Annotated in this window: 51 protein-coding genes and 1 pseudogene (2 of these 52 running past the window's edge); 31 read left to right on the top strand and 21 right to left on the bottom strand. The window is 60.4% G+C overall.

What is annotated here, in order from left to right; all coding sequences use genetic code 11:
* From P4U43_RS00535 to P4U43_RS00510, 6 genes are all read right to left on the bottom strand, one after another.
* Positions 1–746: the 5' portion of an amidohydrolase family protein gene (locus tag P4U43_RS00535; protein WP_277356977.1), read on the bottom strand. 724 nt of this gene lie to the left of the window's left edge; only the first 746 of its 1,470 coding nucleotides appear in the window; it begins with the start codon at positions 744–746; the stop codon falls past the left edge of the window.
* Positions 747–815: 69 nt separating this feature from the next.
* A complete protein-coding gene (locus tag P4U43_RS00530; RefSeq protein ID WP_277356976.1) occupies positions 816–1,346 on the bottom strand; it encodes a DoxX family protein in 531 nt (176 codons plus the stop codon).
* 38 nt (positions 1,347–1,384) lie between these two features.
* On the bottom strand, positions 1,385–1,750 hold the full coding sequence (locus P4U43_RS00525) for a hypothetical protein (protein WP_277356975.1): 366 nt from the start codon (positions 1,748–1,750) through the stop codon (positions 1,385–1,387).
* On the bottom strand, positions 1,747–2,724 hold the full coding sequence (locus P4U43_RS00520) for a DODA-type extradiol aromatic ring-opening family dioxygenase (RefSeq protein ID WP_277356974.1): 978 nt from the start codon (positions 2,722–2,724) through the stop codon (positions 1,747–1,749). The genes P4U43_RS00525 and P4U43_RS00520 overlap by 4 nt, the downstream gene beginning before the upstream one ends.
* 19 nt (positions 2,725–2,743) lie before the next feature.
* The gene (locus tag P4U43_RS00515) at positions 2,744–3,565 is read right to left on the bottom strand and encodes a citryl-CoA lyase (RefSeq protein WP_277356973.1); all 822 of its coding nucleotides are present in this window, start codon (positions 3,563–3,565) and stop codon (positions 2,744–2,746) included.
* Positions 3,562–4,794, bottom strand: coding sequence for a CaiB/BaiF CoA transferase family protein (locus tag P4U43_RS00510; protein WP_277356972.1), 1,233 nt, complete (start codon positions 4,792–4,794; stop codon positions 3,562–3,564). The genes P4U43_RS00515 and P4U43_RS00510 overlap by 4 nt, the downstream gene beginning before the upstream one ends.
* Positions 4,795–4,944: 150 nt before the next feature.
* Here P4U43_RS00510 and P4U43_RS00505 point away from each other — a divergent pair, with 150 nt between their 5' ends.
* Entirely contained in the window at positions 4,945–5,745 is an 801-nt protein-coding gene (locus tag P4U43_RS00505; protein ID WP_277356971.1) for an IclR family transcriptional regulator domain-containing protein, read from the top strand.
* A 36-nt stretch (positions 5,746–5,781) separates the two neighbouring features.
* Here the strand turns inward: P4U43_RS00505 and P4U43_RS00500 are convergent, their stop codons facing one another.
* Positions 5,782–7,803 carry a transketolase family protein gene (locus tag P4U43_RS00500; protein WP_277356970.1) on the bottom strand — a complete coding sequence of 674 codons (2,022 nt, stop codon included), beginning with the start codon at positions 7,801–7,803 and terminating at the stop codon, positions 5,782–5,784.
* 82 nt (positions 7,804–7,885) lie between these two features.
* Here P4U43_RS00500 and P4U43_RS00495 point away from each other — a divergent pair, with 82 nt between their 5' ends.
* From P4U43_RS00495 to P4U43_RS00480, 4 genes are all read left to right on the top strand, one after another.
* The gene (locus P4U43_RS00495) at positions 7,886–9,046 is read left to right on the top strand and encodes an ROK family protein (RefSeq protein ID WP_277356969.1); all 1,161 of its coding nucleotides are present in this window, start codon (positions 7,886–7,888) and stop codon (positions 9,044–9,046) included.
* Between the two features lie 121 nt (positions 9,047–9,167).
* Positions 9,168–9,623, top strand: a complete 456-nt coding sequence (locus P4U43_RS00490; RefSeq protein ID WP_277356968.1) for a PTS sugar transporter subunit IIA — start codon at positions 9,168–9,170, stop codon at positions 9,621–9,623.
* Positions 9,624–9,658: 35 nt separating this feature from the next.
* Positions 9,659–9,931 carry a PTS sugar transporter subunit IIB gene (locus P4U43_RS00485; protein ID WP_056550377.1) on the top strand — a complete coding sequence of 91 codons (273 nt, stop codon included), beginning with the start codon at positions 9,659–9,661 and terminating at the stop codon, positions 9,929–9,931.
* A 39-nt stretch (positions 9,932–9,970) separates the two neighbouring features.
* Complete coding sequence (locus P4U43_RS00480) at positions 9,971–11,524, top strand: PTS ascorbate transporter subunit IIC (RefSeq protein ID WP_277356967.1); 1,554 nt, start codon at positions 9,971–9,973, stop codon at positions 11,522–11,524.
* Between the two features lie 116 nt (positions 11,525–11,640).
* Here P4U43_RS00480 and P4U43_RS00475 read toward each other — a convergent pair whose 3' ends face one another.
* Positions 11,641–13,023: a VWA domain-containing protein gene (locus P4U43_RS00475; RefSeq protein ID WP_277356966.1), complete on the bottom strand. Its 1,383-nt coding sequence runs from the start codon at positions 13,021–13,023 to the stop codon at positions 11,641–11,643.
* An 81-nt stretch (positions 13,024–13,104) separates the two neighbouring features.
* Here P4U43_RS00475 and P4U43_RS00470 point away from each other — a divergent pair.
* Positions 13,105–13,284 (top strand): annotated as a pseudogene (locus tag P4U43_RS00470) (ThuA domain-containing protein); the annotation flags it as partial.
* Here the strand turns inward: P4U43_RS00470 and P4U43_RS00465 are convergent.
* Positions 13,260–13,466, bottom strand: coding sequence for a hypothetical protein (locus P4U43_RS00465; RefSeq protein ID WP_277356965.1), 207 nt, complete (start codon positions 13,464–13,466; stop codon positions 13,260–13,262). The pseudogene P4U43_RS00470 and the gene P4U43_RS00465 sit on opposite strands and share 25 nt — an antisense overlap.
* On the opposite strand from P4U43_RS00465, the gene P4U43_RS00460 reads away from it, so the two are divergent.
* From P4U43_RS00460 to P4U43_RS00450, 3 genes are all read left to right on the top strand, one after another.
* Positions 13,456–14,406, top strand: coding sequence for a Gfo/Idh/MocA family protein (locus tag P4U43_RS00460; RefSeq protein ID WP_277356964.1), 951 nt, complete (start codon positions 13,456–13,458; stop codon positions 14,404–14,406). The genes P4U43_RS00465 and P4U43_RS00460 overlap by 11 nt on opposite strands.
* A gap of 339 nt (positions 14,407–14,745) precedes the next feature.
* Complete coding sequence (locus tag P4U43_RS00455; protein WP_277356963.1) at positions 14,746–17,157, top strand: hypothetical protein; 2,412 nt, start codon at positions 14,746–14,748, stop codon at positions 17,155–17,157.
* 117 nt (positions 17,158–17,274) lie between these two features.
* Positions 17,275–17,562 carry a hypothetical protein gene (locus P4U43_RS00450; protein WP_277356962.1) on the top strand — a complete coding sequence of 96 codons (288 nt, stop codon included), beginning with the start codon at positions 17,275–17,277 and terminating at the stop codon, positions 17,560–17,562.
* Here the strand turns inward: P4U43_RS00450 and P4U43_RS00445 are convergent.
* On the bottom strand, positions 17,559–18,542 hold the full coding sequence (locus P4U43_RS00445) for an LEM-3-like GIY-YIG domain-containing protein (protein WP_277356961.1): 984 nt from the start codon (positions 18,540–18,542) through the stop codon (positions 17,559–17,561). The genes P4U43_RS00450 and P4U43_RS00445 overlap by 4 nt on opposite strands.
* Positions 18,532–20,991: a sigma-70 family RNA polymerase sigma factor gene (locus tag P4U43_RS00440; protein WP_277356960.1), complete on the bottom strand. Its 2,460-nt coding sequence runs from the start codon at positions 20,989–20,991 to the stop codon at positions 18,532–18,534. The genes P4U43_RS00445 and P4U43_RS00440 overlap by 11 nt, the downstream gene beginning before the upstream one ends.
* A gap of 190 nt (positions 20,992–21,181) precedes the next feature.
* Here P4U43_RS00440 and P4U43_RS00435 point away from each other — a divergent pair, with 190 nt between their 5' ends.
* Entirely contained in the window at positions 21,182–21,820 is a 639-nt protein-coding gene (locus tag P4U43_RS00435) for a TY-Chap2 family putative peptide chaperone (protein ID WP_404800671.1), read from the top strand.
* 9 nt (positions 21,821–21,829) lie between these two features.
* On the opposite strand, the gene P4U43_RS00430 is transcribed toward P4U43_RS00435, so the two are convergent.
* Positions 21,830–22,411 (bottom strand): DUF7255 family protein, encoded by a 582-nt coding sequence (locus tag P4U43_RS00430; RefSeq protein WP_277356958.1) that lies wholly within the window; start codon positions 22,409–22,411, stop codon positions 21,830–21,832.
* Between the two features lie 203 nt (positions 22,412–22,614).
* Here P4U43_RS00430 and P4U43_RS00425 point away from each other — a divergent pair, with 203 nt between their 5' ends.
* The 10 genes from P4U43_RS00425 to P4U43_RS00380 all read left to right on the top strand — a co-directional run bounded on the left by P4U43_RS00425 (position 22,615) and on the right by P4U43_RS00380 (position 40,090).
* On the top strand, positions 22,615–25,059 hold the full coding sequence (locus P4U43_RS00425) for a hypothetical protein (RefSeq protein ID WP_277356957.1): 2,445 nt from the start codon (positions 22,615–22,617) through the stop codon (positions 25,057–25,059).
* A gap of 182 nt (positions 25,060–25,241) precedes the next feature.
* Positions 25,242–26,483 carry a hypothetical protein gene (locus P4U43_RS00420; protein WP_277356956.1) on the top strand — a complete coding sequence of 414 codons (1,242 nt, stop codon included), beginning with the start codon at positions 25,242–25,244 and terminating at the stop codon, positions 26,481–26,483.
* 8 nt (positions 26,484–26,491) lie between these two features.
* Positions 26,492–32,077, top strand: coding sequence for a hypothetical protein (locus P4U43_RS00415; RefSeq protein ID WP_277356955.1), 5,586 nt, complete (start codon positions 26,492–26,494; stop codon positions 32,075–32,077).
* 119 nt (positions 32,078–32,196) lie between these two features.
* Positions 32,197–33,561 (top strand): DNA cytosine methyltransferase, encoded by a 1,365-nt coding sequence (locus tag P4U43_RS00410; protein ID WP_277356954.1) that lies wholly within the window; start codon positions 32,197–32,199, stop codon positions 33,559–33,561.
* Between the two features lie 96 nt (positions 33,562–33,657).
* Positions 33,658–34,107, top strand: coding sequence for a very short patch repair endonuclease (locus P4U43_RS00405; protein WP_277356953.1), 450 nt, complete (start codon positions 33,658–33,660; stop codon positions 34,105–34,107).
* 521 nt (positions 34,108–34,628) lie between these two features.
* On the top strand, positions 34,629–35,306 hold the full coding sequence (locus P4U43_RS00400) for a DUF6308 family protein (RefSeq protein ID WP_277356952.1): 678 nt from the start codon (positions 34,629–34,631) through the stop codon (positions 35,304–35,306).
* A 157-nt stretch (positions 35,307–35,463) separates the two neighbouring features.
* The gene (locus tag P4U43_RS00395) at positions 35,464–36,543 is read left to right on the top strand and encodes a PDDEXK family nuclease (protein ID WP_277356951.1); all 1,080 of its coding nucleotides are present in this window, start codon (positions 35,464–35,466) and stop codon (positions 36,541–36,543) included.
* A gap of 248 nt (positions 36,544–36,791) precedes the next feature.
* On the top strand, positions 36,792–37,163 hold the full coding sequence (locus P4U43_RS00390) for a hypothetical protein (RefSeq protein WP_277356950.1): 372 nt from the start codon (positions 36,792–36,794) through the stop codon (positions 37,161–37,163).
* A 188-nt stretch (positions 37,164–37,351) separates the two neighbouring features.
* Positions 37,352–38,089 (top strand): hypothetical protein, encoded by a 738-nt coding sequence (locus tag P4U43_RS00385; RefSeq protein ID WP_277356949.1) that lies wholly within the window; start codon positions 37,352–37,354, stop codon positions 38,087–38,089.
* Positions 38,090–38,287: 198 nt separating this feature from the next.
* The gene (locus P4U43_RS00380; protein WP_277356948.1) at positions 38,288–40,090 is read left to right on the top strand and encodes an alpha/beta hydrolase family protein; all 1,803 of its coding nucleotides are present in this window, start codon (positions 38,288–38,290) and stop codon (positions 40,088–40,090) included.
* A 163-nt stretch (positions 40,091–40,253) separates the two neighbouring features.
* Here P4U43_RS00380 and P4U43_RS00375 read toward each other — a convergent pair whose 3' ends face one another.
* On the bottom strand, positions 40,254–40,436 hold the full coding sequence (locus P4U43_RS00375; protein ID WP_277356947.1) for a hypothetical protein: 183 nt from the start codon (positions 40,434–40,436) through the stop codon (positions 40,254–40,256).
* A 67-nt stretch (positions 40,437–40,503) separates the two neighbouring features.
* Positions 40,504–40,767, bottom strand: coding sequence for a ribbon-helix-helix domain-containing protein (locus P4U43_RS00370; protein WP_277356946.1), 264 nt, complete (start codon positions 40,765–40,767; stop codon positions 40,504–40,506).
* Between the two features lie 54 nt (positions 40,768–40,821).
* Here P4U43_RS00370 and P4U43_RS00365 point away from each other — a divergent pair, with 54 nt between their 5' ends.
* Positions 40,822–41,577, top strand: a complete 756-nt coding sequence (locus P4U43_RS00365) for a DUF4230 domain-containing protein (RefSeq protein ID WP_277356945.1) — start codon at positions 40,822–40,824, stop codon at positions 41,575–41,577.
* Here P4U43_RS00365 and P4U43_RS18040 read toward each other — a convergent pair.
* Both P4U43_RS18040 and P4U43_RS00360 read right to left on the bottom strand, forming a co-directional pair.
* On the bottom strand, positions 41,574–41,717 hold the full coding sequence (locus P4U43_RS18040; protein ID WP_404800670.1) for an aromatic-ring hydroxylase C-terminal domain-containing protein: 144 nt from the start codon (positions 41,715–41,717) through the stop codon (positions 41,574–41,576). The genes P4U43_RS00365 and P4U43_RS18040 overlap by 4 nt on opposite strands.
* Positions 41,714–43,030, bottom strand: coding sequence for an FAD-dependent monooxygenase (locus P4U43_RS00360; protein WP_277356944.1), 1,317 nt, complete (start codon positions 43,028–43,030; stop codon positions 41,714–41,716). Before P4U43_RS00360 ends, P4U43_RS18040 begins: the two co-directional genes overlap by 4 nt.
* Positions 43,031–43,276: 246 nt before the next feature.
* On the opposite strand from P4U43_RS00360, the gene P4U43_RS00355 reads away from it, so the two are divergent.
* The 3 genes from P4U43_RS00355 to P4U43_RS00345 all read left to right on the top strand — a co-directional run bounded on the left by P4U43_RS00355 (position 43,277) and on the right by P4U43_RS00345 (position 45,464).
* Positions 43,277–44,839, top strand: a complete 1,563-nt coding sequence (locus tag P4U43_RS00355; RefSeq protein WP_277356943.1) for an amino acid permease — start codon at positions 43,277–43,279, stop codon at positions 44,837–44,839.
* A gap of 3 nt (positions 44,840–44,842) precedes the next feature.
* Positions 44,843–45,178 (top strand): nuclear transport factor 2 family protein, encoded by a 336-nt coding sequence (locus P4U43_RS00350; RefSeq protein WP_277356942.1) that lies wholly within the window; start codon positions 44,843–44,845, stop codon positions 45,176–45,178.
* A gap of 64 nt (positions 45,179–45,242) precedes the next feature.
* Positions 45,243–45,464 (top strand): glycosyltransferase, encoded by a 222-nt coding sequence (locus P4U43_RS00345; protein WP_277356941.1) that lies wholly within the window; start codon positions 45,243–45,245, stop codon positions 45,462–45,464.
* Here the strand turns inward: P4U43_RS00345 and P4U43_RS00340 are convergent.
* The 4 genes from P4U43_RS00340 to P4U43_RS00325 form a co-directional block, all read right to left on the bottom strand.
* Positions 45,461–46,486 (bottom strand): endonuclease NucS domain-containing protein, encoded by a 1,026-nt coding sequence (locus P4U43_RS00340; protein ID WP_277357079.1) that lies wholly within the window; start codon positions 46,484–46,486, stop codon positions 45,461–45,463. The genes P4U43_RS00345 and P4U43_RS00340 overlap by 4 nt on opposite strands.
* Before the next feature lie 66 nt (positions 46,487–46,552).
* A complete protein-coding gene (locus P4U43_RS00335) occupies positions 46,553–47,830 on the bottom strand; it encodes a hypothetical protein (RefSeq protein ID WP_277356940.1) in 1,278 nt (425 codons plus the stop codon).
* A gap of 99 nt (positions 47,831–47,929) precedes the next feature.
* Positions 47,930–48,712, bottom strand: a complete 783-nt coding sequence (locus P4U43_RS00330) for a DeoR/GlpR family DNA-binding transcription regulator (RefSeq protein ID WP_204534576.1) — start codon at positions 48,710–48,712, stop codon at positions 47,930–47,932.
* A 71-nt stretch (positions 48,713–48,783) separates the two neighbouring features.
* The gene (locus tag P4U43_RS00325) at positions 48,784–49,923 is read right to left on the bottom strand and encodes a Gfo/Idh/MocA family protein (RefSeq protein WP_277357078.1); all 1,140 of its coding nucleotides are present in this window, start codon (positions 49,921–49,923) and stop codon (positions 48,784–48,786) included.
* 133 nt (positions 49,924–50,056) lie between these two features.
* On the opposite strand from P4U43_RS00325, the gene P4U43_RS00320 reads away from it, so the two are divergent.
* The 7 genes from P4U43_RS00320 (at position 50,057) to P4U43_RS00290 (ending at position 57,231) form a co-directional block, all read left to right on the top strand.
* A complete protein-coding gene (locus P4U43_RS00320; RefSeq protein WP_277356939.1) occupies positions 50,057–50,956 on the top strand; it encodes a carbohydrate kinase family protein in 900 nt (299 codons plus the stop codon).
* A 16-nt stretch (positions 50,957–50,972) separates the two neighbouring features.
* Positions 50,973–51,857: an aldolase gene (locus tag P4U43_RS00315; RefSeq protein ID WP_277356938.1), complete on the top strand. Its 885-nt coding sequence runs from the start codon at positions 50,973–50,975 to the stop codon at positions 51,855–51,857.
* A 117-nt stretch (positions 51,858–51,974) separates the two neighbouring features.
* Positions 51,975–53,210: an ABC transporter substrate-binding protein gene (locus P4U43_RS00310; RefSeq protein ID WP_277356937.1), complete on the top strand. Its 1,236-nt coding sequence runs from the start codon at positions 51,975–51,977 to the stop codon at positions 53,208–53,210.
* A complete protein-coding gene (locus tag P4U43_RS00305) occupies positions 53,207–54,169 on the top strand; it encodes a carbohydrate ABC transporter permease (protein ID WP_277356936.1) in 963 nt (320 codons plus the stop codon). The genes P4U43_RS00310 and P4U43_RS00305 overlap by 4 nt, the downstream gene beginning before the upstream one ends.
* A 4-nt stretch (positions 54,170–54,173) precedes the next feature.
* Positions 54,174–54,989 (top strand): carbohydrate ABC transporter permease, encoded by an 816-nt coding sequence (locus tag P4U43_RS00300; RefSeq protein ID WP_277356935.1) that lies wholly within the window; start codon positions 54,174–54,176, stop codon positions 54,987–54,989.
* 59 nt (positions 54,990–55,048) lie between these two features.
* Positions 55,049–56,488, top strand: coding sequence for an NAD-dependent succinate-semialdehyde dehydrogenase (locus tag P4U43_RS00295; RefSeq protein ID WP_277356934.1), 1,440 nt, complete (start codon positions 55,049–55,051; stop codon positions 56,486–56,488).
* Entirely contained in the window at positions 56,488–57,231 is a 744-nt protein-coding gene (locus tag P4U43_RS00290; RefSeq protein ID WP_277356933.1) for a sulfite exporter TauE/SafE family protein, read from the top strand. Before P4U43_RS00295 ends, P4U43_RS00290 begins: the two co-directional genes overlap by 1 nt.
* Positions 57,232–57,270: 39 nt before the next feature.
* Here P4U43_RS00290 and P4U43_RS00285 read toward each other — a convergent pair whose 3' ends face one another.
* Positions 57,271–57,671, bottom strand: partial view of a phosphomannomutase/phosphoglucomutase gene (locus P4U43_RS00285; protein WP_277356932.1) — the 3' portion only. The gene runs 1,021 nt beyond the window's last position; 401 of the gene's 1,422 nt are visible here — the last part of the coding sequence; its start codon lies beyond the right edge, outside the window; the stop codon is at positions 57,271–57,273.

Raw genomic sequence — 57,671 nt, 5'->3', positions numbered from 1 at the left:
GTGCCGGGCGTCATGAAGCCGTGTTCGTGCATCAGCCGGACGCCGTCGTCGTTGGTTGCTCCCCACACGCCCGCGTGGGTGGTGACGGGCAGATCCAGTTCGCGGGCCACCTCAAACGCGCCCTTTTCCGGGAAGGATGGATCGCCGGTGACATCGAACGCCAGCTGGAACTTCAGCATGTCCGAGCGCGGGTTGCGACGCTCCACAAAGCTCTTGAAATCCGGGTTCGAGGTCCACTCGGACGGCCCCGCGAAGATGTTGCCCGGCGCAAAGACGAAGCGGCCGCCGGTTCCCTCGAGGGCTTCGAGCGCGGCCTCGGCATGGTCAAGCGTGCTCAGCCCGTGGGACCAGTCGACGCTCGTGGTGACCCCGGCGTCCAGCGCATCCCACGCCGAGAGCAGGTTGCCGGCGGCGATGTCCTCGGGCCGGAATGCCGTGCCGTGCTCCAGGTAGTACCAGACGAAGTACTGGGTGAGCGTCCAGTCGGCGCCGTAGCCGCGCATCGCGGTCTGCCACATGTGCCGATGGGTGTCGATCATGCCCGGCATCACGATCCCGCCGGACGCATCGATCTCCTCCGTACCCTCCGGCACCTCCAGGGACTGGCCGATAGCCTCGATGTTCTCACCGACAATGAGCACGTCGGCATCCTGCAGGACCCGCTTGGCGCCGTCCATGGTCAGCACGGTTCCGTTGCGGAAGACGATCGGACGGCCCGGCTGGGGTGCTCGCGTTTCAGTGGTCATCGTTGACTCCTTTGAGTAGGGGTAGGTGTAAGGAAAGGTGGGGAGAGACTGGGGTTGGTGCCGCCGTCGTCATGTTGGTTGCCCTGCCGGACGGCGGTTCAGGACAACTTTGAGGAACACTGCCGCGGAAAGGCCGGCCAGTACGACGACGGCGAGCCCGACGGCGGTGCCTCCCAGGAACGGTGCCGCCTGGGGATAGGCGGTGGTCAGCAATGCATCCAGTGACCAGGCGCCGGCGCCGGTGAAGGCAAGGACGATGCCCAGGACTGCGAGGACGTAGGGGTATTCGCCTCCCTTTTTGGCGTTCCAGAAGGAACCGGCGCTGAGTTGGGAGGTGGCACCGGCAACCGCCATGGTTCCGGCTGCTGCCGCCGCTCCCAGCGGGGTGAAGAGACCGAGCAGCAGCGAGACGGCGGCCAGGGCTTCAGTGATGCTGGCCAGAAGGACCATGGGCTTTCCGGGGCGCAGGCCCAGTTGCTCGAAGGCACCAGCCATGGTCGTGAGGCCGAGCCCCTGGAACCAGCCGAGCGACTTCTGGGCGGCATGAACCAGCAGAACCAGGCCCAGGAGGAGCCGGAGGAGGAGGATTCCTTCATGCATGGTGGCCGCCGTCGTCGTCGGGATTATGTTGGTGGTTGTTAGAGGGCGATGGAGGGGTACGGTTTGCCGGTCCAGCTCCCAAGGCGTTTAGCCCAGGCGAGCTGGTAGGACAGCGGGCCCTGTTCCTTCGCCCAGTCCTCGTCGAACAGCCCGATGAACAGGGTGAGGTAGAGGAAGAAGTGGGCGCCGTACTCGAAGAGCCACTCGTAGTCGTAGGTTTCCAGGGCGCGGCGTTCGTCGTCGGTGAAGGACAGCCAGGTGGTCTTCTCCGCGGAGTTGAGCCACTGGCCGATCTCCGCTTCCCAGTCGGTGATGGTGGCGGCGGGGTCGGCCTTGTAGCGGGCCACCCACGCCGGGTCGCGGTCCACGGTGTAGAGGAACTTGTTGACGTAGTACTTGCTCACGCCGGGACACCTTCCTTTGATTCCTTGCTGGTTTCTGCGCCGGCTTCCGCGGTGGCGTAGACGGGGCCGAGGCTGGCGTGGGAGGACCGGGCTGCGCGCTCGGCGGCGGCGGCCAGCTTCCCGGTTTTGTTCGGGTACCACGTCATGTACATTTCGCGGGTGTGGAAGAGGTCGAGCTGGTCGACGTAGTCCGCCTGCTGCGGTCCGGCGATGCCCATCATGAGAATCAGGTCCATGAACCCATGGGTAGCGTTGCCCACGGCGGCCATCGAGTCATGGGTGACGCTGGAGAGGATGGCGTCGATGTTGCCGGTGGAAAGCCATTCGATGGCCTGGGCATCAAACTCGGGGTCCGGGCCGTGGTTCCCGAACATCCGCGGTCCGCCGAGCTCCAGGGACAGGTGGCCCGTGCCGATGGCGGCGACCTTCTTGTCCGAGGGCCACGCGTCGATGATTGTGCGGATGGCCCTGCCCAAATCCCAGAACCGCTTCGGCGAGGGCATGGGCGGAGCGAAGATGTTCGTGTAGATCGGGACGATGGGCAGGTCGGCCTGCGGGCGGACGGTGATGATCGGGCAGACGATCGAGTGGTCGATCTTCAGTTCATGGCTGAAGGAGAAGTCGAATCCGGCGTCCAGCAGGCCCTGGTGCAGGTAATTGGAGAGCTCCAGGTCGCCGTCGAGCAGGTAGGTGGGGAGGCCGAATTCGCGTTCCTCGTTGTAGAAGGTCGCGTCGTACTTCTCCTGCTTGCCGATCAGGAAGGTGGGGTAGTTGTCGAGGAAGAACTGGTGGAAGTGGTCGGCGCCGACCATCACCAGGACGTCCGGCTCGGCGGCGGCCAGGGTCTCCCGGTAGGCCTCGACCTTGCGCTGCCACTCGTCGGCCTGGGGGAGCCGGTTCTCGGAAGTGTCGGTGGTGGCCTTGAGGTAGAACGGGTGGTGGGTGCTGGCCAGTACGGCCGTCAGATCAGCCATGGGATGTCCTCTCTCCTGCTCAGGCGCTCTGGTCGGGGTCGACATAGACCGCGTTGCGGTCCACGGTCATATAGACGTCATTGGCGATGGGGTTGCGCTTTTCCTCGGCAATCTGGCCCAGCAGCCCCGCGGCACGGGCCAGCAGGGCGAACCCGCGCAGCAGATCGGTGGGCAGGCCCGCATCGGCGAGTGCTGCTCCACAGACTCCGGCACCGTTCAGGGGAAGACGGCGGCCGAGGGCGGTCTCGCTCATCCGGCCGATGGCCTCGAACAGGCGCAGGTGCGGGCCACGCACTCCTTCCTCCTCGGCAATGCCGATGAGTACGGGGGTGCGGGGGTCGCCGTCCTTGTGGTTCGGGTGCCCGAGCCCAGGAACAAACTTGCCCGCCGCGCGCTGTGCGCGGATGGCGTCCAGGGCCATCGCGTCCCAGCCGGCGTCGTCGTCGGGCAGGTCACCGTCATGGGCAGCGAGGGTGGCGGCGAGGAACTGTCCGCAGTCCTCGGTGACGCCGAGGAATCGTGATCCGCCGCCGAGGAGGCCGGCGGCCATTGCGCCCTGGATCGAGTCCGGGGCGCTGAGGTAGGTGAGGCGGGCGGCGATGGCCGTGGGGGTGAAACCGTGGTCGGCCAGGGCAACGAGGACGGATTCGAAGACACGCAGTTGGCCGGGGGTGGGGCGGCGCATGGCAACCAGCCAGTAGGCGAGTTCGCCGAAGCTGATCTTGCCCATCAGGTCCTGTGCCAGGTCCTGGCCGAGGAGGTTGATCTGGGTGGGAGTGGAGGTGCCCAGCGAGGTGGGGAACTGCGGCGTCGTTCCGGTCTTTTCGGGGGTGACGGTCATCGGGTTTCCTCCTGTGAGGCTGAGGCCCCTGCGGTGGTGGGATGTGCTGTCCGGGCTGCACCGGTCTGGGCGCCGAGCCAGGCGCGGATCTGATCGCTGTGTTCGCCAAGTTCAGGCGGGGCCAGGTCGTAGCGGGCGGGAGTGGCGGAGAAGGTGATCGGGTGGCGCACCACGGGGACTGCGCGGTCGCCGGTGCCGGCGGTGGCCACCGGTTCCAGCCCGAGTTCCTTGGCGTATTCGACGCCCTGACCGATGGTGTTGATGGGACCGTTCGGTACGCCGACCGCGTTGAGTTTGGTGAACCAGTGCTTGGCGGTGTTGGTCTTCAGCCGGTCGACGAGCAGTGGGCGCAGTTCCTCCCGGTTGGCCGTGCGGTCGCCGTTCTCGGCGAACCGTGGGTCATCGGCAACGTCGGGGATCTCGAGAACCTCGCACAGTTTGCGGAACTGGGCGTTGTTGCCGGCGGTGACGATGAGGTCGTCGTCGGCGGTGGGGAGCGGTTCGTAGGGGAACAGGCTCGGGTGGGCGTTGCCCATGCGGTGGGGGACCACGCCGCCGGCCACGTACGCGGTGGTCTGGTTAACGAGCCCGCTCATCGCCGAGGCCATCAGGCTGGTCTCCACATGCTGGCCGACGCCGGTGGCATCGCGGTGGCGCAGGGCGGCAAGGATGCCGATGGTTGCGTGGAGGCCAGCCATGACATCGAACACGCTGATGCCGGCGCGGTACGGGCTGCCGTTGGCGTCACCGGTGAGGCTCATGAGGCCGGACATGGCCTGGACAATCAGGTCATAGCCGGGGAGCGAAGCCCCTTCAGCTGAGCCGAACCCGCTGATGGAGCAGTAGATCACTGCGGGGTTCTCCTCGCGCACCGACGCGTAATCCAGGCCGAACCGCTTCAGCCCGCCGGGCTTGAAGTTTTCAATGACGACGTCGGCACGGCGGGCGAGTGCCTGCGCGGTGGCGCGGTCGTCGTCGTTCTTGAAATCGAGAACGATGGACTTCTTGTTGCGGTTGATGGCGGTGTAGTAGGTGGAGACACCGTCGGCACGGACCGGGGGGACCCAGCTGCGGGTGTCGTCTCCGCCGGGGCCTTCGACCTTGATGACTTCCGCGCCGAGGTCCGCCATCAGCATGGTCGCGTAGGGGCCGGCGAGCACGCGGGAGAAGTCGGCGATCACCACGCCCTCGAGTGGTCGGGCGGTCGAGGAAATCTCTGGGTCTGACACGGAAGACCTTTCCGTTGGAGGAGGTTCTCGGGTAGAGTGTCCGCTAGACGGACACTTGTCCGACGGATGCGAAGTTCCTCAATGATGGAAGCGGATCGCCAATGTGTCAAGGGTCACGACGTCACTCATCACCAGCGCTAGGGACGTGTCATGCCTGAGCGCGGGCAGGGAGCGGATTTCATCGAGGCGCTGGCGCGGGGGCTGGATGTGCTGCGTCATTTCTCGCCGGAGCATCCGGTCATGAGCCTGAGCGAGGTGGCCAAAGCGTCAGAACTTGCCCGGCCCACCGCCCGACGCATCCTCTTGACGCTGCAGGAGTTGGGCTACGTCCACGTCCGGGACGGGAGCTTCTCCCTCACGCCGAAGGTGCTCGAGCTGGGCATGGCCTATGTCGGGTCCCTCGGGCTCTGGGACATGGCGCGGCCGCACCTGGAGTGGCTGGTGGAGCGGACGGGGGAGTCGTCCTCGATGGCGCAGCTGGACGGGTCGGACATCGTGTACGTTGCCCGGGTGGCCGTGCCGAAGCTGATTGCGTTGCGGGTGGATATCGGCACCCGGTTCCCGGCGATGCGGACGTCGCAGGGGAAGGTCTTGTTGGCTGCCCTGAAACCCGCGGAAGCGCTGAAGGTTCTGGCTGAGCCGTCCCGATCAGGCCTGCCCAGGAGCCCGGAAGTGACCGACGCGCACGTTCGCGAGGCGCTGGCTGAGGTCCGGCAGAGTGGCTACGCGCTCGCTGACGAGGAGCTTGCACCTGGGGTGCGCTCCATCTCGGTGGGAGTACGTGATGGAGCGGGAGTGGTGCGGGCGTCCATGAACGTCACCGTTCATGCCCAGGAAACCAGTGTGGAGACACTCATCAACGAGTACCTGCCGCTGCTGCAGGAAGCAGCTGCGGCGACCAGCGCGGATTGGGCCCGCTGGCAGGCCCGGCCGGTCAAGGCGATGCGCTAGGAGTTCGCCGCTCCTGCCTGGCTTGCCTCAAGTGACTCAGGAAAGCACCCGCCGGGCTGCGTCAAGAACAGCATCCAGATGGATTCCGCGCAGGCGCATAACTTCTGCGCCGGATCCTGACTCGCCGAACTCCTCGATGGAGACCACCTCGCCTGAGGATCCGGCCCAGCGGTACCAGGCATCACCCCGTCCGGCTTCGATTGCCACCCGGGCAGTCAACGACGGCGGAAGCACCGAGTCCCGATACTCACGCTCCGCTTCGCTGAACCATTCAACGCAGGGCATGGACACGACCCGCGCGGCGATTCCTCCGCGCTCAAGAACTTGGGCAGCCTCGATCGCCAGCGACACTTCGCTGCCGGTGGCGACCAACGCAAGGTCGTTTCCGTCGCCGCTCTGCCACCGAACAAAGCCGCCGGTTCTGGCACCGTCTGCAGTGTCGCCGTCGGACTTCAGGACCGGCACATCCTGCCTGCTCAGCACCAGCGCCACCGGCCGCTGTGGGGACGCGAGAATGCGTTGCCAGACTGCGGTGACCTCCACAGCGTCAGCCGGCCGGACGACGTCGAGCCCCGGCACAGTGCGCAGGGAGGCGATTTGCTCCACCGGCTGATGGGTGGGGCCGTCTTCGCCGACCGCCACCGAATCATGGGTGAAGACGTAAATCACGCCGAGGCCCATGAGTGCCGCCAGTCGGATGCTCGGGCGCATGTAGTCGCTGAAGACCAGGTACGTGGATCCGAAGGGACGCCAGGGCCCGTGCAGGGCGATGCCGCTCAGAATCGCGGCCATCGCGTGTTCGCGGATGCCGAAGCGGATGAACTCGCCGCCCGGGTTGCCGGCCGAGAACGGCTTGCCGTCGACGGTGACATTGGTCGAGCCGCTCAGGTCGGCTGAGCCGCCCCAAAGCCGAAGCGATTCCTGCAGCGCCTTGATCACCGCGCCGTTGGTCTTGCGGGTAGCCACCGGATCTCCCGGAGAACCCGCGGCGATTCCAGCCAGCGGCGACGGATCGGTGGCGCCGTCCCGGAAGGCGTTCCAGCGCGCGGCGGCTTCGGGCTGATCGGCTTCCCACGCGCTATGCGAGCGTTGCCAGGCGGCGTGCAGCGCGGCGCCGCGCTCAGAGGCAGCACGGGTGTGGGCCAGGATTTCCTCGTCCACCAGGTCTTCCAACCCAGCCGTGGGGGAGTAGCCCAGCGATTCCAGGACCGCGCCGACTTCCTCCTTGCCGAACCCGCCTGAGTGCGCCGCAGGAGTCCCGCCGAACTTGGCGGAGGGCGCGCCGATGACGGTCTTCACGGCCACGAGCGTCGGCTGGCCGGTCCGTTCGGCGGCGGCACGGAGGACGGATTCGATGACTGCCAGATCGGTGGCGTCCTCGATCTCAAGGACCCGCCAGCCGTAGGCGCGGTAGCGGGCGCGGACGTCCTCGGAGAAGGCGCCGGACGTGTCGGCGTCGATCGTGATGCCGTTGTCATCCCAGATGAGCACCAGATTGTCGAGACCCAGGCTGCCGGCGAGGCTGGATGCCTCCGATGACACGCCTTCCTGCAGGCATCCGTCCCCGGCCAGCGCCCAAACGGTGTGGTCCAGGTGATTCGAACCCGCGGTGAAAAGTGCCGATTCATGCCTGGCTGCCATGGCCATGCCGACGGCGGAGGCAACTCCCTGCCCCAGTGGCCCGGTGCTCATTTCCACGCCGACGGTGTGGTGCACCTCCGGATGGCCAGGAGTCTTCGACTTCAGTGAGCGGCTTGCCGCCAGGTCCTCGAGAGTGAGCCCGTACCCGGTGAAGTACAGCTGGAGGTAGAGCAGGAGGCTTGCGTGGCCGGCGGACAACACGAACCGATCCCGAGCCGGCCAGTGCGGATGCTGCGGTGAATGCCGGAGTATCCGCGAGAACAGGACGTGGGACAACGGCGCCAATGCCATTGCCGTACCAGCGTGTCCGTGTCCTTTCTGCTGCACGAGGACGGCTGGAATCGCCTGCGCAGCGGCGACCGCGCGGGCGTCCGCAATGGAAGGAAGCCCAACGGTGGAAGAATCTTCTCTAGTCACGGACGCCACTTTGGTATACACCTGTACTTAAGTCAATGGTTGGATGATGTGCGGCCGCAGTCGGCCGGGAGAAGGGGACGCAATGGTCAAGGGGATGGCAACCGGCTCAGGTGTGGCATTGAGTTTGATTCGATCGGGGCGTGCCACTACCCGGAACGACCTCATCGAGGTGCTCGGTTGGTCGCGGATCACCCTTGCCCGCCGGCTCGACGAGCTGCTCGACGCCTCCATCATCGTCAGCGTTGGCCAACTGGACTCCCGGGGCGGAAGGCCGCCGGAAACCTTCGCCGTCAATGCCGACGCAGGCCTGCTCCTCGCCGTCGATATCGGCGGCTCGCACACCCGCCTGGCCATCACCGATCTCACCTCGACGCTGCTGGCCGAAGATGAGGCGGATATCGGTCTCAATGAAGGCCCCACCGAGATTTTCGAATGGGCAGGGCAGGTCTTCGATTACATGCTCCGCAGCATGGGCAAGGAGCGTAGGGACGTCGTCGGGATCGGTGTCGGCGTGCCGGGTCCGGTCGATGTGGCAACCGGACGGCTGGCCAGTCCACAGGTCTATCCCGAGTGGGACGGCGTGCTGGTGCGTGAATATTTCAAGACCCGTTATGACCACGCCGTGTTCGCTGTCGACCGGGACGTGAATGTCATGGCGCTCGCGGAGGCACGGAAGGCGCCCACTGAGGAGCCGAACCTGGTGGTGGTGAAGGCTGGAATGGGACTGGGGTTGGGGTTCGTCACGGACGGCCGGGTCTACCGGGGAGCGCGCGGCGGTGCCGGCGACGTGAGCTGCCCGACCCTCGGCGGGGACCGCCTGCAGCGGTTGGAGGAGGTTGCCAGCGGTGCCGTGCTGAGGGCCAGATTGCTGGAGCGCGGCTACACGGTCCGTACCAGTGCGGACATCGTGGAGCTTGCGCGCAAGGGTGACCAGGCGACGCTTTCCCTGATTGAGGAAACGGCGGCGATCATCGGGCAGACGCTTGCCGACGTCGTCGGCCTATTGAACCCGGAAGCGGTGATCATCGGGGGCAATCTGGCCCAGTCCGGGGATCCGTTCCTGCAGCCGATCCGGCAGGCAATTTTCGACGGCGCCAGGGACTTCGCCACGCGCGGCCTGGTGGTGGAGCCGAGCCGGCTGGGCCACGCGGCGGGCGTCACCGGTGCATCACTGCTTGCCCAGGATGCGCTCTTTGAACCCGGCCGGATCAGCCGGATGACCCGCACCGGAACCACCAAATAGCTAAGCCGGTTGACGATAACAAATTGAAATCCACTTTGGGTTACTTGTAGACATAAGCCCCTTTGCGACGGTAGCGTGTGACGTGCGCCACCCCCTGCCCCACCAACGCAAAGGATTTGCTGTGAGCCTGAATCTTGCCGAAGAGCTGTCGTCGATCACCACGAAAGCGACGGCCTCCGACTGGAGGGCAGCAATCCGCCTCGCTGGTGACGGGCTGGTGGCCGGTGGCGTCACCACCGAGGCCTACACCGAGGAAATGATCACGGCTGTGGAGGAACACGGACCGTACATCGTGATTGCCCCTGGAATTGCGCTGGCACACTCCCGTCCAGCGGAGTCGGTCCTCAAGGGTGGATTGAGCTGGGTAAGCCTGGAAACCCCCGTCGAGTTTGGCCATGCATCGAATGATCCGGTGACCCTGGTTATCGGGTTGGCTGCGCTGGACCACACCGCGCATATCGAAGTACTCAAGGCAGTTGCCGGTGTGCTCTCCAACAAGGAGGTCCGGGCGCGGCTTGAAGCAGCGGAGACCCCGGATCAGGTCCGCGACCTCCTCAGTGGCCTGGCCACCAAGTAAACCGACCCTCATCAACCTGGACTGAAAGGCATCTCATGAAAATCGTCGCCGTATGTGGAATGGGCATTGGAACCTCAGTGCTCCTGAAGATGAATGCAGAGAAAGTTCTCGCCTCACTGGGCATCGATGCGGATGTCGAAGCCGCAGATATCGGTGTGGCCCGAGGCGCAGCCCAGACCGCGGACATCGTCCTCACCTCCGACGAGCTCGCACCCGAGATCGGTGACGTTCCGGCGGAAGTCATCATCATTGACAACTTCTTCGATCTCGACGAGATCACCGAGAAGCTCACGCCGGCCGTCCAGTAGAACCTTTCCGTCCAGAACAGTAGAGAAGGAGCTCCCACGATGGAGTGGCTCGTTGTAGTACTGAATTTCATAGGTCAACAGATTTTGAATGTGCCGGCCTACCTGATCGGCATCATCACCGCCATCGGTCTGATGGCCATGCGCCGCAATTCCGGGCAGGTGATCGGAGGCGCGCTGAAGGCAGCGCTGGGCTTCCTCATCCTCGGTGCGGGAGCCGGCGTCGTCGTCGGTTCATTGGATCCGCTGGGTGCGCTGATCCTGGCCGTCACCGGTGCCCAGGGGGTGATCCCCACCAATGAGGTCATCACCGCACTTGCGCAGGAAGAGTTCGGTGCGCAGAGCGCGTATGTGCTGACCCTCGGGTTCATCGTGATGCTGATTCTGGCGCGCTTCACCCCGCTGAAGTACGTGTTCCTGACCGGCCATCACATGGTGTTCATGGCAACCATGCTCACCGTGGTGCTGTCGGTTGGATTCGGTGACGGCCTGAGCTGGCTCGTTGTTCTCATCGGTGCGCTGCTGCTGGGCGTGATCATGGTGGTCATGCCGGCGTTCGCCCACCCGTGGACAAAGAAGATCACGGGCAATGACACCATCGCTATCGGCCACTTCGGCACCCTCGGCTACATCGCCGCCGGTGCGTCCGGCCAGGCTGTGGGCCGGCGGAGCAAGTCCACCGAGGACATCAACTTCCCGCAGGGGCTCAAGTTCCTCCGCGACTCAATGGTTGCCACCTCGCTTTCCATGGTCCTCATCTACATGGTGTTCGCGATCTGGGGCCTGATCGCCCTTCCGCTGGAGGAGGCCCTGGCAATCTTCGGTGCAGCCGATGCCGGTGCCTTCATCATGGCGGGCTTTGGGCTGGCGCTGCAGTTCGGTGTTGGCGTTGCGGTCATTCTCTACGGTGTGCGGACGGTGCTGGGCGAGCTGGTTCCGGCGTTCCAGGGCATTGCCGAGAAGGTTGTTCCGGGCGCCAAGCCCGCGCTGGATATCCCGATCGTGTTCCCGTTCGGTGCCAATGCAGTGCTGATCGGCTTCCTCAGCTCCTTCGCCGGCGGCCTGATCAGCCTGGGCATTCTTGCCATCTGGCTCAACCCGATGTTCGGACTGGCTTTGATCCTGCCCGGCATGGTTCCGCACTTCTTCACCGGTGGCGGTGCCGGCGTCTACGGCAACGCGACGGGTGGACGTAAGGGTGCTGTGATCGGCGGGTTTGTGAACGGCGTGATCATCACCATCCTGCCGGCGATCCTCCTGCTGGTACTCGGCGAGCTTGGCTTCGCCAACAGCACCTTCGGTGATGCGGACTTCGGCTGGTTCGGAACCCTGATCGGTGTGAGCCTGCTGGGCGGCACCACGCTCGGTGTTGTCTTGACCATCGTGATTGCGATGGTGCTGGTGATCGCGGCGATCGCTTTCCAGCGCAAGTTCGTGGATACCGGCTGGGTTCCCGGAGCCAACCGCCAGGAATGGCTGGACGGTCTGAAGGCCGAAGAGAAGGCCCGTGCCGATGCGGAGAAGGCGCGCAAGGCTGAGGAGCGGAAGACTGCTGCGGCGTCAAGCGCTGAAACGGTGCCCCAGAAGGCTGAGTAAGGGTTAGGGGTAGGAACGGGCGGCACCGAAGGCGGTGCCGTCCTTTCCTCATTCTGGGGTGAGTTAGCGAACGACGACGGCGGGCGGCGCCACCGCGGTGCGCAAGCCTTACCTCGTCAGTTGCCCTGCAGCCGCTCGTAGTACTCGGTCCACTTGCTCTGCGCCCGGTTGTACACGGCCTCCCAGTTCTGAGCCCGCTCGCTTTCCGCCGCTTCCCAGTTTTCCGCCCGCGTTTCCTCGGCCCAGTTCCAGACGGTGGTGCGCCGCTGGTCAAAGAAATCCCAGATCTCGCTGCGGACGTCGTCGTCGATCTCTCCGCGAAGGAGGTTGGCCACCCGCTTGCCGCGCTCGGCCTCATCATTGGCAGTGCGTTTCAGTTCGGTGCTCACTTCATTGACGGTCCGCTTGATATCACTGCTGGCCTCGCCGATTGCCGCCAGTTCGGTGCTGCGCCACTCGTTCCAGGCGCGGAGCATCGCCCGGTTCTGCTCCTTCCAGTAGGCGTCAAGGTCTGCCGGTGAGTTGGCCTGGGTGTACTTGCCGCCGCCGGCTGCGGCAATGGCAGCGAGTGCTGCCTGGTCGGCGTCTCCGGCCTGGAAGCCAATGACGTTCACCACGGGCTTGATGCCGGAGGTTCTCAATTGCTTGGCAGCCTCGACGGGGTCTCCGCCACAGGTTTCGACGCCGTCGGTCACCACATAGACGATCCCGTCCGTGGTGTTGTCGGGGAAGTCGGAAGCGGCATCGCTGATGCCCTGTGCAAGCGGGGTGTAACCGGTCGGCTGGACGGAGGCGAGGGTCTCTTCCAGCCCGGCGTCGTCCGATTCGCCGGAGTAGAGCACCTCGGTGGTTGCGCAGGATTCGGCCTTGCCGGCTTCCGAGGCGTCGCCAGCGTGGCCGTACACGCGCAGGCTCACGGTGCTGCCTTCCGGCAGTTCCTCGGTGAATGCGAGCAGTGAGGCCTTGGCAGCCTCCATACGACTGCCCTCTGCGGAGCTTTCAGCCATTGAATTGCTGGCATCGAGCACCAGGGCGAAGTGGTTGTTCCCGACGCTCTGTTCTTCAGCCGGGGCAGTTCCGTTTGCGGTGGGTTCGTCGCCGCGCTCGCCGGTACCGGGGTCAAACCGGACGACTGTCTTGACGTTCTCGGCGTAGTTGCCGTGGATGAGCGCGAGGATCGCGTTGCTCCATTCGTCGGCGGTCTGCGGATCGCTTTCCCGCGCAGCGGCGAGGATGTCTTCCACCGTGCCCGCCTCGGCGTTGGGGCCGGGTTCGACCAGCAACGATTCTTCGAGTTCGGTCAGTTCGCGCGGTGCGTCGTCGAAGGGAACCGTGGCGAGCCCCGCCGCGCCGGCGGTTGCTGGAGAGCTGGAGGCGGCCGACGTCGTCGTTGGTTCAGGGGAAGCAGAGGTCCCCGGTTCGGCAGGCTCTCCGCCGGCACAGCCGGTGACGAGCGCGAGGGTGGTCGCAATGAGCAAGGGGGAGCGCAGTGAGCGCATGGTGAGACTTCCTTTGGTGCACAGTTTTCCCAGTCGAAGAAGTAATTGTACTGAGATCCTCTGGTCCTGTTATTCCGACGTTTCAGCCCCGGGGACCAGGACTACCCGGTCTACCACCACAAGGACGTGCGCCGCGTGATCGCCAACGGCGTCGAGTGGGCCAAGACGCTGCGGCCCGAGCGCACCGACCCGGTGCTGCTGCGCTACGAGACCGAGGACTTCTACACCGGCCACGGCTACCAGGGAGCGATGAGCAGGTGATCACCTTCAAGACCGTTGAGACCGTCGTCCCGCTGCGAGTGGTGCAGGTGGGCGCCGGCGGAATGGGCAAAGCCTGGATCCGGACCCTTCAAGCGAACGACGACGTCGAACTGGTCGGTCTCGTGGACCTCAACCTGGGTGCCGCGCAGGCCGCGGTCGAGGAGTTCGGGGGTGCGGGACATCGCTTTGGGTACTTCTGTGTCGGAGGTTGCGGCCGCTTGTGGGGCTCACGCCGTCGTGAACGTGACGGTGCCGGCGGCGCATCATCCGGTGAATGTGGAGGCGATGTTCGCTGGGTTGCCGGTGTTGTGCGAGAAGCCGGTGGCGCCGACGGTTGCGGAGGGGTTGTCGTTGGCTGCTGCGGCGGAGGTGAGCGGGCAGCTGCTGATGATCAGCCAGTCGCGCCGGTATTTCCAGGGGCTGACGCAGCTGAAGGCTTTGACTGCTGAGCTGGGCGACATTGGTGTGGTGACGACCGAGTTCTTCAAGGCCCCGCATTTTGGTGGGTTCCGGGAGGAGATGGCGCATGTGTTGTTGGTGGATATGGCGATCCACCAGTTCGATGCGGTGCGGTTCCTGTTGGATCAGGATCCGGTGTCGGTGTATTGCGAGGAGTTTAATCCGTCGTGGAGCTGGTACGACGGCGCTGCTGCCGCCACCGCTGTGTTCCAGATGAGCGGGGGTACCCGGTATGTGTATACGGGGAGTTGGTGTGCTGACGGGTTGGAAACCTCGTGGAACGGGTCGTGGCGGGTGAACGGTGCCGGGGGTACGGCTGCGTGGGATGGAGCTGGTTCACCCGTGGCCGAGCTGATGTCCGGTGCTGGCTTGGTTCCGGATGCGTCGCATGAGGAGGAGATCGCTGGGGCTCTGGCGGAGTTCGTGTCGGCGTTGCGGTCCGGTGAGGTGCCGTCGGGGGAGGTGCACTCGAACGTGCTGAGCCTGGTCATGGTGGAGGCTGCGGTGCAGTCGGCGTCGACGGGTCAGCGGGTGCTGATCGACGACGCGATGGACGGCGCGTACCGGGTCGCTGTTGCGTCGGAGCGGCGTCCGGATATGCGGGCGGCGCTGGAGGGCAGGGGTTCGGCGAGAGTCCGTTTGGGCAATCGAGCGTTCTCCTGAACCTGGGCGCTGAGTGCCAGTACTTCAGCGCGGATAACCCCGTCCTGCATCACTCAGAAGTCCTGTGAAACTCCTCCCTCGCCCTTATCGGCACCCGGGGGGTCCGTGTTCGTAAACGGCGTCACGATCGGTCGAGCGCATACGGCAACGTTCAGTCGTACGCAGTCGGAGATTCACCCGAACGACTTCGTTATCACCTCGTGATAAGTGAGGCGTCGGTGTCGGTCCTGAGCTGTTGTTCCGTCCCAATCATCAAACTTCGCGTTGAGAGCGTCGTCGGAAGCAAGACAGAACGCTGACGTATGCTTCCCACATCTTGAACTGGTGCGGAGGCATGCTATGAAGCAACTTTTTTCTAGCTCTTTTGGTTTGGCAGCGCTGGTCTTCCTCTTTGGGTTCGCTGCGCTGGCGCTGTTCGCAACCTTTGGCACCTTCGATCCGGATCTGCGGAATCTATGGTCCTTCCGCAGCGCTACTTGGGGCGACGGGCTAATGCTTCCCCTTCTAGCGCTTGCGCTTACGACGATGAACAGATCTATGGAAGTACCAGCAAACCCCCGACTTCGCGCTGTCTCGGTTCTGGTAGGTGCTCTCCTCGGCCTCGCCGTTATCGTTGGATGGCTAACCGACCCCAAGGCCGATCTCAACTGGACCATGCCTGCCGCTCACACGCTGAACTTCGTCGGCATGTGGCATGCAGTCTTCCTGATCGCAGCTACCGCACTGTTCGTCACGTTATGGGTGGAGTTCTTTGACCGGCTACGGCGAAGTTTAGGGTCGAAGTTTCAGACAGAGGTACAGCGCGGCGTGACGGTCCTCCGTTCGGGGCATTTCGCGCTGGCAATAGGCGCGTCCTGCGCCTACGCCGCGCTGGCCGGCTTCGACAATCGACCTCTTTCTGAAACTCAGGCTGGACAGACTTCGTTGTTGTTCTTAGCAGCGGGCGCTTCGGTTCTTTTCGTCGGCACGATGTGTGCGGCGTATAGAAAAGCTGTACTTGCGGTCGTCGCCAGTCTTATTGGAGCAGTCCTTGTGGGCGGACCTTTGTACCTACTCGGGTCGAGCGAATCCATCAATGCAGTTGTCTGTTCCTTTTTAGTCGCCGCTGCCTCGTACGGATTCGCCTTCGCGATGACTGACGTTATACGCAAAAGCACGCAGCAGGACGACGTTTCCTTGCGGGATCAATTCTTCTCGTTAGAATTGGTCGTTTTGCCGTCGCTGGTCTTGTTGGTTCCGCTCGCTGCGACCACTCCGCGCCTTCAGGAAAAACTGGGTCTATGGCCTGTCATCGGCGCCGGGGTAGTCATCGCTATGGGTCTCTCAGTGGGCGTCCGTTATTGGAACCGCCGCCGTTTGGACAAAGACGACTGGCCGTGGTTTGCGGTGTGCGCATTGTTCGTCATTCTTGGATCGCTGGCCTTGGCTCTGGCGGAGGCCAACGATCCACAGACAACTGGACCAACCATCTCCCTTTCTTTCGCGTTACTTGCCGCGCTTCTTGCGGGACCAGCATTGCGCCTATGCGACATCGACATGAGCGCGATGATCAAGCTGGAAAAGGAATCGCCAAACGAGCACTCTGACGCGGCTGCACAGCGAAGACATGTACGCACTAAGACCGCGTTACTCACCCGAATGATCGTGTGCGGGATAGGAGCTGCTACTTCGGTCCTTGGGCTGACTCTCCTGACCGCGTATGGCCCTCAATGGCGGCCCGGAGAGGCTGGGCTAACGGCGAATACGTTCTACTGGGCAGCGCTAGGACTTGCGAGCGTTGTCTTGATCACTATGCACGTGGTTGCGCGCAAGGTTGACGGGGACTCCTCGTCCCCTCGGTGGGGTATGCGAATTGCAGGACTATTGGTCGTTTTCATCACCAGCGTGATCCTCGTGGTGGGAGGATTTGAGTCGTTCAATCGCGGCATCGATCTCTGGGCGGCAGTCCAAAGTCTGCTCATTGCGGCATTCGCATTCGAATGTGTTCTAAGCAATGGGATTCGGTTGGGGCTTGCGCGCCTAGGAGGAACCAGTGTTTTCATGCTGCTTGCGTCTACTTCAGCTGTCTTCGTTCTTGTGTACTGGACCCTAACGACGGGCGTAGGTAGCATCGAGGAGCCGATAAGCCTGCTCGCATCCGCTCTAGCCTTAGCAGCTACCTATCTCGTTGTTGCACTTTTGACTGTCGTCTCTACGATGGTGATCCACGGGCGTGGGGCAAAGAGGAATCGGACGGCGAAGGAACGCTGCGGGGACGCATGGCAGGATGCAGGGATGCTCGCACCCATGTGGCTTTTGATGGCATGGCTCCCTCACTTGATCGATGCACACGTGGCACAGCAGCAGAATCCCGCAGATCGTTGGGTGATTATGAGCCTAATCTTCATTGGTTTCTTAGGGCTCTATATTTCCGCCCTCCTGTGGCTGATCAAGACGAATGACGGTCACGTCGGAAGGAAGCACGAAAAGTACTCTGTGGAGATGCCTGCCTATTGTCAGGAATCGGCCAGCCATCTCACACGACTTCGATCTCTTTTCGGGCGTACTAAAGAGTACATCTCGGGATGCGAGAGTACGGATGAGGACGAACGGTACTTGCATGCGCTACGGACCCATACTGCCGCTCAATCTGTATATGCTTGGCTTCTCGTCGGCCTGACGGCCATGGGAGGGGTCTGGGCAGCATTGCGCATCACGGAGTTGGACGGGCCCTCAGTCTTTCCAGGGGCGGGTGAAGGGACGGACGGCTAGCCTTCCATACAGCGGTGGCTATCGCTGCGGGATAAAGTCGGCATCCGCGGCCGCACTTCGCGGCAGCTGCATGTATTCGACGACCCCAAACGAGATCCCCGAGGGTGGTTGTTGTCGGTGGCGCACGTCGACGTCGTCCCGGAGCGCAAACTCGCCGACGCATTGCAAAACGACGCGGTGCGGTTCGTGCCAGTTCAGGATCTGGTGGCAGGAAATCCCAAGCTACAGTTTGACCACCCGATCATCCTGGCCAAGGCACTTGCGTACGTTCGCGCCGCCTACGCCGAGCACCCGGATCCAGATGAACTGATGAGGGTGCCATTCACTCTGCGTGAGCTCAAGGAGACGGGTGAGAAGTCGGACGGCGGTTGCCGCGGGCTGTCGCGCTTGTTTGCGCGAAATTAGCTGGTCGTTTCATTGGACGAAGCGCGCACCGCATAACCAATTCCAGAAGCATTTCCGACCAGGACCTGCCTGCTGTTGTCTGAACGAAGCAGCTTCACGCCTCGCCACGGATGTTCTTCAAGCGCCTGGCCCAAAGGTAAACCCCAACGTTTCCCGTCGAAGAGCCAGTTCTTCTGAGGATCAAGGCGCCATGCGTAGCGCACCACGCTGCTTCCGCTACGCGGGTCTCGTACTAAAAGAGCAATTTCGACGTTCGCCCGTTCCGTTATTCGACGGATATGACCAACGTTCGCTTGGCTGATCGGCCACCAGACGGACGCACGCTCCGCAGCTTCGCTGTGAGTCCAGGGCGCTTCGGGCGACCATCCACGCAATGTACGTATCTGCTTCACGTACTCAACGCGCACGGAGCGGTCGATGGGCCCGGCCTCCTCGGTAACCACAGATGCCGGCTCGTCAATGGCTGCCGTTCCACCTTTGACCAGGATTACCAGTGTTCTCCCGTCGTTGACTCTGAAGGAGGCAAGCTGGTCGGAGCTAACGCGATCCACGTGTTCTTCAACCGCGTCGAAATAAATTCTCGCATCAGCGACGGGCACAAGAAGGGGTGTTTCCTGCTGACCATGTCCCCGTTGCAGATTGAGCAATTGAGGTCCCATTGGTCCGCCGAGCATCTTGATGAATAGAGATTCGACGTTGTAAGCATCACGCTCAGATAGATCTCCCACGAGCACATAGCAGTGCGCCTCGATTGTGTCGACAGTCGCTTCGTCGCCGAGGATGCTCTTGATTTGATCGATCTTCGCCGAGGCATAGAGGTCCTTTTTCGCTGCCTCGAAATGCGATAGCGCCCGCAACGCCTTGCCCTTACCTATATAAAAGACGTCTTCGAGGGCGAATTTTCCAGGCCGCCTGACCAGTGCATAAACATAATGCACGTTTGCTGCCGACGAGGCGGCCTGCGCTGCTTCAGAATCCAATCAAGCTCCCCATAATCTCAGGCGACCGTAGCTTGTCCATCGTCTGCTTCTCTATCTGGCGGATTCTCTCCCGTGTAACCCCATAGACCTCTCCGATGGCATCAAGAGTACGTTGTTGGCCGTCGGCGAGACCGAAACGCATCGCGATGACGCCGGCTTCCCTTTCCGTTAGCGGATCCAGGAGCACGTGGAGGTGCCTCTGTAAGAGGCTCATGGTCGCTTTGTCCATGGGGCTTGGCTCGGCGGGGTCATAGAGTTGCTCAGCGAGTGCTTCGGTACCACCTCGACCGTCCGAAATCTGTCGGTCGAGGGACACCAACGGTCGATCGAGTTTGAGGAGCTCTTCAACTTTCTGTGGCGTGCTGTCCGAGGCGGTAGCTATCTCCTGAATAGTCGCCACTGCAGAACGCATCGCTTCTATCTCGCGCTGGTGACGCCTAACTACATTGATTTGCTCGACTAGATGAACAGGGAAGCGGATCAGTCGCGCTTGGTCTGCCAGCCCACGCGTAATCGCCTGGCGTATCCACCAAGTTGCGTAGGTCGAGAACTTGAAGCCCTGGGCATAGTCGAATTTCTGCACTGCCCGGTGAAGGCCAAGGTTGCCTTCCTGTATGACATCGAGAAAGTCCAGCCCTCGGTTTGTATAGCGCTTCGCTAGCGAGACGACGAGCCGCAGATTCGAATTAAGCAGAGCGTCCTTCGCCTTCTGCCCCCGATATGCGATGACTGTCAGCTCCCGCGTCTCACGGCGCGACCGATCTTCACCGTCGTCCAAAAGATGCTGAGCAAAAAGCCCGGCCTCGATGTCCTGCGCCAATTCAACTTCCTGCTCCGCCGTCAGTAACTCGTGGCGGCCGATTCTGCGCAGATAATCCCTGACGGCGTCGTCGGTGAGCCCCTCAAAACCCGCAAGTTGCTCTTCCCACTCTTCTTCGTCGTCCCAGTCGAAGGTGCTAGGGGCGGTCTCATCCGGAACGTCATGTTGAGTTTCCTCGACGTCCCGATCGCTGGGGTGGTCAGGAGATTCCGGCGCGTTCGGCACCACGGGCTTCACCGGCAACTCCGAGTACCGCAGGTACTCCTCGATCCCCGTCAGATCTTGCTCGATGTCGAAGAACTCGACGTGTCGGGCGAACGGTAGGACGCGTGCAAGGAATTCCTCGCCCTGCACATCCGGGTCTTCGACGGTTCCCTTCGAGTAGAGAACAACCAGCCGGCCCACGCGACCATCGTTCTTTTTACGGATGACACGTCCCAGACGCTGCACCATCTGCCGCTGGCTGCGGTTTGCCGCCACGATGATGCCCAGATCCGCCTCGGGCACATCGATGCCTTCATCGAGCAAGCGGGGAGCCGCGAGAATCTGAGACGCTCCGCTACGGAAATCATCCATCCCCTGCTTGCGATCTTCTTGGGTCATGCCGCTGAATATGGCTGAAGCGCGCGATCCCATCGCGGTGTAGAGATCCTCCGTACGACGCGCAGAATCCTGCGTCTGGGTGAACACGAGAGTTCCGCGGGAACCGTCCACAGTCGCCTTTAGGGCGGCGAGTGCGTGGTACTTCTTCTTCGCGTCGGCCAGCAAGGTCAGTCGTGAGGCCATCGCCCGCACGTACTTCCGGGCAAGCATGGCCTCCCTGCTTGCAGAATCGGATCCCGCAAGGGCGCTGACAGCTGCGATGAAATGCGCGAACGGCCGACGAGGGATGCCCGCATAGTTCTCAAGGTTGCGCCCGGTCTCGAGCAGGACCTCAGAGTAATCTGCGTAATGCACCTGCTCCCCGTCCGTGAGCTCCACGCCAACCAGAGCGATGTCGAACGGTGCGATCACCTGGTCCTTCAGCGCCCTGTCATACCAGAGGGTGTAGATGACACCACCGAAGTACGGAGTGAGGGCATTATCATGTTCTCCGTCGCCTCGTTCGTAGGTAGCGGTGAGCCCGAGACGCCATGCGTATTGCTCCTGCAATGCGCCGGCGAACATGGGGGCGGCATACCGATGGCACTCGTCGGCGATGATGAGTCCGGCTTTGTGGCTTCGAAGCGTCTGACGGTTTGAAGCCGAGTGCACAATGGCCACGAGGATGTCGACATTGTCGAGCGTATCCGTCCGACCGCCGCCCAGGGCTCCACGGGTTGCCTTGGGCAGGTCTCGCTTGAGGGACTCAAGCCACTGGCGCTGCAGCTCGGCAGTCGGCACGAGGATCAGCACTTTGATCCCTTGGCGCACCGCTTCGAAGGCAGCTGCCACGCCTACCCTTGTCTTACCGGAGCCGGTGACGGCTTCCACAACACCGCGGCGAGCATTGTGATGCCAGGACTTCAGCGCTTCCTGCTGCCACGGATACAAAAAGGCGTAGTCGTAGGATGTCGGGATCGCGGTCGGTATAGGACCGGTCCCTTGCCCTGAAAGCCTTGTATCTGCGGCGTCTGCCAGAAGCGTCATGTCATCCCCCAAATGAGTTGCTGTACGAGATGTCTTGACGCTATGTGACGCCTCTGACATTTTCCTTGGGGATTAGTGCAGGGTTTGCGAAATTTTGCTTCTTTTCGTTGTACTCTCCTTCCCCACGGGGCCCGTTCACCCTTGAGCAGAGACGACGGATACGCCATGACAGCCAGATTTGGAGGAGAGCATGCCATACGCGCAAAAGGGCACACTGAGGTATCGGCAGGTCAATGCGTTGTCTTGGCGCGTGGCGAGTGAGCTGACCCGCCGAGACAGCTCGGTATACATAGGGCTCACAGGAGAAGGCGGGTCAGCGGCGCATTCTGACGCTTTGATGCTCGCAAAGCACGGGGACGTGACTTATCAGGCGCGCCGCTGTGGACTTGGCTTCACAGCCAGGAAGTTCCAGTTGCCATGGAACAGGGCGCTCTCGATGGAAAACCCACGCGAGATAGCAATCGCGCTTGAAAATGCCCTCGGTCTTCACCTGCCAAAGAAGTCACCACCAACGTCGGCTCGAGCGATCGGTTATCGCGTGCTGGCGGCCATCTTGGAAACGACGGTAGGAGACCCACAATACTGGTCGATTTCTGAAGCTTCAGGCGGACCATTCGATCCTGACTCCCCGTGGACCCGGGAACGATCCCATCAGTGGGAGTCAACTCGCTGGTCCCTGTGGCGTGACGGCGAGATAGTCGCCGAACTGGACAACTTTGGGAGTCTGAAAATTGACGGTCGCACGATCGACGTTTTGAAGCGCTATAGAGAGCTCGACGGACGCCTACATGCCTTGGTAGTCGACATATTCGGTAAATACATACCGTGAACGGTCAACTCAGCCAGCGATCGCCCTCAATATACGATCACGGTTGCCCTCAAAGGCGGCCTGCCCGTACCCATCTGGTGCCGCTACCCGGATCACCGGAGGGAGTCCCATAGCCGGTGCAGCCAAATCGCGTAATGCGTCATAGTAGGCGCGTTGCCGCTGACGTCCCCCTTCTCCAAACCCGACAGCGGTTTTGGCCGCACGATACTTGTCTGATTTGGGAGCGAGGCGCCGGCAGAGATCCCGATACTCGCCGATCTCGAAATCGAGAGGGGCAGCGTCGGGATAGAAGTCGAAAGTTCTCAAACGGAAACTGGTGAAATGCTGTGCTTCATCGATCTCGATGATGGTGCCGGTGGGTGGATGTATGAAATCCCCGGGCAACGGCGTCGTTCGTTTCGCGGCTTGCTCCTGGGCATTGCCACCCAGCGCGTTGAAAACTGCGTCGAGTGGGCCAACTACGGATTCTGCCTGATCGGGAAGCCCGAAATGGCCGCGCTGGTTCAGCCAGGGTTGCTTGTAGCGGACCAGATCGATTCCGGCGATTCTAGCGGCTTGTAGAAAATCGTTCTCGCAGTCACCAACAGGCATGCAGCCACTATAAGCACGGCTGTCGGATAGCTGACCGCTCCTAATACTGCAATCCGGCTCGTGACGCTTTATCAGCCCGAGCAGGTTTGTTGGTGGAGACTCAGCCGCCGGCTCGGTTCTGTAGGAGGGAGGTGAGGCCGGAGTCGGCCTGTTGGACGGGTGCCGCGTGCCAACCGGTTGTTTATGGACCGTATATTGGTCCAATGTCCAAACCTGAACCCGCGTCCCAGTGGTCTGGCAACGAGCTCGACGCCCTTATCGATAGTTATCTGTGGATGTTGAAGCTTGAGGTTGCAGGGGAGGCCTACAACAAGCGCCAAAACAACTTGGAACTCCAGAAGGTCGTGAAAAGGACACATGCGGCCATCGAATTCAAGCTTTGCAACCTGAGTGCTGTCCTCGACGGCTTGGGTAAAAGGTACATAGTCGGGTACAAACCACGTGCCCACTTCCAAGCTGCTCTGCGGGATCGCGTGCTCCAGAGGCTCGGCGAATTTCCCGCGCCTGATAGTTCTGGTTTCGATGAAGGCTTATCCGTTCCCGCAGTGGCGGAGCGTGTTGGGGCAGCTCCGTCAATCATTGTAGATTCCGGCGGACAACCAAGTGATAACTTTGACCCACGCGATGAGGGGGAGACGGTGAACTCGAAAGAGACCGCATACTGGGACACGCTTGGCGAGCTTTGGGACAGGACCACAGGCGGCAGCGATGTAGCCGCCAAGCCGGCTAGTGAGGTGCAGAGTAGTTTACCCGTTGCGCCTCGACCTGCAGGGGTGGAGGAAGCATGTGCCTGGTTTAAGGATGGCTTGACGAGGGACTCAAATCCCAGGTTCCTTTTTCTGGTGGGAGGGCCGGGGGCAGGTAAATCCCATGCCACTTCCGACATCGTCTCCGGACTCGAACCGATTAACCATCCTCAGGACGGATTAGCTCATCGTAGCTATCGGTATAAGGCAGGGAGCAGGGAGCTTCTGCTCATCAACGACGCTACGATCGGTAGCTCAGAGCACCGGAGGAATCCGCTGACCAAAGAGATAGATGCCTGTGAGCGTGATTCGAGGCATTTGGTCGCTTGCGTCAATCGCGGAATTCTGATTGACGAATCAGCCCCAATCTCTCGTACGCCAACTTTTGAATACACTGCCGGCCAAGCCCTTGTTCGCTGGTTGGCCGGCGACGCTCCTAGCCAATCGAACTGGAATGTACGTACTGACTGCGACGAACCTTATCTGCGAGCGGGCCACCTATTCGATGGGCCGGACATTGTCGCTAGCGTCTTAGTCGTGTTCGTCGACGTCTGCTCGCTGCTTGAGCGGCGTCCTAAGGTGAACCTCGTGCCTAATGACGAAGGCATGACGGTTTTCAAGGCTGAACCGTATTTCATCGCTGACTTTGCTAAGCGTACTTCCCTGGATCTTCCTACCCCGGCAAGTGATTTGTTCAGCCAGGTGACTGAACTCGTCTCGCACGGGTTACTTGATGATTCAGACTCACTAATTGATCCGGTTAGGGCGAACATCGAGTCACTCCGCTCTTCCCGCATTCGTGCTGGGATCATGACGGTAGTCCGCGGAGCTGAGCTCTCTTCCGGGCAGCGCATGACTTTCCGTGAAATATGGGGAATGGTCACGCGTTGCGTTCTTGGAGACGCGCCGGACCAGGTGGCGCGAGACGACCTTCGCCACCTGATTCAGCGTCTGCAACCAACCGAGAATGACTCGGTGCTTCGGTTCAAGGATCTACAGGTGCTTGCCGGATTGCGGTTTTCTCAAGCTATCTTCGGCGGCCGCAACCCCGGGACGGCTAGTTTCGATCCTCTGGGTAATCCCATCACGAAACTCACCCACTTTGTTGATCCTATGCGTGACGCTATTCCAGGACGCTTCGACCAAAGTTGGGAATCGGGATGGGCAACCCCGTTGGCGGACTCTTTTGCCGGTCCGGTCACAAACGGCTCGCCGTTGGAGAGCCTCGAGAACGACCTAGATGGGCAGGATCCCTTCTCGGACATATTGACTCAATTTGATAGAACGCTCGACGGAGCGTTTGTCGATGCGATGCGTAGCCCCAAGATCGGAGATAAGGATCGCTACGCCTTCATCTCTTGGTATGGAGGATACCTTGGCCGCTTATATGGCGTCGCCAATGGGATACCCGCATTCAGGCCGCAAGTGGCGGCGTGGACGCAAGCTTGGTATCTGAGTCCGAATCTTCCCGATGAGCTTGGCTTCGGCCTCCGCACGCTACTTCGTCCGAAGCGGCGACCGGGGGACATTGAGTCCGCGTCGCTGATTCCTATCCTAGCGAGCCGTACCGACCCGATCGTTGGGGTGCAGTCTGAACCCAAGCTCGCGCTCAAGACCGGTGACGTCGAGATGAAGACGTTTCGAAACTCCGAAGCTTTGTTCCTCATCCTTAGCGAACAAGGGAAGGAAATCTCTCGAATGCCGCTGGACTTTCCGCTCGTTAGGGAAGCTCTGGCCTGCGGACAGGAGCACGCGGGAGTAACTGAAATGACTGATGTCACTTCACCTCGATTGGAGAGGTTTCGAGCAGCCCGCTTGATCCCCAACCAACTGAATCACGCCAATTACCGTGTTGTAGTCGGTGCGTCGGACTTCAGTATGACCGTGTCTGGAGGGTACTGATGGTTGCGGCCACCCTAATCATCCTTCCTTTGAACCGCCCTCAATATGTGTCGGTGCCCGAGGCTTTCATTTCCTCGTTGGCCTGGCGGGTCCACGACCATCGCACAAAGGAGATAAGCGAAGACGGCGTCCCAGTGGGGTACATGTTCAGGTCGGAGACGTCCGGGACGCGGACACTTAAGGTGAAATCGACCGCCCCGGAAGGTCAGAAACTGGCTGAATTCGTTCACGAGCTGGGCGCTCTCGGACTTGCGAATAATGCAACAAACGAGATCGATGTGGCCGTCGCAGTTTTGAATAGCGTCGCTGGAGTGCAGGCAGAAAAGAGCAAAAGCCAAGCAGCGAGTCCTATCACGCCTGCTTTTGCGTTGTTGCAGGATATGCGCGGATTTCAACGCACCAAAAACCCTCCAGATCTGGGGGGAATCCTCGAGTCGCTGTTTCGGCTGGGTCTTCAAGACGATTCAAGGACTACAGCTGCCCGCCTCTGGCTTAGTGCCGCTAATAAACGCTGCGAGATAGATCCCCTGCTGTCTGTCATCGATAAGGCGACGAAAGCGGCACTTCTTGGAGGGGGATATCCCGAACGGATAGAGGACATCGATCCTGAGTTGGTCCAGATGGCGCCGGTCAATCAGGAGAGTTTGTTCGAGGGCACGCCGTTTTCTTGGTTTGCCAAGGCATGGCGGAAGCTGACCAGCGACGAATGGGTAGAGGCGCTTCCTGCCAGAGTTTGGGTTGACTGGGCGACCACCGTACTCCGCCTCGCGCTTGGACAGGGCTTCCTTTGGGAGGCTGCTTGGTACGAAGCTTTGGCTCGGTGGGTCCTGAGCGGAAAGCCCGGCGAATGGAGTGATGTCCGCGCGAAGGTGCCGGAGATCCTCCCATGGAAGTCGAGTCGCTCATCGATCGCAGTGAGAGATGTGGCTCCTCTGCTTTCTTGGCGTGTGCACCGTGGCTACAAGATCCGGAAAATTCTCGAAGACTGGCTGGCCTCAAATTCGGCAGCTCGCGGGGATTTCGGCACAGCGCTAGCGGCGATGTCTGCCGATGAGGACATTAACGTGCTCCTGACGTTGGCATTGGGCAGCGCCGAAAAATCCGCCGCAAATACATGGGAGGCCGTCAAATACGCTCTGCTCACGCGCGACGCCGGGGGACCATTCGCGGACTATTACGGACTGCTGCGTTCAAGTGGGCGTTTCTTGACAGTGGAACCTGGGACGGAGTGGATGGCTGTAGTCGCCAGCCTTGCATGTGAGGGACCCGGAAGATCCTCCGATGTGGCCACACTGATGCTGAGCCTAGAGGAACTAGGGCTGAAGCCAGAGGCCGGCGATCTGATTCAGCTACTCGAAAAAGCAGGTCTGGCGCGTGGCAGCGCGGATGCCGATCGCGGCGTCATCATCGAAAGTGCTTTCTAGGAGACATTGTGGAGTTGGAATTGTTTGGTTCCGTACTGGGGCGTTGCTTGTCTTCATTGGACACGCTGACAGCGGCATACCTTCCCGAGGGGATAGATGATAAGACCGCTGCCGCTATTGTCGAACGGTCAAATCAGCTGCGTCCGGCTGTCCCGCCCTACGCGATTCTTGTTTCGGCAGGTGAAGAGAATGGCGACGATGCGCGCTGTATACGCGTGTCCGCTCAAAACGCCATCAAGTACCGCCAAGATGACCGACTTGCAGTAGTTATTGGTAAGCATCCCGATCTGGCATCTTTCGTGCAGGCCTTCCGGGAAGTCTTGGGTCAAAATTTTCCCGAGGGCGCTGCCCAAGAGGTATCACTGCAAGCCGTCGCCGAGGCAGCTATCGCGGAAGTTGCGGATCTGACTGAAATTGACACGACGAATGGCTGGGATACAAAGCTTGCAAGTGTAAGGCTTACAGATTGCTTTGTTCTTCTGACCGGCATCCACAAGGAGCTACGCCAAGGCACTGAAAGCTGGAATACCTATTGGTTCCGGCACGTCGGGATCGGACTTACTCGGCTTGTTGAGAAAATCCGCACCGCGAAGCTCGCAACACCGGAGTTGTCAGTTGATGAGGTCTTCGAGCGCTATACCTATGCCGCTTTTCGCCTACCACGGCCGCTCGGGTCAGGTCCTTCTAAGTATTCGGCGAAGAAGTTTGTCGAGGCCCTTCAGTCCTACTGGGCGGATGAAGGGACGATCACGGCAACTGCAAAGGCTTTGAACCAGATCCCCGGCCGCGAACCGGGAGTCGCTTCGCTCGAAGATATCGATTGGTCGCGAATCGATAGCCAGATGGCTGCCGATGACAACCAAGCCGTTGCCCTCGCTAACTATTCCCCTCCCGGGTCCGACGTCACAGAGGTGTTGAGCGCCCTGACGGATCGCGACTTCGTCGAACCTTTGGGGGAGGACTTTGCAAAGGCACGCCTTGAGATAACTGATTCCGTCGGCAGGCCACTTACTACTATCGGGCCGAGTAATTCCGGCGCGGCTGCGGTCGCAATTGCCGTACCCGACGACGACCTCAATGGCGCCTCGTCTGAAGAGATCCGTCTGCGCATCCCCGTCACGGGGCTTCCTTCGCTTCATGAACTTGAGTCCACGGGGCTTACTTTCACCACTAAAGCGGCAAAGACAAGCTGGTCTGGTGATCTGCAATTGGACGGCTACGGTGCTCTGTGGGCCACTGGCCGTATTCGGCGAGAAGGCAACAAGAGTCCGTCTCGGATTATACATTTTGAGCTCAACTTACCTGCAGGGGACGTTCTTTCAGGCCGAGTGAACGCTTCACTGTCATTCGACTTGTTCCTCGCGCCGATCGATTCCGCTGGACTGCTATACCTGCCCCTGAAGGCAAAGGGCGCAGCAGGAAAACCGAAGTACGTGGGCTCCAGCCCAGAGGGTGGAATTTTTGGGGCCACCTTGGACGGAAGGGCAGCCCAGTATCGCTACATCGTTTGCGGTCCCTCTTTCAAGGATGCGCCCCTTTACGAGGGATCGGAGATGCAACTGCTGAATGGGCGGGCTGGCATCTTCGCGGTAGATGCCAGCCCCGTCAGTTTGGCAAATGTTGTAGTAGGTGGCATTACGTTCGAGATTCGCGCAGCGGAGAGTCGCGAGGCCCCTCAGTCGCCCATCGTCGCCGCAGTGAATAAGAACAGAGTGTCGAAGGATCGGCCGGATCCGACCGTCCTCCAATCTCTTCGAGGCATGTACGAGTCGCTCCTCACCGAAGAGGTCTTCGGCAAGGACTGGACTACGTGCATGGGGCACGTAGCGATGCCGGCAGACAGGGCGTTCCCGCTGGAGGACCTGAGCGCCAGAAGCGGCTTGTTGATGAACGGCAATACGGCCACGATCTGGGCGAACATCACTGACTTCCAGATACCCGATCAGGTGCTCTTATCTGCTGAGGCGGAGGAATTCCGTGCCGCGCTGAAAGAGTTGGATCCGTTGGGAGCTATGCAGACCCTCGACGTCGACGGCGCCGGGTACGTTGAATGGCCTTCTAAAACCTCCTGGCGGCATCTGTGGGAAAACCGTGAACTGGAACTGAAGCGGTACCTGACGGCTTATGCAGACCTCGTCGAGAAGGCTCGCTGGATCGGAGATCCTGCTGGTGTTTTCTGGGCCGCGTACCCTTTCAGCGTCAGTGTCTGGGAGACAGAACCGGCTGCGAAATGCTCTGCAGTTCTACTTAGTCCCCTGCACCCCGTCAGATTGGCGTGGCTGGCGGGGGTCGAATCCGTATTGTGGAAATCCGCTTGGTCCGAGCACCTTGCAGGAACCGTCGAAGGGTGGAATTTTCCCCTTCTAGGCCCTAAGGAAATGTCCAGTGGCCGGATGCTTGCGGTGCCGATGGAAACGGGTGATGACCAGCTGTTTCTAGGATGGTCGATGTTGGTTCGAGCCTCGATCGAGGGTGCGGAGCCGCTCAAGGCCCCTGATAACGTTGGCGATCGACCAGCCCCTGGCAGTGCGGCAAGCGGGCTGAACGCGACTGCCGTTGCGGCTGCTTTACGTAGCTACCGTCAAATGAACCCTCACGTTTCAACGCTGACCATCGACTTGTCCGCCTCCACAGAGTCAATCCGCCTTCACGAAGTCGATGATGCTGTCCTGAGAGAAATCGAAGCATGGACAGGGAGGCCTGATGTCCCGCTAATCGGAGGGGCCCGTATTTGGGACTCCAATCGTCGTTCGGGTGAGCCACCTCGGGAGAAGATGGCTAGGCTGGTGCGTTCCGCGGAGGGCATTCCGCTTACTTGGTCGCGGTACGCCCCCGATAGCTCGAACATGAAGAGGTGCAATATACGTATCCTTCAAGATGCGGGCGTGCACCTTGAGGTTCAATCGGGCCAAGGGCGAAACCTTGGCGTGTTGGGGCATGCGCCTCTGCGTCGCTTTGAAGCCGTCACGGGCAATGGCTCATCAAAATCCACATCGAGTTCGCATCCCACTTTTCGTCCGGAAACTGGATGGGAGCCCCTTTCGCGGGCTCTCCGGTTAGTCGAAGGCGCCGCGAGTAGCCCTCAGATCATCTCAAAGTTGTTCAAGGCAAACTTGGTGAACGATTCGGCGGATTGGACGGTGTCTGGCGAAGCGCTAATGAATCCAAGCGCGATGGCCGAGATCGTCCAGCACTCGAGCGGTGGCAGTCAGATGTTGTGGGAATGGCGCCCGCCTTTCCTAGATGCGTCGGCGGACGTCCCGCTGCTGGAGCGACGCCCGTTCGTGTCCGTGGCCAGAGTGCCAGGAAGTTTCCGTGCCCAGATTAAGAAGATGCTCTCGAAGGCACAAGGCGGCAGCGTGACCGAGGACGTGCTGGACGACTTGCTTGGCCAATTAGGCGCTCGTGGGGTTGGCTTATCTTCTCTGTTGGCGATGGGTGGTACCCACGCTTCCGGCGCACTAGGTTTCTACTTGGCCTTCGCTCTCATGAACCGGCTCACGGAGGAGGCTGAAAACACTTACGTATTGCCTATCGACGCTTGCGACAATTTCCTTAGGGCCTTGGCGCGGGGAACGAACCATTCCGCGCAGATGCGTCGCGCGGACCTTTTGATCGTTCGCCTGAATGATGAGGGTGTCACACTTTCCCCAATAGAGATCAAATTTTATGGTTTGGGCTCAGATGACACTAGTGGCAACTTGCCTGGTCCCTCCGACGCAGCAATGAATGAACCGTTGGATCAGGTGCGAGCAACGCAAGAATTGCTACTCAGTGTGAGTGAAAGTTCGAGTTGTATCGACGCCGGTAATTCAGCTGATAAGGCACTATGGTCTAATGGGCTCGCCGCACTAATCGAAGCGGCCATACGTCTGCGCCCAGGGGGCAGCGCCGAGCCCGAAGCTCTGGCGAGGCATCTAGACAACTTAGTTAACGGAAACTTCAAAGTGCGAACTGGCCAGCCTTTGATTTGCTACTTCAAGCATGAAGCCACCACCTCCCAGGGCGAGAACTTTCGAGCCGTTCATTCGCTGGCGTCAGACGGGGAATCACCTGGAGCCGGGTTCGGTCTTCTCGCCGCGAACGCAGGGCACGCTTTCGAGGCAGTCACAGACTCGCAAAGCAAACTGGTGCATGAATGGAACGGCCTCATTAAGTGGTCGCTCGAGAATCCCATCGACCCGCTCCTGACGATTCGCTCACCAGAAGAAGTGAGCCCTCCTGATCCGCACAAGCAGATGCAGATGCAGGGGGAGTTATCCAAGACTGTCGAAGCGGCGGCTGATCATCATCTTGAGCATGATGGAGACAGCCTCGTATATACGAATGTTTCCCCACTGGAAGGGGACCAACCTGCTTCCGTGACAGAACCTCCGATATCCGAGCAGGTGGATGGCACGCAAGAAGACGAACGGAGCAACGGAGCTGGTGATCTCACTTTCGACGGTGGCATCCGGGGTGCTGGCGTTCGTTTCGGCGTTGGACGCGTTCTGGGGACACTCGGAGACTCTACGGCGGAGTACTGGCCAAGCAATACCGAATTGAACCAGATGAATATCGGCGTGGTTGGTGACCTCGGCACAGGAAAGACTCAGCTACTGAAAGCTCTCATCTATCAGTTGCGGGAGGAGAGCCGGAAAAATCAGGAAACGCCGCTGTCGATGCTTGTTTTCGACTACAAAAGGGATTTCCAAACCCCCGATTTCTTGGATGCCGTCGGCGGCAAGGTGCTGAAACCTTATCGCATTCCGATAAACATCTTTGCTCTCCGCGAAGGCTACTCCCCACTCGCGGCATACCAACGTGCGCAGCAATTCGCTGACGTGCTCGATAAGATCTACGGCAACATCGGTCCGGTCCAAACGGATCGCTTGGTCACCTCCATCGTCAATCTTTATAAGGAGAAGCAGGGTGGTCCTCCGACGCTAGCTGAAGTTCTGGCAGCGTACAGCGAAGACCAGAAGCCAGATGCAGTAACGTCTATCCTAAAACCGTTCATACTTGGGGAAATTTTCAGCGACGATCCAAGCGAGATGGTGTCATTCCAGGACATGATGGCGGACAAAGTAGTCATCGTGGCCCTTAACAATTTCGGCACAGATGATAACGGCAAGAACGCCCTGGTGGTTCTGTTCCTGAATCTGTATTACGACTACATGCTCAATGCCACTAAGTGGCCGTTTATGGGGAGCTCTCCTCAACTAAGAAGGCTAAATTCCTTCCTGCTCGTAGATGAAGCAGTCAACATAATGAAGTACAACTTCCCCGTACTAATGAACTTAATGCTGCAGGGCCGGGAGTTCGGGTTCGGCGTTATTCTTGCGTCACAGTACCTCGATCATTTCAGAAAGGACGGACGTAACTACGGGCAGCCACTGCTGACGTGGTTTCTGCACAAGGTTCCTTCTGTGACGTTGAAGGAGCTTCAGCAGCTAGGGCTGCCAAACGTAACAGCGGAAATTGCGGGGAAGATCTCGAATCAGAAAGTGCACCACGCGCTGTATAGCTCTTTGAATTTCTCAGGAAAGTTCATTGAAGAAGTGCCGTTCTTCAAGCTCATCAGTGGCGAGGAGGCCGGCCGCAATGACAAGTAGCTAGGGGTCAGCCTGCCAGGCACACCAGATGGTTCTGTCCTACAGAGGTGACGCGCAGTCTGGGGCGGAGGGACGAGATGTCGGAAGCACGTGCTTAGGTGGGAGAGAATAGGAGCCCTATGAAATACGTTGATCTATTCTCCGGTTGCGGAGGCCTCTCCCTAGGTATCGAGCGTTCTGGCGGCCAGTTGGTGTTAGCCGTCGAGAAATCCGATATGGCTGCACGTACGTTTTACCACAACTTCCTAGGGGATGCGTCCGATGTTGGGCAATGGGAACGATACGTAGCCTCCGGTGAGGATAATCAAATAGCTGCCCGCTTACTCGTGCGGGAGCTCGGCGTTCTGCTCGCGAACGTGGCGGCTATGGATGACATTCGAGCGAACGGACTGGATCTTGTCGTCGGGGGGCCCCCGTGCCAGGGCTTCTCATTAGCTGGGAGGCGCAATCCTGCCGACGTTCGGAATGAGCTTCCATGGCAATATCTGAAGTTCGTCAGTGCGACCAGACCGCGAGCAGTGGTCATTGAGAATGTGGTCGGCATGGACAGAAGCTTCGCCGCGGGAGATTTGTCTTCCTTCCATCAGCTGCAGCAAGCCCTTACTGAGACGGGCGATGGCTATGTAGTTCAGGGTGTCCACGTGAATGCCGTTCACTACGGAGCGCCCCAGCACCGGCCTCGGTTGCTTATTATCGCCCTTAGGAGTGACGTTGCTGCTGGTCGGGGCGTGACAGCAACGAATGAAACTTGGCGTTCAGGATTTGTAGACCAAGTCGGTGAAGACATTCCAGCACTGGCACCTAGGCCCACGAGCCTGATGTCCGAGATGAGATCTGTGGGTGATGCCGTTGGAGACTTAATGTTGCGGGATAGTGACCCTGCTGGCTTAGGCGACTACGCGATATCGCTTTCCGCCGCGTTCAAGTACGGGAGGAAAGGTCCCGGCGAGAACGCAGGGAACCACATTCGGCGTAGGCACAATGATCGAACGACACAAAGGTTCCGCTTGTACCAGTACCTTTCGCTGAACCGCCTCGATCAACGCATGTTGAGCCAAGCCGCCAGACTCCCAGAGACCGAATCGAAGCTGCTGCTCAAGCACCGCTTATTGAACGCACCGCTGCCAGCGATATCACCAGATGGCGTTCGCTTGGCTGAATCTCTCGATGACCTTATCGACCTCGCGCAAAGTTTAGCTACGAGAAAGCACTCCCAAAAGGTTCTCGCCTGGGGAGAGCCTGCTCGCACAGTCGTAACCCTTCCAGACGATTATGTGCATCCGCTGGAGCCAAGGGTTTTTACGGTTCGAGAGATGGCCCGCTTCCAGGGGTTCCCGGACGACTTCGAGTTTCTCGGCAAGGAGACCACCGGTTCCGATAGGCGACGGACTGAGGTTCCGCAGTATTCTCAGGTGGGGAATGCGGTATCACCTTGGCTCGCCCTTGCTATTGGGCGCAGGCTGCACGAGTTGTTATTTTCCTGATCCTGAGGTAGAAAACCAACGGTGGCTGCACCGCATACCTGAATGAAGCTGATCGGAGCCTTCGTCGGCGGAGTCGGCGACCGGTAAGCTTTTTTGATGGCGGATTTCATGACCTCGGCGCAGCGCAGTGCTCACATGGCGAAGATCCGATCCAAGGACACCAAGCCGGAACTGCAGGTCAGGCGCGCTTTACACGCTGATGGCTATCGCTATCGTCTCCACGATAGGTCTCTACCAGGGAGGCCAGACTTAGTTTTCCCGGGTAGGAAAAAGGTCATCTTCGTGAACGGGTGCTTCTGGCATGGGCACGACTGTCCGGTGGGGAGCCGCCTACCGAAATCTAATACCGCGTTCTGGTCCGACAAACGGCGTCGAAATCAGGAGCGCGACTCTAAGCAGCGAACACAGTTGGAGGAATTGGGCTGGAACCACCTCGACGTCTGGGAGTGCGAAGTCAGGGCCAATCCTGTTCTCTTAGCCCAGATCGAAGCCTTCCTCGGCGAGGTGAGGGACAACTTCTCCGCCCAGAGGCGAGAGCCGCTGTAGCTGGCTCCGATATGCGTCATGAAACGGATAGAAGCGCTAATCCGTTCGATTGCAGTAGCTGATCTCAACCAAGCGCAAATCTGCACTGCTTGACTGTTGCCCGATGTCTGAGGGCTACGCTGGCCAGCTGCTGAGCCATGCCGATTTGCTCTCGGCGAGTGCAGCAGTGCTTCGCAACCATTGAGCCGTCCATCTATTTCGTCGGCGGCGAGCGAATTGGACAGAATGGCAGGCTCAACGCAGACCGTGGCGATCTGCCGGGACGCGCACGGCTTCGAGTGGGAAAATCTGAAGGGGTCACGTCTGAACGTTTGGCGGGAAGCGGGTTACTACAGGAATCGGTGAACGACTCGAAGAAGCTGTACGGGATGCGCTGCTGGCGGGGAAGCTGCGTATTGAAGAGTCGGGGCTCGTCCGATAGTGTTCCGGCGCGCAGGGCGCGCGGGGTCACCTGGGTCGGCTAGGGTCAGCGGGTACGAGGAGCGAGGTTGGAAGTTTGGAAGTCTACGAAAGGAGTGATGATGGGTCTACCCGACATTCTCAAGGCAGAGCAGACCGATGCAGCGGCGGACCTGGTGCGCGCATACTACAAGGACACGTTCAAACACGGACGGCCGCGGAGCGGCAGCCGTTTCGACGATTGGGCTGGTGGAGGCGATGCTCCTGCAATAGCGAATAAGGTGACCGCTGATGACCTGATCGCCGTCTCCTTTCTCTCAGTTGAGATAAAACCGCAGGCAGCGATTGGTTTGCTCGAGACACATGCGGCCCGTGTGTCGGAGCTGCTTGAAGCTATTCCGACCGACCTGGATCTCGCCGACGCAGATATCGAAGTGCTTAACGCGCCGGACAGCCCTGCCACCGAATTGTGGGATTTGGTTCGGGGGAAGCGGCACGGCAAGTGGGGTGTCGGCCAGACCACGGCGAGCAAAATTTTGGCGCGGAAGCGTCCGAAGTTGATACCCATCTATGACTCGGTAGTCGGCCCGCTCATGGGGCTCAAGCACTCCGGCTGCCAGTGGCAAGTGTGGCACGAGGCCCTTGCCGATGGAAACGATTTACACCAGCGATTGGAGACCATCCGCCGGAAGTCCGGTGCACCGGAGAAACTGTCGGGGCTTCGCATCATGGACGTTGCTCTGTGGATGGATGGCAAGCGGAAGGGTTTGAAAGTCTTGAACGACGACCCCGCCGAGTAAGACTTCCTGAGGAGTAATACCAGATTGCCAGAGCACCTCGGCATCGCCTGTGCCGCTGTAAGGCTTCCATCTCCTCCCGGTGACCATCGCATGGTTGTGCTCCTCCCTCATGACGCTCACAGTGGGTTAACCAGAGCTTTGTGAGACGGAGTTGGTCATGAGCGAGATATTGGTGCGCACTGACGGTGGACAATGGCTTGAACCGGTTGAGCGCGGTTTCGGTTACGAAGCGGATCTCCAGCGAATCCTCGTTGAGCACCCGCAATTGATTCCCGGTGTTGGCGCTGGAGCGGTCGCCAGTCGCGAATTTCAGTCGGGTGCAGGGCCGGCTGACATCGTCGTCGTGGATCCGGCCGGCACTCTGACCCTCGTGGAATGCAAGCTCGCCACCAATAAGGACATCCGCAGAGTAATCGTGGGCCAGATGTTCGACTACGCATCGGGCTTCTTCAACATGCACATTGAGGAGTTCGAGCGTCGTTGGGAGCTTGGCAGGAAGCGAACGCTGCAAGATACGTTCGGGGATCCGGAAGTCCGCGACGCGGTCGGTGGGAATCTGCGTGAGGGGTGCTTCCGCATTGTGCTTGCCGTAGACGCGATCAACTCGTCGCTGAAGCGCATGGTTGGGTATCTCAACGCGATGTCTGGGCCACAGACATCGGTGATTGCTGTCGAGTACACGCGAATGTATGGGTCTGGGGTCGAAGTACTGATACCGCGCACGTATGGGTTGGAGCTGGCCGAAGAGAAGATCGCGGTCGCAGAAAAGAACAAGGAGCGTTGGACGCTCGAGCAGAATCGTCGCTGGGTCGAAGAGAACGACGCCGGCAACCTGGCTCGCTTTGAGGCGTTGGTTGATGGCGCTGCGGAGGTGGACATTCCATTCGTGGGATCGTCGGTCGGTATCAAGTCGGACGTACCGGCAGGCGGGCTGCAGATAGTGCTTCCGTCAGGCGACGTTGTCGGTACGGTCTACGTGTATCACTACACCGGGAACTCAACCTCCATCGAGTTCAATTTCACGGGTGGCGCGGCGGCGTTTAACCGGGATGTCGAGGCCAAACGACGATTCGAAGAGTTCCTTGATCAACTCGGGTCGGTTTCTGTCGCGCATAGCGCGGCCCAAACTCTCCGCGGTTCCTATTCGAACAGGCGGCCGAACGTGCGGCTGTCGGACCTGTCCGATGGGGACGTGCAGCATTTGGTTGAGGCGCTCAGCCGACTCTGCAGTGAGTAGTTTCGGTTGCTGAGCACTGCCTGTCTCGGCTATGTTGTGACCAATCACTTCGAGTGAATTACGGGCCGTCCGTAGATAAGCGGCGTCCAAGTGCGGGTATAGACCCATGCGACTACTTCTGAAAAGGACTGTCGCATGGCCGACTGCACCAAATTCAAACACCCGTCCGTCCGGACAGCCCGCTGCGCTCTTCACGCGATCGCCCGCCGAAATACCACGCGCAGCAAGGTTCCGGTTGCGGTCTATCCATGCCAGCGCTGTCGTTGCTGGCACCTCACCTCGAAGAAGCCGTCCGGGCGGCCGCGATGGTGGGAGTCGCGCTCGTGAAATGCTGCAATCACAACATTGTCAGTGCCGAACCGTATGGTGTGCGCATGGAACCAGCAGAGAAGAAGCCGCGGCGGAAGCGGCTCAAGAAGTGCCCGGTATGCGGTGGCGAATCATGGCCGATTGCCTACGGGATGGTTGGTCCGGATGCGTATGAAGAGTCGCCCGAAACGTACTTTGCGGGTTGCTGCATCGAATATCAACAGCGTGTCTACACGGCGACGGGCAAGGTCGAGCATGGGGTGCCTGAGTGGGCCTGCCAGAACGCCGAGTGCCGCCACCAATGGTGGTGACTGGACCGAAGCTATCGTCTGCATCACCGTGAACTCTCGGCAAAGTATCTTTGGTGAGTGAGGGCCTTGCCCAATCAAGTCTTCCACCGGCGTCAGGGTTGACCGAGGGCCGGGCGCGAGACACTCCACGTCTCCGGTGTTCGCGCCGATTGGAGTGCCGTGATCATCATTACCAAGGAGCGTGACTAGTGAATAAGGCTGGTGAATGGGTGGACAGGCTCAAGGCCTTCCACGAAAAACAACTGGATCTTCCCCGCCGTGTGTACCGGCTTGGCCGAACCAAGATGGTTTTCACAGGTGGTCATGCTGCATGTACGGTGGGCGCCGCCGTCGCGGCAGTCTCCTTGGATTCTCCTGATTTGGTGTTTTGGATAGCCGTCGTTACTGGCTTCGCCGGCGGCAAGTACCTCTACCCCATCCCTCGTAGCAGCGTAGCAACCCGGTATGGCTCCCGAGAGATTTCTCGGAAGGCTTCCAGTGAGCTGGACTGCATGACGCCGACGGAGATACGCGCCTACCAGTTCAACTCACAGCTCACCCATGAGGGCGTTTCCCTATCGACCTTGGGAACGGAAGAGGCACTTGGTCGCCACATCGAGGCTGTCGCGAAAGTGTCCCAGTCAACTGGTGCGGACACCGAGTTGTTGGCGAACCTCTCCTTATCGGATGTCACCGAGCACGGGACAACTGCGGCCCGTCACGATCTGTTGAAGCGGCGCTGGCTCACCTATGAGCTGGACCCTCAGCGACAGTTCGATTTTCCGATGATGTCTGATGCCTCTTTCCCACCTACTGCGGCCATGATCAGGGCTATGCGTGCCGCCGAGCAGGAGAGAACCGCTGGTATTTCAGCCAACTATAAGCTCGCTGTGAACCGCTTCTCCCATACATTGAAAGCCGCGGAACGGGCTGCCGGTGTTCCGTAGTGGACCTGCTCGGCCCGTGAGGGGAACCATCCCATAAGCCGCTGGGCAAAATTTTGGGATGTAAGTAATGTCGACTCGCGCTACCTCAAGGTGTCCCTCGCAGGTAGTTCCGATTTGAATCGCTAAGCTTGCCAAAAAGTCTCGTGCATTCAGCCTTGCGTGTCCCTGCCCAGGTGGCGGGCAACGAATGGAGTTTTCTTGTCGAATGAACCGATCTTGCTCTTCCTGCATGGCGTTGGAGATGGCGACCAAGAAGACAACTGGAGGGTAGGCCTCGCCGACGTTCTGGGCCGCCTTGGATTCCCTGAGCTGGACTCGGTGCGCGTGATTTCGCCTAAGTATGCGCACGCACTGAAGGGTTTCGATGACAACGAGTCACTTCCACCCTTGACGGTTAAGCAGCCTGTTCGCGACGCGGCTAAGAAGAACCGCCGGGACTTCGAACGTCGGATCGGAGCTCTCGAGTTTAGGTTGGGTCGTCACGATCGAGGCAACGGTCATATCGCAGGTGACGCTGTGGTCAACTTCGCTGTCGGGTTGGCCCCTTTCATACAAGCGCGCAATTACATGAGTAATCCGCAGATTCGCGCGCAGGTGCTGAATCGCGTTCTTAACAAGCTGCCGGAGTCGGGGAGGATAGTGATTGTCGGTCATAGCCTCGGCTCCGTAATCGCCGCCGACATAGTGCGACGCCTGCCTGTCGGCCTCGATGTTGCGGGCATGGTGACGATCGGGAGCCCGCTGGCGAACGGCAAGTTCGACATCGACAAACTCCGGGAGACCCTGAAGGAACCGCCAACGAACCTGGCATGGTGGGTGAATTTCTGGAACGGTCGCGACCCTGTGGCCGCCCACCGCGGTGTGTCATCTGTCTTCTCCTGGATGATTGATTTCCGAATACAAACCAGAATGAGCCCTCGCGTCCACAATGCTGTGGAATACCTCAGCGACGACGCTGTAGGCGCAGCCATTGGCTTCGCTCTGTTCGGATCCAGGTCGAAAGAGCTCGCGGACATCAACAAGGGTTTCGACATCCCGATGGACGCCCCGGAAGTGTTCGCTCTGCTGGCGTTGAGGTACTCGCACCTCGCGAGGATGAAACTCGAAGGCGACCAACGGGATCGCTTCTCCGGCGCGCTCCGACAAGTGCAAGCCGCCGTCGTCGACGACATCAGGAGACGGAATGCCAGAGAAGGCAGGATGATGCCGTCGGCGGTCGCAGCTCTCGCATTCGACCTCTCCGATCCTGACTCCACGCTGCCGGAGCCGCTTCCGAGCGCCCATATCGCTAAGGAGGAAGCTGTCGTCCTATTGACGGTCCTCGCGGCCGAGAACGTCATTCGGCCCTTTGAGATTTCGATCTCGAAGGACAGATGGCGGGAGGCCATGCAAGATCTCAGCGCAGAGATGGGATTGGGAAGCCAGTATGGTGCCGATGTATTCACGGCCGCAAAGCGTGCGCAGGAGGCCCTGAGCGGAGGCCGCGGGGCAAACTGGATCAGGTGGGGTGCTCTTGGCGCTGGGGCGGCAGCGATTGTTTTGGCGACGGGTGGCCTGGCCCTTGCCGCAGGCGCAGGTCTTGCTGGAGCCGCAGTGATCACCAGTGCACTGGCAAGCTTCGGGCCCGGTGGGATGATCGGGGGGCTAATAACCGCGGGTAGCCTCATCACGGCGGGCGGGGGCGGCATCGCGTTCAGCCTAGCCAGTCCTGGGACCACCGCGGAAACGCTAGAAGCGGTTGTCCAGCGGCAGCTGGCTGCGGCAATTCTTCGCCAACTACAGCACCTCGAGCCGGATTTCGGCCTTTGGAGGGTGCTGGTTGAGACCGAAATTGAAGTGCGACGGGAACATGAGCGGCTCGACGAATTTTCGGATGAATCGGCCCCAGCGCTCAAAGAGCTCAAGCGAAAGATCGACGCCATCGAACGCGCACTGAAGTATTTGCGAGACAACGGCCTGGAGCCACCCGTTCCCACTAGCAGTCACTACGAGACCGTTTGAAGTTTCTGCGGTCCGGTTGCTGTCAAAAGTGTCGGTTCTGTTAGGTAGCTCTGGTAAGTCCGGCCGAGTGTCGACTGAATCGATGACGTCGGCTCTCTGCAGCAACCGGACAGCGAAGGCTTCCGGGTCAGCGTCAGTTCCTTCCCACCATTCGGATGGATGGTCACATCAGCACCGCCTCGACAACCACTCGTTCCAGCCATGCGCGGTACCGCTTCTCTGACCACCCGGCCTCCGCCACCAGAAGGTCGTACTGATAGGAGGTGAGCACCCAGAGGGTGTGGGCGACTTCGTCCGTCGAGATGTCCGTTCGCGCTCCACCCTTCGCGACCTTCGCTTCCGCCACCCTTAGGCATCGGGTATCACATCACCGAAATGTTCATGCGCCTGATTGAGCGCGGATTCGTGAACCTTCATGCAGCGAAAGTGGTCAGCGCTTCGCGGATGACCTCGGAACGAGTCTTTCCTTCCTTTGCCGCCCGAGCGTCGATAGCGGCGAGCTCCTCCGAAGTGAGACGAAGCGCTACGACTTGTGAGGGCTCGGCGCCCCGCCCCGGGCGTCCGCGGCTACGTTTCTTCAATGCTTCAACGTCGTAACCGGGTTCGGCCTCGGCTGCCCATTTCCCGATTTGGTCTTCGGAGACCGGCACGCCGTTGATCGTCTCTTCTGCACTCATGGCTATATCGTAATACGTAATTGTGAGAGCAATCAAGGCTCGCGTTGGCCTTGTATGCGCGGGGCCCTTAGCCGAGTTGAACTTAGGCGCTACACTAAGCCTGAATCCGCCATCCGGCACCCGTTGGATGGGCGAAAAGACAGGAACGACCCCTGGGCGTTTCAAGGGCTGAAGGGGCCGATCATCATCAAATTCTTCAAACGCGGCGCGATCACGCTGGTTTGCGCAATTGTTGTCGTGTTCGCAGTCTTCGGTGCCGTAAATGTGGCTGGGCTTCAGAAGAGTGAGGCGGGCCAGATCGACCGAAGCCAGCCCGTGCTGCTGAAATCCATACAGGAGATCAGCCAATACCACGGCGCGGTCGGCAATTTCGAGGTGGTGGTCGAACTTGAGGAGGATGACGGCTGGGGGCCTGCGTTTCTCTCCGGTCAACGAACATTGTTTGTCGCGGCAGGCACCGTCAACTCACACGTCGATCTGTCCGGACTCGCCGACGAGGACTTGAAGCTGTCTGCGGACGGTAAGGCTGTGACTGTCCGGCTGCCCGAGGCGAAACTCGACAAGCCCAACCTGGACTTTGACCGGTCTCACATCTTCGATCAGGAGCGCGGGCTTTTCACAAGGATCGTGGATGCGTTCGACACGCCCGAGCAGGAAGAGTTCTACAAGCTCGCCGAAACGAAGATGGAGGCTGCCGCAGAGGAGTCGGAGCTGCGGAAGCAGGCTGCCGATAACACCAAAACCATGCTGACCGGCATGTTCGGGGCGCTTGGAATTGACGTCACCTTCTTAGAAGACGCACCCAACTAGCCCAGAGCAGACCCGAACCACCTAGCTAGTGCGTTCTTCAACCCGGCCGGAGTTCCGTCTCCCGTCCAGGCCACATGCCCGTCGGGCCGGATCAACACTGCGGTAGGAGAACTGACAGGACCGATCACCGGAAGGTTCATTCGCCGTCGTACTTGGCGTTTACTAACTGCATCCGGTCCGCCCACGGGCCCACAGCGATACTGTCTGGCTCACCGAGGTTGAGGAGCACCGGACGGGCTTTGTGCAGGAACGTGAATATGCGCCGCGGCCCTTCGGCGGTGACGATGTCGAGGTCGGGCATGCGGCGACCGAGCAGCGGGTGGCCTTCGCCGACGTCGTAGTGAACGTCGAGGCCGGAAATGAGTCCTGCTATTCGCTTGCGGGCTTCGTCGATCGTGAGCAAGTCGGCGACTGTGTCGGCCAGTGCGCCGACGCGCGGGTCGGCCTTCTGCATGAGTGCCTGAGCCATCGTGTGCCTCAACGCGCGGGCAGCGGTGGGGTGCCGTTCGGCGTGATAGGAGTCGAGCAGGCTGTTCGGCGCGGTGCCCTTGACTACCAACGCGAGCTTCCAGTCGAGGTTCACGGCGTCCTGGATCCCGAGCCCGATGCCCTGACCGCCCGAGGGCGAATGGATGTGTGCGGCGTCGCCGGCGAGCAGCACGCGTCCGCTTCGGTAGTTCGCAGCCTGCCGGGTTGCGTCAGTAAACCGCGAGATCCAGGTCGGGGAGTGGACTCCGAAGTCGGTGTCGTAGATGTCTGTCAGTGCCGTGGAGAGGTCAGCCAGGGTAGGTTCGGTTGCCGGTCCGAGGTGCTTCTCTGTCACGACTACGCGAGTGGTTCGCCCGTCCTCCATCAGGTGCAGGCCGTGGACGCCCACCTCGTCGATGCGCATAGCTGTCGGCGTCTCCTCGGTCACCTCGACTTCGGCGATCAGGCTGCTCCTCGTCGCATCCCAGCCGGGAAACTTGATGCCCGCGGCCTTGCGGACGGTGCTTCGTCCGCCGTCGGCACCGACCAGGTATTGAGCGCGCAGCTGCTTGCCGTCGGAGAGGTGAACGTCGACCCAGTCGTCGTCCTGCGCGAAGCCGACGACCTCCAGCCCGCGACGGACCGGCACACCGAGTTCCTCGATCCAGCCGGCCATGATCCGCTCGATGCGGTTCTGCCACAGGCCGAGCGTGTACGGGTGGCGGGTAGGGAAGTCGCTCATGTCGAGCATCGTGGATCCGAAGAATGCCGCCTGGACGGGCTGGCCCTCGGCGAGGAACCGGTCGGCTATCCCGCGTTGATCGAGGATCTCGATGGTCCGCGAGTGGAAGCCGCCGGCACGGGAACCCACCAGTTCCGACGTCGGGCGGCGCTCGATGATCGCCGCGTCCACTCCAGCCAGAGCGAGCTCACCGGCCAACATCATCCCGGTTGGACCGCCTCCGGCGATAATCACGTCAGCCATTTCAACCCCGCCTCTTCGTGCTTTCTACGGTGCACCGTTCGGGTGCATCCGAGCCAGTGTGAGGCATGACCGGGGTCTTGCCGCAAGCCCCCTTGCCAGCGGTACATTGGAAATGGAAGGACGATCGAACGCTTCCCGCATCTCCCTTCTCACCCACCGGTTGTAAGTCCCGTCCACGGGCATAGAATCGTGCTCAAGCCAGACGTAAGTGAGAGCAGTCACAGTCCCAGAGCAAGGGGTCAGGCCATGAGTGTGTTCCGTACGAAATCCATCGAGCAGTCCATTCGCGACACCGAGGAGCCGGGGCACCAGCTCAAGAAGAGCCTCGGCGCGCTCGACCTCATCGTTTTCGGCGTCGGCGTGTGTATCGGTGCCGGAATTTTCGTGCTCACTGGGCAGGCCGCCGGCGCGAACGCGGGTCCCGCCGTCGCGCTTTCCTTCCTCATCGCCGGTGTTGTCGCCGGGCTGAGTGCGATTTGCTACGCCGAACTGGCCTCGACCGTGCCCGTGGCAGGCAGTGCCTATACCTTCTCGTTCGCGACGCTCGGTGAGCTGGTGGCCTTCGTCATCGGTTGGGACCTCGTGTTGGAGTTCACGGTTGGCTCTGCGGCTCTGGCGACGTCGTTCAGCCAGTACCTCGGCGTGGTTCTGCAGGGCACCCCGTTCGCGATCCCCGAAGCCATCGCCTCAGTCGATACCGGAGTGATGAACCTACCGGCTGGGCTGCTCATCCTCGGCCTGACCGTTGTGCTCATGACCGGCATCAAGTTGTCCAGCCGCATTAATCAGGTGGTCACGGCGATCAAGGTGGCTGTGGTGCTGCTGGTGATCATCGTCGGCCTCTTCTTCATCAACGTGGCCAACTGGTCGCCATTTATCCCGCCGAGTGAGGGCACTGCACCTTCTGAAGCAGGAGTCCTCGACGTGCCGCTGGTGGAGACGCTCTTCCGGCTGGAGCCCACGGTGTATGGGCTGGGCGGCGTGTTCGCGGCCGCGGCTCTGGTGTTCTTCGCGTTCATCGGGTTCGACGTCATCGCCACCACAGCGGAGGAAACACGCAATCCGCAGCGGGACCTGCCGATCGGCATTCTCGGTTCCCTCGCCATCGTCACCGTGCTCTACATGGCGGTCTCGCTGATCATCACCGGGATCCGTCCTTATACCGACATCGACCCAGCCGACGGCGCCCCGCTGGCCACCGCCTTCACCGCCGTCGGTGTCACCTGGATGGGCAACGTGGTGGCGATCGGTGCCTGTATCGGTCTGATCGTCGTCGCTATGATTCTGCTGCTCGGACAAACCCGGGTGGGCTTCGCGATGAGCCGGGACCGGCTGCTGCCGCCGGCGCTGGGTGCGGTGCATCCTAAGTTCGGAACGCCCTACCGGTTCACGCTGCTGGCCGGAATTGTCATCGCAATCATCGCTACCTTCGTGCCGCTGTCAACGCTGGCGGAGCTGGTCAATATCGGCACGCTGTTCGCGTTCATGCTGGTGGCACTCGGCGTGATCATCCTGCGCCGCACCCGTCCTGACCTCAAGCGGTCCTTCCGTGTTCCATTCGTGCCGGTGCTGCCGATCATCGCCATCGCGCTGTGCTTCTTCCTCATGCTGAACCTCACCGGCGGCACCTGGCTCCGGTTCTTCGCCTGGATGGCTATCGGTATCGCGGTGTATTTCCTGTACTCGCGGAAGCGCAGCATCATGGTCACCGGCGGTCCCGGCTACAACGCTGGGATGCCGGAGCAGCAGCGCCGGACCGACGTCGGGCTGGGGGGAGCGGGCATCCCGCCTAACGACGACGACCGGTAGCTCATGACTCGTACGCCGCAGGACACCGTGCTCGAATTCATGCGCGCCTTCCGTGAGCAGGACGAACGCCTCGCTTTGTCTCTGATGGCGGACGACTTCACCTTCACCAGTCCGCAGGACGACCACCTCGACCGCGACACCTGGCTCGAGCGATGCTTCCCGACCGCTGACCACTTCGATACACCGGCAACAACCCTGCAGATCGTCGAGGCCGACGGCGTCGTGCTGCACCGGTACGAGTACACCGTCACCGGACGCACCTACCGCAACGTCGAAGCCACCCGCGTACGGGACGGACTCGTCCACGAGGTCGAGGTGTACTTCGGGGGAGCGGTCTAACCAGAAATTCCCAAGGCACCGGGTGGTTACTGGGAACACGCATCCGTCCGATCAGGAGCTCGTCATGGCATCGGTACTTGTTTGTTCCTGCCCCATCACCGGTCACGTTGTCCCGATGCTCGCGGTCGCCGCCGGCCTCGTGAATCGCGGCCACTCCGTCCGCTTCCTCACCGGCCAACGCTTCGCCGACCGCGTTACCGCCTCCGGTGCCACCTTCCTGCCACTGCCACCCGAGGCCGACTTCGACGAAAGAAGGAAAGCCGGCGCCCCACGTAGTGCGAGCTAGTCCGCATCAGGAATTGAGAATGCTTTCGAGATCTCCTCAATTGTGAATTGATTCCGCAGCTTACACGCACTGTTTTGGTTGGCGAACATTCCTTGGCGCCAAAATGCTTCGTCCAGCGAGACCGTTGAAAGCCAGCGCACCGGAACGACGTATTCGGCAACGTTCTCACTATCCGACTGTGCATGCCGATAGCTCCGGGTGAGGTCTAGCGATCGGAAGGCGCGTTCTTCACCGTTTATTGTCAGGCGGGCTTCATCCGCAGGTACAGCAGCGCCGAGAACTATCCCAACTCCGACGTAGCCCCGTTTCGGGACGTGTACTGAGATTCTTGCTCCCTGGGGAAGACTCTTCAACGTCTTGGAGTACCAATCACCGCCGCCAGCCGATACAAATCCATATGAACGTGCGTCTTCCCACGATCGCGAGTGATCATCGCCGAATGCCACATACCAATCGGTCCCATTCCAGGCGGCCTTCGTGGACTTGTTTCGACCCGAAGTGGCAGCGGGCGCTGCCGTTGCTTCATCGACCAGCCAAGTCCTGGCCAGATATTCATGCCCGTCGTCGTTGAAGTAGCCGAACTTCATCACGTTGATCGGCACGTTGTAAAATCTATTGAGATAGGAGACGATCCGTTCGGTACCTGCATCAAGGTCGCTAGCGACGATCGTCATTACATGAGCAGAATTTAGATCATCGGGTACCGGTGCACCCTCGAAGCGATCCGCGAACGCCTCATCAAAAACCATGCCGCTGTTTGTACGCTCGAAAATCTCCCGTACATCATCATTTCCTAGTTCTTGCACCCAGGAAGCGTAATCGAGCGTCTGTGCCACTACGTCTCTGGGCGTTCGGTCACGCTTGAGCTCCAGAATGTGAAGGACGCCCTCGGCATCTACGCCCAACACATCGATAAATTTGCCGTACTTCGTGGGGACCTGGCTACCCAAGAGCAGCAACTTCGTTTCCAGAATTTCGGGCTCATCGAGTATCAACTTCTCGAGCTTGGATTCCAACGGCATTGTCTGTGGAGCGATTCGCTGGGGTCGGTCGTCGACTCGCCAAAGTTTCATCTCTAGCGGCATCGTTCATCCTTCGTTGGGCGTGAAAGCTTCAGGGTCGTCAGGCGTCGACTCAAGCTGCTTCGGTTCATCGGCTTTCGTTCTCCTCGCCCATTTGGGACGGCCAAGATCAATCTCCCCGAGCTTCTTGATCTGAGGTTTGGCCTTCCCAACCGTCTCGGGCACCGATTGTGCAACCGAACCGAGGACCTGGCGTGTTTGACCCTTTAGATCACTCAAGGATTTACGCCAGGATTCACGCTCGACAGTTCCGTAGACAAGATCCTCGAGACCATAGATGGCGGCAAACTGTCGCACGATTTTCACAATGATCTCGACGGCGTTCAGCGTTGACCTGCTACGTAGGGGATTGATCACCCGCGAGAAGTCATTAATGCTTGCAGTGTCCGCAACAGCGTCATTCAGACGCTGCATTCTAAGCCCAGCTAGTTCATGTTGCTGGGCCGCTGCACGTTCAGTGGCAGCCCTGTGAAACTCCAGATCTTCTGGCGCACTGCGAGCCGCGTGAACAATCTCCAATGTGTCCAGTCGCGTCTGATTCGCCTGGCACGCAGCAAGTAGCACCAACCACGAGCGGAGTTCGGAACCAGAGACGTGCTTCGCCGCGTCTGCTCGCTCACCCGCACTACCCTTCTTGAGGGAGTCAGCGATAACGTCCAACTGATTCAGGGCGTGCGAACTTGCTTGGGCCAGCGCTGTCGCATGACCGGAGACCTGTGCCCAGGTGGTCTCGCTGATGCGCCCGGTTTCTTCATAGAGCGAGTAGGCCTTCTCCAGTACCTGCGTAATGCCCTGAACGTCGCCGAGCGCTTTCGCTCGGTTATCGGACAGCAGACGGTCCAGCTTGATGTCCATTGCTTCCACGAGCTGTTCGAGGTCAGCCAGTGCAGCTTTCAGCGCAGCGGCAGCGCTGAGCATCGCGACGTTTGACATAGCCATTGGATTGACCGCCGCCGGCTCGAATTTCGCATGGCCCACGATGCGCCCTTGCGCTCCGCGAATGACGCCCGCCAGCGGTCCTTCAGGGGCGAAATGGCGAAACTTCTCGACAAGGTCAGCTGAATCAGCAGTGAGGGTGAAGGTCTTGCCCGCCATCGAGGATCCTATGGCGGAGAGCCCGGCTGCCGCCGCCACAGCGTTCAAAGTCGCCTTCTTGGCATTCCCCGCCAAATCCGGGTTGATGCTCAGTTCGTCCATGAATTTCTGCACAAGGTCCGAAGGGCCGACCACTGCAGCTTCATTGCCAGACACAAAGATCCCGATATTTTGGGGGTGTTCATTCATGGATCAATCTAAACAGCTATGGGGAGGAATTCGACGCCGTCCATGGGCTCAACGCTTCCAGTAATCTCCGGTCCGGAAGGCACACCCTCAGGAGCCCGGTCATGCCGCCACAATCAACCGCACATCGGCCGCACGCAGGGCCGCCTCGATCTCCGGCGGAGGCGGTGAATCGGTCACAAGGACGTCTACCGCATCAAAGGCCGCCAACTTAGCCAGTGCGTACCGCAGCATTTTTTGATGTGTGGCAACCACCACGACCTGCTCGGCGGAAGCCATCAGCGCAAGCTTGGTTGCTCGCTCCACATCGCGTTCGATATAGAACGCCTCATCGTGGATGCCGCTGACCCCGATGAACGCCGTCCTTGCCCGGAGGCCTTCGGCGGCGCTGACCGTCATGGGCCCATTGAACGCCTGGCTGTCCAGCAACAGTTCACCGCCCAGGCAGATCGTGCGTGCAGAAGTCAGCTGCAAGCACCTTTGAATAGCCGGCGCAGAATGGGTAATCACGGTACCCATGAAGGACACGGGTAGCTCCTGTGCAATCTGGTAAACAGTTGTTCCGGCATCCAGGATGACCGCGTCACGTTCCCCGATGAGGTCTACACAGGCTCTGGCCACACGCTGCTTTGCGGCGGCGTCTTCCTGGATTCTCGCCGCGAAATCAGCGTTCTGGCCGTGGCCTTGAACGGCACTGACTCCGCCGTGAACCACCCTGACCAGGCCCAAATTGGACAGTGCCCGGGTGTCACGGCGAATTGTCATGTCCGACACCGCAAATGTGCCCGCCAGGTCTGCGGTGGAAATAAATCCTTTTCGGCCCAACTCATCCAGGATGGTTCGCTGACGAGGTGTCAACGGCACCTCTTCTCGTGCGATGCTCATGGCCCCCTCTTTCCTGCCGTCTGAGCCGACCATCGACTTGGCGGAGTGTTGTATTTCCAACACAAGACTACTTACTTTCGAGCACCAACAGTCGCACTCAGCAGCTCAATGGGGCGTCCCTCGACAATGGACTGTTCTGCAGCAAGACCCATACGCACAGACTGCAGGCCGTCAGCGACGGTCACATCAACCGGGCCTTCTCCCAAGATCGCTTTGCGGTAGCCAAGGTGCTCATAGTACGTGGAGCCATGGTGGGCGCCCGCCGCCAACACCGCCTCATCTACCGGCACTTCGTGCTTCTCGGGTCCCAACGGTGAGCGCGGGCTGAACTCCACGGTTGCCTCGGCTTCATCGCCCTCGATCCAGTGACTGCCCGCCACCGGAATGAGTGTTTCGATCTTGGCCGCATCACCGACGATCGAGATACGTTCCTGGAACTTCGACCCTTCAGCGAACATGGAAAGCTCCAACATTGCACGCTTGCCGCCCTTGAAATCGACAATCACGTAGGCGTTGTCGATCATGTCTGAGACGCGGCCGTCATACACCTCATCCATATGGTTCACATCGTGGCCGCCGCTGGCATAGACGCGGGTGGGCTCGTCCTGCAGGATCAGGCGCATCAAATCGAAGAAGTGGCAGCACTTTTCCACCAGCGTGCCGCCGGTGCGTTCGGCGAAGCGGTTCCAGACGTCCACTTTATGCAGGAATGGGAACCGGTGCTCGACTATGGACAGCATGTGAATGCTGCCGAGCTTCCCCTCATGCGCAGCCTGGATGATTTCCTGGACCGGCGGCATGTAGCGGTACTCCATGGCAACCCACACAGGCGCCGGGTAATTCGCGGCCAACTTTTCCAGTTCATCAGCTTGCTCCGCGGTGGTGCATACCGGCTTCTCCACCAGTACGGGCAAGTTGGTGCCGCTGCTGAAGATGTCTTTCAGGATGGGCAGGTGCGTGTCATTGGGGCTGGCAATGACAAGGGCGTCCACCAGTCCAGAAGCCAGCAGTTCCTGATGCGTGGGGAAGGTGTGGACGTCGTAGCCGATCTCAGCTGCAGTCTCTTCCAGGGAAGACGGCGTGGGATCGGAGACGGCAGTGATCCGGCTTCCCGGGATCAGGGCGAGGTTCCGGACATGCTCGCGGGCCATGTGACCGGCTCCGATAAGGCCGTAACGAATCGTTCGGACCGTTTCCGCAGGCAAAGACATGTGCTGCTCCATTTCTCTACGTTGAGTTGGGGAATCGTTGCATCCCCAACATCACTATACCAAATGTGTTGTTTTTCACACATAGCGTGTGTATATTTTCTCAATACCAGCCGAACCTACAACGAGGTGGAACGTGCCCCAATCGTCATCCGGAACCCTGCTCTTCGTAGGATGCGCCACTTTTGACTCCGTCGCCCTGGTGCAGGAATACCCGGCCGCAGACAGCCGCACCGTTGCTTCCGACTTCATCACGGCCGGTGGCGGCCCCGCAGCAACGGCAGCAGTAGCCGCAGCCCGCGCTGGTGCCCAGACGGCTTTTGCCGGTGTTGTCGGTACAGACGAAGAAGGAGACCGCATCATCAGCGGACTCGAAGCTGAAGGCGTCGACACGTCAGCCGTTATCCGGGACGCCAACGTCAAAACCGGTGCCAGCGTGATCGTGGTGAGCCGGGCCACCGAAAGCCGGGCAATCGTCACCCGGCCCGTACCCCCGGTCAGCTTTCCCGCACGCAGTCGCTTCCAAGAATTATTGAGCACTGCCGCTTGGGTCCACGTTGACCACCTGGGCTGGAACAGCATCGCGAACGTTCCCAATCTGCGTATCAGTGTGGACGCCGGAAACCCCATTTCCTCCTTCAGCCCCAAGGGCGTTGCACTCTACGTTCCCACGCTCGAACGCCTCCGCGCCGAGTACGGGGACGACCTTGCTCCCCAAGCGCTCCTGCAAAAGGCCATCGACGACGGCGCTACGGCCGTTGTGGCGACCGCCGGCTCGGAGGGCGCCTGGGTCATGGAATGCGGCGGTGACCCGGTCCACGTCCCCGCAACTCCCGCCGACATCGTTTCCACCCTTGGCGCAGGCGACGTCTACCACGGAGCCATCCTCGCCGCCGTCGCGGGCGGACTGTCCCTCGTGGAAGCAGCCCGCTTCGCAGGCCGCACTGCCTCCGCATCCTGCGCAGGCCTGGACGGGCGCTCAAAGATACCGCGCCAGGCCCTCCCCGAATTTCTATCCGCACACACCACCGCCTAGCTGAAAGAAGCAGCCCATGAGCACAATCGACCTTTCCCCCCTCCAGCGCCCGTCGGGTGCCTTCGCCATGCTCGCTGTGGATCAACGTGAGGCCATGCGGAATATGTTCGCCGAACATACCGATGAGAACGTGACGGACGATGACCTCCGCCACTTCAAACTTGAAGCCGTACGCATTCTGACGCCTCATGCCTCTGGTGTCCTCATTGATCGGCAATTCGCCCTGGATCAGGCCATCGAGGCCGGCGTGGTGGACTCCAACTGCGGGCTCATCGCCTCCGCCGACCACTTCGAGTCTGCGCACGGCGAACTCGTTGGTGACGTCACCATCGACAGACTGGTGGACCCCCACAAGTACGCGGCACTCGGTGCTAAGGCCCTCAAGCTACTGGTGCTCTACCGCCCGGACGAGCCCGCCGAAGGCAGAGTCGCGATGGTGCGCGATTTCGTGGAGGCCTGCCATTCCGCCGGACTAATCAGCATCATTGAACCGGTCTCACGCAAGCCCCTAGCCGGAGGCGAGTTTGACTGGAACGCCGGTATCCTGGCCGCCGCTAAGGAACTGGGCAGTTTGGGCGCCGACCTGTACAAGGCCGAGGTGCCGTTCAAAGGTTTGGCTCCCGAAGCCGAGGTTCGGGCAGCATGCGCCCAACTTACACAGACTATCGATGGACCGTGGGTCGTGCTTTCCTCAGGAGTGCCTGAGGAGGTCTTCCCCGACGCGGTCCGATGGGCGTGCCTTGAAGGCGCCAGCGGTTTCCTGTCCGGACGAGCAGTCTGGGCGTCCTGCATTGGTTCCCCCGATCTGGTGGAGTCGCTCTCCACGGACGCCGTCCGTCGGCTGCAGCGCCTCTGCGATGTGGTTGACGAGGTTGTCTCGGCCCAGAAGACGACAGCTTAGTTACCCAGCAATACTTCGATCCCATTTACACCAGCACACCCAGCCGAACTCAAAGAGGAGAACATCGTGAGTCAGATATCGCGCAGGCAGGCACTTGGACTATTTGGAGCCCTAGGGATGGGGGCCGCAGTAGCATCATGCGCCGGCCCGGGGGGAACCACGGCAGGCACTACTGGCGGCTTCACAGCCCCGGCCAATGGAGACATCACTGGCGAAGTTTCCTTTGCCCACTGGCGGGGTGAGGACAAAGAAGTTTTTGACCAGCTGATCAAAAAATTCGTGTCTGAGTACCCGGAGGTCGGCCTCACCCAAAACATTTCAACATCCAACGACTACAACGCTCAAGGCTTGCAGAAGCTTCGCGGAGCAGCCATCGGCGACGCATTCGCATCCTTCCGTGGGTCCCAGTTCTCGAACTTCACTGAGGCTGGTTTATACACTGACCTCACCACGAGTGACGCTGCTTCTCAATATGAGCGCGATCTTCTGGCGGCTGGACGCTTCAAAGATCTTCAGCTCGGGCTCCCATATCAGGTGGTATTCCCGATGCCGCTAATCAACCTCGATATCTTCGATAAAGCAGGGGCCGACCCCGCACCGAAAGACTGGGACGGATTCCTCGGAACCTGCGAGTCCATCAAGACTGCTGGAGTAACACCGATCTCCTGGCCGGGTGGCGATGTAGGAAACGGGGGTCAGCTCTTCAACTGCATGATCGTCAACGTGGCGCCGGCCGAGGACATGTGTGCGCAGATCGAACAGGGGACGCTCAAGTGCACGGATGACTGGTTCATCGGGATGCTTGAGCAGTACCAGCAGCTCATTCCCTACCTCCAGCCGAATTCCACAGGCACGGCTGTCGAACCCGCCCAGAACCTTTTCACGCAGGGTACGGCCGCGATGCTGGCAACCGGCTCCTACCACCTCGCCGCCGTCCGTGAACTCGGTGCCGAGTTTCCCATGGAGCTCATCTTCCCCAACACTGCGACAAGTGGTACTCCGAAGTATGAGGGCGTATATAACGCGACGTTCATCTTGGGTGTCAATTCGGGCAGCGATAACCAAGCCGCTGCCATGGAATGGGTCAATTTTCTCTCCAAGCCCGAGAATGCCGGGTACTACGCGAATGAGACAGCGCAGCATGTTGCAGTGGCAGGCGTGGAGTACACCAACGAGGACCTTCAGAAGCTCAGTCCCTGGCTCAGCCGGAACACCGCTTTGGCTCCGAGATTCCAGTTCAACAACCTCGACGTCCGCAACGCGGTGGAAGCCAGCGGCACTGCAGTAATTGCCGGCGCAAGTCCCGAGCAGGCTGCGGCCGAGGCGCAAAAGATCGTGGATGAACGAGTATGAGTATCAGCACGCCCGGCACCCAGCGAGGCGGCACCACTGATACTCAGTCGGGAGATCCGGCAGGGGAGAAAAAGCGGAAGTCGCCCACACGGGTGAGCCCCTCGCTTTACCTATTCCCGCTGCCTGCCGTTCTCGTCATCCTGATCTTTCTGGCGTTGCCCACATTGCAGGCCTTCCAATACTCCCTGACGGACTGGAATGGCTTCTCGGCCACCTTCAACTATGTAGGATTGGACAACTTCGTCCGCGCGTTTACTGGAGACTCGTTATTCACCAACGCCCTGATGAACAACCTCAAGTTCATGCTTGTGGTGGTCGTCTGCCAGACAGTTCTCTCTCTTATCCTCGCGCTGATGCTCACCGGCAACTCACGGGGGAATATCCTTCTTCGGGCGCTGTTCTTTTTCCCGACCATCCTGTCCTCGGTGTCGGTCGCATTCATCTGGAAATTCATTTATGACCCGAACTTCGGGCTGGGCAACACAGTCCTCGAAGCGGTTGGTCTTGGCGCATTGCAGGGTTCCTATTTGGGCGATGACGCTCAAGCCTTATATTGGGTTGCCGTGACGCAGGTATGGTTTCATGCCGGCCAGATGATGGTCGTCTATGTGGCCGGATTGCAGGGCATTCCGCGTGAACTCTACGAGGCCGCCGATATAGATGGCGCGAGTAAGTGGCAACAATTCAAGTCCATTACCTGGCCGCTCGTTGCGCCTGCGACTGCGATCGTCGTGGCCTACACCACGATTCAATCTTTCAAGGCATTCGACTTGATTCTTGGCATTGCGGGAAATCCTCCAAAGGCTTCGTTGGACATTCTTTCCACCCGTATCTACAGCACCTTTGCCAACGCCGAGTTCGGGTATGCGGCAGCACAATCCATCATATTCATGGCGTTGATCGCCCTCGTGACCTGGCTGCAGCGACGAGTGCTTCGGCTGACTCAGAAACAGGAGTAACGGCATGCTCAGCTCACTCACTCGCCGCGGCTTCCTAGCCGTTTACGCAATCATCATTATCGTGCCGCTCACCGTAGTGATCTTCGGAAGCTTCAAGTCGACACAGGAATTGTTCGATGGGCCGTTCAGCTTCCCGCAGTCGTTGGCCCCCGACGCTTATGCCGAGGTTATCGGCGCTCAGAACCTTGGCCGATCGTTTACAAATAGCGTCATCGTCACGGCTTGTTCAGTGCCGATCACATTGTTTCTCGCAAGTTTGGCAGGATACGCAGTTGCCCGCATGAAAGGTTTCTGGTCGTGGGCGATTTTCGGGTTCCTCGTGCTCGGCATGGCCATTCCAGCTCAAGCCAACATGGTGCCGCTCTACGTGTTGTTCCAACGGTTGGGGTTGCTAGACACACTTATCGGTCTAATCCTCGCCAACGTCGTATCAACTCTTCCGATCGCCGTGTTCATCCTGGGCGGTTTCATGCGAACGCTACCGCGCGAGTTATACGAGGCATCTGCAATAGATGGCACGAGCACTTGGCGTACCTACGCGTCCATAGCCGTTCCGCTGTCGGCCCCATCCCTGGCAGCGGCGGGTATTTTCCTGTTCGTCATCCACTGGAACGAGCTTCTTTACCCGCTGCTGTTCATACAGTCGCCCGAGAACCGCACCCTTCCCTTGGCGTTGCTGAGCTTCCAGGGTGAGTTCCAGACCGACTATCCGCTCCTGTTCGCCGGCGTCATTATGGCTTCGCTGCCCGTTGTCGTTGCCTACATCTTCCTGCAGCGCTACTTCGTCGCCGGAATCACTGCCGGGGCAAACAAGGGATGACGACGGCGGACTAACCGCCGAAGGCGCCAAATACTCACCTGTAGGAAAGGGAATCACACGTGAACCTCAAAGAAGCCCAGCACCTGGTCAACGGCACCTGGTACGGCAGCGACGAGACCAAGGACGTCATCGATCCCGGTAACGGCGCTGTCATCGGACAAGTCGCCTGGGGTTCGGCGCAGGACGCCGAAGCCGCCGCTGATGCTGCCGCAGCCGCTTTCCCTGCCTGGTCCAGCACCACGGCAAGGGAAAGGGGAGATCTGCTTCGGAAAGCAGCCGATCTCCTGGCGGAGCGCAGGGACGAATTGGCTTTCGTCCTGGCGATGGAGGCCGGGAAAAGGTTGCCTGAAGCCCAGGGAGAAGTTGACTTCTCCGTCGAGTACTTCCGCTGGTTCGCAGAGGAAGCCCGTCGCGCAACCGGCACCATCCGCCCTCCTGAACTGCACGGGCGGAGGCACATGTCTGTCCGTAGGCCGATCGGCGTCGTCCTGAGCCTGACTCCCTGGAACTTCCCGGTCTCCATCCAGGCGCGCAAGCTCGCGGCCATACTGGCCGCCGGGTGCACGGTTGTCGGTCGGGTGTCCGAAAAAGCTCCCCTAGCAGCAACCGGCTTGTTCGAAGTGCTCACCGACGCGGGCTTCCCGGCCGGTGTGGTCAACCTCGTCCATGGCCCGTCACGGGCCACCACCGCTGCCCTCCTTCAGCACCCGGCAGTTCGGGCCGTCAGCTTCACCGGATCGACGGGAGTCGGCAGCCAGATCATGGGCCAGGCTGCCGGGCGCATCATCCGTCCACTGTTGGAGTTGGGAGGAAACGCACCCTTTATTGTGTTCGACGACGCGGACCTGGACCTGGCGGTAGAAGGCGCAGTTCTCGGACGGCTTCGCAACAGCGGCCAATCCTGCGTGGCCGCCAACCGCTTCCTCGTGCAGCAAGGAGTCGCGGAGGAGTTTGCCAAGCGCCTGGGGGAGCGCTTCGACGCGCTCACCATCGGTCACGGCGCTCCGGGCGACGGCTCGCCCGTGCCGGATCTGGGCCCCCTCATCGATGACGAGCGGGTGTCGGCGGTGCAGGCACTGGTCGACGACGCGCTGAACCGTGGTGCCCGGCGTGTCACACACAGGACCGAAGCCCCCACCGGGGGCTCCTTTCTCGCTCCCACCCTTCTCACGGATGTACCCGCTGATGCACCGTTGGTCACGGAGGAAGTCTTCGGGCCGGCCGCCGGTATCGTCACCTTCTCGGATGAAGAGGACGCCATCCGGAAGGCCAATGCCACCGAGATGGGGCTGGCAGCCTACGTATGGACGAAGTCCGCGCGACGCGGCTGGGAACTACCAGGGCGAATCGAAGCCGGCATCGTGGGAGTGAATGACCCCCTTCCCTCCGTCGCTTTCGCACCCATGGGCGGCATGAAGCAGTCAGGGCTCGGACGCGAAGGCGCCGATTTGGGAATGGAGGAGTTCGAGGAGATCCAGTACGTGGCCTGGAAACCATAATGACCACAAGCGCTCTGGTGCTGGCATCCGTCGTCGTTGGTGCCGGCATGCAGCGCTTCACGGGAATGGGGTTTGCGCTGGTCGCAGCCCCATTCCTGGTCCTTCTCCTCGGACCGGTTGAAGGCGTCATCCTGGTGAATCTGTGCGGCGCGGTGACAGCTGGAGCCATCTTCTTCAGGGTCTTCCGCACTGTCAATTGGCGGACCTACGCCATCCTGACGTTGGCGGCCCTCATCGGCATCGTTCCTGCTTCCCTCGCTGTGCGGGTAGTGCCAGCGGCAGTGCTTCAAATAGGGATCGGCGTACTCCTTGCAGCCGGGCTTACGGTCCTGCTGGCGCTGCGCTCCGCGCATCTCCAGCCCAAGAGGCGTTACCTTTGGACCGCCGGCGCGCTCAGCGGGTTCATGAACACCTCCGCAGGTGTGGGAGGGCCCGCCGTCAGCATCTACTCCATGGCCACCCGATGGGAACACCATTCGTTCGCAGCAACGATGCAGCCCTACTTCTTTACCATCGGATCCCTGTCGCTGGCAGCGAAAGCAGTCACGACACCCGCAGAATTCCCCGACATTTCCTGGCAGATGTGGCTGGCGATCTCCCTCGCCTGCCTGGTCGGCCTCGCCATAGGAGAGATCTTCGCCAAACGCGTTTCACCCCGAGCCGCACAGATAGTTCTCATCGTTCTGGCCTACCTCGGCGCGGTAGCAACCATAGGCCGTGGAGTCCTGGATGCACTTTCCTGATGCGCGGGTAGTTGTCCGCCGGAAGAGGCGGACATCCGGTTAGCCCCGCACGATGGACAGGACCCGGTCCCGGATTCTCTCCATTGTGCTGCGGTCCGTGGCTTCAACATTGAGGCGGAGGAACGGCTCGGTGTTGGACGGGCGCAGGTTGAACCAGTAGCTGCCGTCGTTGGCAGTGAACGTGCTGCCGTCCAGGGTGTCGATGGCTACGTCGTCGTAAGCGAAGTCCGTCCGCACACGCTCAATGGAGGCCACCTTGTCCGCTACCTCTGAGTTGAGTTCCCCCGAACTGACGTACGGCTCATACTCCTGCCCAAGCTCGGACAGGGGCGCGTCCTGCTCGCTGAGAGCGGCCAGGACGTGCATCGCAGCCAGCATGCCGGTGTCCGCGTTCCAGAAGTCACGGAAGTAGAAGTGAGCTGAGTGCTCGCCGCCGAACA

Origin of the sequence: Arthrobacter vasquezii (assembly GCF_029455255.1) — a bacterium.
Taxonomy (GTDB): domain Bacteria; phylum Actinomycetota; class Actinomycetes; order Actinomycetales; family Micrococcaceae; genus Arthrobacter_D; species Arthrobacter_D parietis.
This window is presented reverse-complemented; position numbering and strand designations above follow the sequence as displayed.

Excerpts from the sequence above, each read along its gene's own strand:
- P4U43_RS00530 (WP_277356976.1), bottom strand. The coding sequence starts at position 1,346 with ATGCATGAAGGAATCCTCCTCCTCCGGCTCCTCCTGGGCCTGGTTCTG.
- P4U43_RS00520 (WP_277356974.1), bottom strand. The coding sequence starts at position 2,724 with ATGGCTGATCTGACGGCCGTACTGGCCAGCACCCACCACCCGTTCTAC.
- P4U43_RS00515 (WP_277356973.1), bottom strand. The coding sequence starts at position 3,565 with ATGACCGTCACCCCCGAAAAGACCGGAACGACGCCGCAGTTCCCCACC.
- P4U43_RS00505 (WP_277356971.1), top strand. The coding sequence starts at position 4,945 with ATGCCTGAGCGCGGGCAGGGAGCGGATTTCATCGAGGCGCTGGCGCGG.
- P4U43_RS00495 (WP_277356969.1), top strand. The coding sequence starts at position 7,886 with ATGGTCAAGGGGATGGCAACCGGCTCAGGTGTGGCATTGAGTTTGATT.
- P4U43_RS00485 (WP_056550377.1), top strand. The coding sequence starts at position 9,659 with ATGAAAATCGTCGCCGTATGTGGAATGGGCATTGGAACCTCAGTGCTC.
- P4U43_RS00480 (WP_277356967.1), top strand. The coding sequence starts at position 9,971 with ATGGAGTGGCTCGTTGTAGTACTGAATTTCATAGGTCAACAGATTTTG.
- P4U43_RS00475 (WP_277356966.1), bottom strand. The coding sequence starts at position 13,023 with ATGCGCTCACTGCGCTCCCCCTTGCTCATTGCGACCACCCTCGCGCTC.
- P4U43_RS00465 (WP_277356965.1), bottom strand. The coding sequence starts at position 13,466 with ATGTCCCGCACCCCCGAACTCCTCGACCGCGGCCTGCGCGGCACCCAG.
- P4U43_RS00455 (WP_277356963.1), top strand. The coding sequence starts at position 14,746 with ATGAAGCAACTTTTTTCTAGCTCTTTTGGTTTGGCAGCGCTGGTCTTC.
- P4U43_RS00440 (WP_277356960.1), bottom strand. The coding sequence starts at position 20,991 with ATGACGCTTCTGGCAGACGCCGCAGATACAAGGCTTTCAGGGCAAGGG.
- P4U43_RS00435 (WP_404800671.1), top strand. The coding sequence starts at position 21,182 with ATGCCATACGCGCAAAAGGGCACACTGAGGTATCGGCAGGTCAATGCG.
- P4U43_RS00430 (WP_277356958.1), bottom strand. The coding sequence starts at position 22,411 with ATGCCTGTTGGTGACTGCGAGAACGATTTTCTACAAGCCGCTAGAATC.
- P4U43_RS00425 (WP_277356957.1), top strand. The coding sequence starts at position 22,615 with ATGTCCAAACCTGAACCCGCGTCCCAGTGGTCTGGCAACGAGCTCGAC.
- P4U43_RS00410 (WP_277356954.1), top strand. The coding sequence starts at position 32,197 with ATGAAATACGTTGATCTATTCTCCGGTTGCGGAGGCCTCTCCCTAGGT.
- P4U43_RS00405 (WP_277356953.1), top strand. The coding sequence starts at position 33,658 with ATGGCGGATTTCATGACCTCGGCGCAGCGCAGTGCTCACATGGCGAAG.
- P4U43_RS00400 (WP_277356952.1), top strand. The coding sequence starts at position 34,629 with ATGGGTCTACCCGACATTCTCAAGGCAGAGCAGACCGATGCAGCGGCG.
- P4U43_RS00395 (WP_277356951.1), top strand. The coding sequence starts at position 35,464 with ATGAGCGAGATATTGGTGCGCACTGACGGTGGACAATGGCTTGAACCG.
- P4U43_RS00390 (WP_277356950.1), top strand. The coding sequence starts at position 36,792 with ATGCCAGCGCTGTCGTTGCTGGCACCTCACCTCGAAGAAGCCGTCCGG.
- P4U43_RS00370 (WP_277356946.1), bottom strand. The coding sequence starts at position 40,767 with ATGAGTGCAGAAGAGACGATCAACGGCGTGCCGGTCTCCGAAGACCAA.
- P4U43_RS00365 (WP_277356945.1), top strand. The coding sequence starts at position 40,822 with ATGCGCGGGGCCCTTAGCCGAGTTGAACTTAGGCGCTACACTAAGCCT.
- P4U43_RS18040 (WP_404800670.1), bottom strand. The coding sequence starts at position 41,717 with ATGAACCTTCCGGTGATCGGTCCTGTCAGTTCTCCTACCGCAGTGTTG.
- P4U43_RS00360 (WP_277356944.1), bottom strand. The coding sequence starts at position 43,030 with ATGGCTGACGTGATTATCGCCGGAGGCGGTCCAACCGGGATGATGTTG.
- P4U43_RS00355 (WP_277356943.1), top strand. The coding sequence starts at position 43,277 with ATGAGTGTGTTCCGTACGAAATCCATCGAGCAGTCCATTCGCGACACC.
- P4U43_RS00350 (WP_277356942.1), top strand. The coding sequence starts at position 44,843 with ATGACTCGTACGCCGCAGGACACCGTGCTCGAATTCATGCGCGCCTTC.
- P4U43_RS00345 (WP_277356941.1), top strand. The coding sequence starts at position 45,243 with ATGGCATCGGTACTTGTTTGTTCCTGCCCCATCACCGGTCACGTTGTC.
- P4U43_RS00340 (WP_277357079.1), bottom strand. The coding sequence starts at position 46,486 with ATGCCGTTGGAATCCAAGCTCGAGAAGTTGATACTCGATGAGCCCGAA.
- P4U43_RS00335 (WP_277356940.1), bottom strand. The coding sequence starts at position 47,830 with ATGAATGAACACCCCCAAAATATCGGGATCTTTGTGTCTGGCAATGAA.
- P4U43_RS00330 (WP_204534576.1), bottom strand. The coding sequence starts at position 48,712 with ATGAGCATCGCACGAGAAGAGGTGCCGTTGACACCTCGTCAGCGAACC.
- P4U43_RS00325 (WP_277357078.1), bottom strand. The coding sequence starts at position 49,923 with ATGTCTTTGCCTGCGGAAACGGTCCGAACGATTCGTTACGGCCTTATC.
- P4U43_RS00315 (WP_277356938.1), top strand. The coding sequence starts at position 50,973 with ATGAGCACAATCGACCTTTCCCCCCTCCAGCGCCCGTCGGGTGCCTTC.
- P4U43_RS00310 (WP_277356937.1), top strand. The coding sequence starts at position 51,975 with ATGGGGGCCGCAGTAGCATCATGCGCCGGCCCGGGGGGAACCACGGCA.
- P4U43_RS00305 (WP_277356936.1), top strand. The coding sequence starts at position 53,207 with ATGAGTATCAGCACGCCCGGCACCCAGCGAGGCGGCACCACTGATACT.
- P4U43_RS00300 (WP_277356935.1), top strand. The coding sequence starts at position 54,174 with ATGCTCAGCTCACTCACTCGCCGCGGCTTCCTAGCCGTTTACGCAATC.
- P4U43_RS00290 (WP_277356933.1), top strand. The coding sequence starts at position 56,488 with ATGACCACAAGCGCTCTGGTGCTGGCATCCGTCGTCGTTGGTGCCGGC.